Raw genomic sequence first — 57308 nt, 5'->3', positions numbered from 1 at the left:
GCGTGGGCGACTTTTATAGCCTGACGCCACGCGTACTGATGCACCTTGACGATCTGGATGCCACCGGCGTGGTGCAACCTGGCAGCCGGGTTCGCTATCGCGAGCTATGGCGTGGCGCGCCTGCACAGCTGCAGGCCTATGAACAGGCGATCAAACCGCAGCTGCAAGCGCATCAGCGCATCGAAACCGCGAAAGACGGTAACCGCCAGATCGGCGGCGCGCTGGCGCGTGCCGAGCGCTACCTCAACCTGGCGAGTCTGGCCGCGGTCCTGCTGGCCGGCGTTGCGGTAGCGCTTTCGGCCTCACGATTTGCCGCGCGCCGCTTCGATGCAAGCGCCCTGCTGCGATGCCTGGGGCTGTCACGGCGCGAGACGCTGGTGCTTTACGGCCTTCAGCTTGGCTACCTGGGCGTAGCGGCGAGTGCGGCGGGTGCGTTACTGGGCTGGGCTGCGCAACATGGCTTGTTTTTCCTGCTACGCGAACTGGTGGTCGGTGAAGTGCCACCCGCCACGCTCTGGCCCGCGCTGGCGGGCATTGCCACAGGATTGGTCGCGCTGGCCGGTTTCGCTTTGCCGCCGCTGGCAGCGCTGGGTCGCGTGCCACCGTTGCGAGTGCTGCGTCGGGATGTCCTGCCGGTCCCGCCGAGCACCTGGCTGGTCTACGGAGCGGCGGTGGCTGCACTTGGCCTGATCATGTGGCGCCTTAGTCTGGATCTGAAAATCACACTGTCGCTGCTTGGCGGCGGCCTGCTCGCCACCATCCTTCTGGGGGGCCTCCTGTTACTGGCGCTGCGGGGGCTGCGTCGGTCCCTTTCAGGGGCGTCGCTGAGCTGGCGGCTTGGCCTCGGACAGCTACTCCGTCACCCGTTGGCGGCGGCCGGACAGGCCCTGGCCTTCGGCCTGATATTGCTCGCCATGGCCCTGATCGCGCTGCTGCGTGGGGAGCTGCTCGATACCTGGCAGAACCAGCTGCCGGAGGATGCGCCCAACCACTTCGTGCTCAACGTGCTGCCTGACGACCGGGATGCGTTCGCCCAACGCATCGAGGCACTGTCGGACCACGCCGCGCCACTGTACCCGGTGGTACCAGGGCGCCTGGTGGCAATCAACGGCGAGCCGGTGCGCCAGGTGGTCAGCAAGGATAGCCAGGGGGATCGGGCGACTCGACGAGACCTGAGCCTGACATGGGCTCGCGAACTGCCATCCGACAACCGCCTGACAGCAGGTCACTGGTGGGGCGAAGACCATGGCGAGCTGCCTGGTGTGTCGGTGGAAGCCGAACTGGCAGAAAGCCTGCAGATCAGCCTCGGCGACCGGCTCAGCTTCACGGTAGGCGGTCTGACGCGAGAGGTCAGTGTGACAAGCCTGCGTGAAGTCAGCTGGGACAGCTTTCAGCCCAACTTCTATATGATCTTCGAGCCGGAAACGCTGCAGGACTTGCCGAGCACTTACATGACCAGCTTTCACCTGTCCGACGGCAAGGATCGCGAGCTGGTGCAATTGGCCCGGGACTTCCCGTCAGCGACCATCCTTCAGGTTCAGGCCTTGCTCGATCAGCTGCGCAGCATTCTGGCGCAGGTCTCGTTGGCGGTCGAATACGTACTGCTGTTCGTGCTCGCCGCTGGCCTGGCCGTGTTGTTCGCGGGCCTGCAGGCGACCCTAGACGAGCGCATTCATCAAGGCGCGTTGCTGCGTGCGCTAGGTGCCGAGCGCCGCCTGTTGCTCAGAGCCAGGCGCACGGAATTCAGCGTGCTTGGCGCAACCAGCGGCCTGCTTGCCGCCCTTGGCTGTGAATTGGTCAGCGCCCTGCTGTATCACTTCGTCTTCGACCTGCGCTGGCAGCCGCACGCTTGGCTGCTTGCACTGCCGTTGATCGGCGCGGTGCTGGTCGGCCTAGCCGGAATAATCGGCACACGCCGAGCGCTGAGCGCCAGCCCGCTCACGGTGCTCCGTGAGAGCTGAGTCTGGAAGCCGATGTCTTTAGAATGCTCATCTTTTTCTGATCGGGATTATCCATGAGTCGCTATCGCCCGCCCCGCCCCGCCGGCACGCCCCTGATCACGCCCGAAGGCGAAGCGCGACTGCGCGCAGAACTGCATGAGCTTTGGCACGTCAGGCGTCCGCAGGTCACCCAGGCGGTCAGCGAGGCGGCCGCTCAAGGTGACCGTTCCGAAAACGCTGAGTACACCTACGGCAAGAAGATGCTGCGCGAGATCGACAGCCGCGTTCGCTTTCTCACCAAGCGCCTGGAGAAGCTCAAGGTGGTCAGCGACAAGCCAACCGATCCGGGCAAGGTCTACTTCGGAGCCTGGGTAACCGTCGAAGACGAAGACGGCGAGGAGGCTCGCTATCGCATTGTCGGTCCGGATGAGCTGGACCTGCGCCAAGGGCTGATCAGCATCGACTCGCCGCTGGCCAGAGCGTTGGTCGGCAAGCCCCTCGACGCGGAAGTGCGGGTCGAGACACCTACCGGGGCGAAACTGTGGTACATCGTGGCGATCGACTACCCATGACCAATCGGTACAAAGATGACTAACTAGTCGCCTTTTTCATTGAACACCGACGAAAATCACTACAACGTGATCATTTATCACTTTCCTACACACGTGGCCGTTCCGCCAGGTAACAGCTGCGCCGCGAACGGCTTATAGCTAATTGCTATCGATCGAGCCGGAATAGCCGTGCCAGAGCACGAGCACACATACGCACCAAAGATGGCACGATTGCTGCGCTTGTCGTGCGGCAGTACGCGCAGTGCGCGGTGAATGGCGAGGGATTGCCCATAGCCCGATTCACCCAACGATGAGTGCATCCATGAATAAGAAAAAGACTCTGATCGCTCTAGGCCTCGGCTCCGCCATGGCCCTCTCCACTCAGCTACAAGCAGGCCTGTTCAGCTCGAGCAGCTACACCCAGACGCGCTACCCGATCGTACTGACACACGGCATGCTGGGCTTCGACAGCATTCTTGGCGTCGACTACTGGTACGGCATACCGCACGCCCTGCGGCGCGACGGTGCAGAGGTTTATGTGACCGAAGTCAGTCAACTCAATACCTCGGAACTGCGGGGCGAAGAGCTGCTGGCACAAGTCGAAGAAATCGTCGCGATCAGCGGCAAGCCGAAGGTCAATCTGATCGGCCACAGCCACGGTGGGCCGACCGTGCGCTACGTAGCCGCGGTGCGCCCGGATCTGGTCGCCTCGGTCACCAGCGTCGGCGCCCCGCATAAGGGGTCGGACGTCGCCGATCTGCTCCGCAGGATTCCTGAAGGTTCCGGCGGCGAAGCCATCGTCGCTGGCCTGGTCAATGGCTTAGGCGCACTGATTAACGCCTTGTCCGGCAGCTCGAGTACCGAACCGCAAAACGCGCTGGGTTCGCTCGAGTCGCTCAACAGCGAAGGTGCCGCACGCTTCAACGCCAAATACCCTCAGGGCATACCGACCAGCGAATGCGGCGAAGGCGCCTACAAGGTCAACGGCGTGCGCTACTACTCATGGAGTGGCACCAGCCCGCTAACCAACCCGCTGGATGTCAGCGACGCCATGCTCGGCGCGGGAGCGCTTGCATTCAGCGGCCCAAACGACGGCTTGGTCGGGCGCTGCAGTTCTCACCTGGGTATGGTCATTCGTGACAACTATCGGATGAATCACCTGGATGAAGTCAACCAGGTGTTCGGCCTGACCAGCCTGTTCGAAACCGATCCGCTGACGGTGTACCGGCAGCATGCCAACCGCCTGAAGAACACGGGCCTCTGAGAGCGGCCGGGGCCGCGGGCCCCGGCACTGGCACTGGCACTGGCACTGGCACTGGCACTGGCAAGGATTACTCATGAAAAAGCTCACCGCATTGATGCTGTTGGCCATTACCGCTGGCGCCGTTTGGTACTGGCGCCTTCCGGCCAACGAGCAGCACGCTTATCGCCCGCTCTCATCCGTCCCGGCAACGGTCAAGCCGCACGCCGTGGCGCAGGTGCAGCCATTACCCGCCGCGCAAACCGCACCGGCCGATACGCTCCACCGGCTGCCGCCCTCGTTTAAGGGCACCCAGGTCGATGGCCGGCTTCGCGCAGACGCGATGGGTAGACTAATCATCGAGCCCGACATCCGTCGTGTCTTCGACTACTTCCTGGCCTCGATCGGCGAAGAACCGATCGAGACCAGCGTTAATCGTCTACGTCGCTATATAGAGGCCCAGCTCCCACAACCCGCACGCGGTCAAGCCTATCATTTGCTGGGCCAGTATCTGGACTATAAACGCCAGCTGCTGGCGCTCGAACAAGACCATCCACAGCAAGCGGACATCGGCGCGATGCGCGAGCGGCTACAGGCGGTCAAGCAATTGCGGGCAACCCTCTTCGACGAGCAGGTCAATAGCGTGTTCTTCGCATTCGAAGAAGCGGCCGACCAGTTCACGCTGGAGCGATTGGCGATTCGCCTCGACCCGGCTCTGGACGCCGCAGCAAAAGGGGCTGCGCTGGATCGCCTGCACAACGAGCTGCCACCCGAGCTGCAGGCAACATTGGCGCCCCAGCTTCAGAGCGAGCTGCGCCAGCAGACCAGAGCGCTACAGGCCAAGGGCGGCACCCCGGCCGAGGTGCGCCAGCTGCGCCAACAACTGGTTGGCAGTGCCGCGACCGCTCGCCTGGAAAAGCTCGATGAGCAACGCCAGCAATGGCGGAGCCGGCTGGCCGGGTATCAGCAGGAGAAAGAACGCATCGAGAACAGCCGAGGGCTTAGCGAGACCGATAAACGAGCAGCAATCGAACGGCTGGCCGCCGACCGCTTCGATGAGCACGAACGGCAACGCCTGCCGGCAGCCGAAGCGCTGCTCGCCAGAAAGAGCGAGTAAGCCCTCAGTTACCTGCGCTCTGCAGCTGGCCCTCAAGCAGATAGCGCTCTCGCGTGTAGGCCAGGTAGTACTTGTTCACTGCGTTAACATAGCTGACGACGCCCATGCCCATCGTGGCCATGGCGACCCGCTCGACTTGAAAAAACCACTGATCAGGATTCAACCCACGACGGCGGGCCTCGGCCCGCATGCTTTGAACCCGCTGGGGCCCCAGGTTGTAGGCGGCGAGGATGAAGGCCATGCGCTCACGTTCATTCAGCCTTGGGCTGGCAAAGTATCGGCGGCGGATGTTGGCCAGATACTTCGCGCTCGCCAGCACGTTGTTGTCCAGCTTGCCAATATCATTCACGCCCATGCTTTGAGCCGTCGCCTGAGTGACCTGCATCAAACCGGTCGCGCCGGATGCCCCCCGCGCGGTCGGATTGAGCGTTGACTCCTTGAATGCCAACGCGGCCAGATTGAGCCAGTCGATCTCCTCGTGCTGGGCGTGTCGCTGCAAGGTGGGCCGTACCTTTTCCAAGCGTTGCCGCCCGACCCGGTCAAGCGGGTATTGCACCCGATACAGACGCCGGTAGACCCGGACGAACGCCGCGTCCTGGTTCTCCGGCGCGCTGTAGCCGGCAAGAAAGCGATCGACACTGGCCAGCAGCATGCTGGCCTCCTTGCGCAGGTACCAATGCATGTCGGCCGCCTTGCCGAGGGTAAGGCGCGTTTCGATACGCAGTTTGGGCAGCACCTTCGCCCAACGCTCGGCGATCGTTTGCTCGACAACGGTGGCCGGGTAGATACCCGCCTGCACCATTTCGAGCACGTCCTCGACGGCCAAGGTCGGATCAACCCACTCGATGACGATCGGTGCTCGTCCGGCCTGCATCAATTGCCGATTGACCTGCTCCAATGCAGGTCCGGCCGCGCTACCGGCTGACAGCGCCAGGCTACGCCCGGACAACTGTTCGAAACTTGTATAGTGGCGAGCGCCCTGTCGGCCGACGAGCACCAGTGGGACGCCATCGACGACCGCCCGGCTGCGGCTGACACGCCCCGTCGGTGCCTGGGGCATGAGCTCGCCGGGTGCCACCAGATCCCCTTCCCCGCGCTGCAGCGCGCCGAGCAACTGGTCCTTGGCCTTCGGGACGATCTCCAGCGCCACCTGCGGCCCTTTCGAGTTGCGATTGAGAAACTGCTCGAACGCACGCAGCCGGACATACTCGACGCCGATGGCTTCACCCTTGATTTCACCCGAGCTGTTACGGCTCTGGTTGACCAACACGCGAAGCACGCCGCTGCGGCGAATCTCCGCCAGATCGCGTACCTTGTCCGTGGGCTGCCAGACATGCGGCCCCATGACACGCGCAGCAGCCGGCAACGGTGTCAGCACCCACAGACATATCAGCAGTGACAGCAGCCGGATCTTCACAACGTATCGACTCGATTGGACAGCACGCAACGCGGCCATCCAGCCACAGGGTGGCGAAGGTTCTCACAAGCAGCACCCAGCCGCCAGCACGAGCCACTATCTGGCTTTAGCTTGCTATATAACCTATTGATAATCAACGTTATATCTTTTCGAACCATAAGGGAGGCACATCCATGCAGCTCGTCGACATCGGTGTCAACCTGACCCATCCAACCTTTGCTCGGGACCCAGGCGCGGTGGTAGATCGCGCCGTTGCGGCCGGCGTCGCCCAGATGGTCCTGACCGGCACCAGCCTTAGCGAGAGCGAAGCAGCGCTCGCTCTGTGCCGGGAGCTGGACCAAAACCAGAAACGGCTGTACTGCACGGCCGGAATCCACCCGCATGATGCAAGTCGATGGGCCAGCGACAGCGCCGCGCACCTCAAGCAGTTGCTCGCCGAGCCCGAGGTACGAGCGGTCGGCGAGTGTGGCCTGGACTTCAACCGGGACCTGTCGCCGCGACCTCAACAGGAGCGCGTACTGGAAGAGCACCTGCAACTGGCGATAGAGACCGGTCTCCCCTTGTTTCTTCACGAACGCGATGCAAGCCAGCGGCTGGTCGAGATCATCCGCCCCCTGCGTGATCGGCTCAGCGCCGCGGTGGTGCATTGCTTCACCGGTGAAAAGCGTGCCCTGTACGCCTACCTCGACCTTGACCTGCACATCGGTATCACCGGCTGGATCTGCGATGAGCGCCGGGGAACGCATCTGCATCCGTTGGTTCGGGAAATACCGGCGTCGCGCCTGATGCTCGAAAGCGATGCGCCTTACCTGCTACCGCGCACGCTGCGGCCAAAGCCCAAAGGTGGCCAGAACGAGCCGGCGTTTCTGGTGGAAGTCCTGCGCGAGGTCGCACGCCACCGCGGCGTAAGCGAAGCCGAACTGGCGGCCTCCAGCACCGAGTGCGCCCAAAAGTTCTTTAGCATCGCTCCCTTGGCTCAGCTCGAACAAGGCTAAAGCCCAGCCGTTCGCCGCCGTTAAATGGAATTAGCAGAACGACTTCGCGCCGGTCTGCGGACGTCTTCTGCCAATTACTCGATAAGAAGCGCACTCATGGTTCTATGGATTCGTGATCTCTCGTTGAAGTACAAATTCTGGGCACTGAACATGGTGACCTTCGTCACCACGCTGCTGCTGGTCCTGTTCGCACTGCAACTGGAACAGAAGTCGCGCAGCCTGGACGCCAAGACAAGCGCACAAACGCTCGCCTCCGTCGTGCAACGCTGGCCCGAGGGTAGCCCGCTACCCAGAGATCCGAACCTGATCGTCCTGTCCGCTGGCCAGCCGCTGTCCGTGGACCAGCGCACCGTCCCGGCCGTCGAGGGATGGAACGAAATCGATCATGACCGTTTGTTTGCCAGCACACCGGTGATCGGCGCTCAACTGGTCACCCGCCCGGGTGGCGAGAAGCTCGCCGTTCTGGTCCGCACACCCAGCGTCTGGCAGCTGCTGACCGAGCACTTCTTCAGCTATGCCCTGGCGGTCGCCGTGCTGATGCTCGCGCTGCTTGCAGCGTCCCAGGTGATGATCCGTTTCCTGCTAAGCCACCTGAACACGCTCAAGGATGTCATGTTGCATGTAGAGCGCAGTGGCGACCTGGCGGCTCGAGTACCGCTGGACAGTCGCGATGAGGTTGGCCAGATGGCCGGCGCGTTCAACGCAATGCAAGCGGGCTATCAGCGCATCGTCAGCACCGTGACACAAGCCGCCACCCGGCTGAACGACGGGGCTGGTCGCCTGGCCACGGGCATGAACGAGGTCCGCCAGGGCATGCTCGGCCAGAAAAGCGAAACCGACCAGGCCGCTGCAGCGATCAACGAAATGACCGCGACCGTCCATCACATCGCCGACCATGCGCGCGATACGCGTGACCAGTCGGAGCAGGCCGATCATCTCGCCGGTGACGGACACCGCGTCGTCACCCGCGTCGAACGCTCGATTTCCAACCTGTCGCAGGGTGTGCAACAGACAGCCGAGACGATTGGCCGGCTTGCCGCCGACAGTCAAAAGATCAGTGGCGTCGTCAGTGTCATCCACAGCATCGCCGAGCAGACCAATCTACTGGCACTCAATGCCGCCATCGAGGCGGCGCGGGCCGGCGAGATGGGTCGAGGCTTCGCCGTGGTTGCCGATGAGGTGCGCAGCCTCGCCAGAAGCGTGCAGGTTTCGACCGACGAAATCACGCAGATGATCGAGGGCCTGCAGGCCATGACCCGCGACGCGGTGGAGTTCATGCAGGAGAGCTCGTTCAAGGCTGATCAATGCGTAACCGAAGCCCGCGAGGCTGGCCTGGCCCTGGAAGCGATCACCGCAGCGGTGGCACAGATGCGCGAAAACAACACGCAGATTGCCGTTGCGGCCGAGCAGCAAAGCGGTGTCGCCGAAGAACTCAATCGTTCCGTGACCGGCATTCGCGACGTGACCGAACGGACCGTCCAGCAAACCGCCGCATCGGCCACCACTAGCGCCGAACTGGCGGCACTGTCCGGGGAGCTGGGCAAGGCCATCCAGCAGTTCAAGCTGTGATTCGTTGAGGGCGACGAGGCCGGCGGCTTTGCAATTCGCGCGCCGGGCCAGATCCGATCGCCAGACTTGGTGGCCAGTTGTGTTCAGCCGAACACCGTCACCGTCTGGCGACTCAACGCCACCAATTCGCCCGTCGGACTCCAGAGCGCAGCTGCACAGTGCCCGTAGCCATCCTGGGCATGTTCGATCACCGCGCGGTACTGGCACCAGTCATGGGTGTCGAGCTGCGGCATTGGCTGGATGAACTCGATGGTCCAGGTCAGCGAGCTGCCAGGAGCGAAGTGCTTCAAATGAGACAGCACCGCTGGCGGCCAGGCATCGACCAGCGCCAGCAGGTGCGACACCGTCACCGGCTCGCGCGCGACATCGCCGCGTAGCCGGACCCAGCCTCCCATTTCACGCGACGTATTGCCGGTGAATGGAAGACCGCCGACTCCCCAGCGCATCGCCAGGTAACGTGTGAACTCAGGGGCCATGCCGGGCACGTAGGGCAACTCCTGGCACTGCTCCACCGGTGGCATCGAGGGCGCCGGTTCGGCCGCGACCCGGACGGCCGATTCACGGGCCGCACCGAAACTGCCCTGAACCATTGTTACCACCTGGCCGCCCTGTACCGCCCGGCCAAGCATCTGGCTGACGGCCTTGCCTTCGCGCAACACCTCGGCCTCGAAGCTGACGGGCGTATCGACCGCCAACGGGCCGACGAAGGTAATGGCCAACGAGCGCACCGGACGACCGTCGGCCACCTGCGCCTGCATGGCCTCGTAGACCAGCGCTGCGACCACGCCACCGAAACCTGCGCGCCCTTGGCCCCAGGTGGCGGGCACGACGACGTTATGGGGATTGTCACGCACGGCCGCTATCAGTTCGGAAAAGGTCATTCCTACCTCGGATCGTTTTTAAATCGGTCGTCATCTTAGCGTCGGCGCACCACGAAAGGTGCGCCGGTCGACATCACTGATGGGACGTCATCGCGTACAGCTATTGCGCCCGTGTGGCGCGAATGCGCCACGGCAGCTGCCGTCGCACACGGGTCAGCGACAACTGCAGCTCGCGCTCGCTCACCGGGCGTTCGGCATAGCGCGCGCCTTCGTACAGCCGCGCGAAATCGCCAATCGACTCAGCGGCTGCAGGCATCTGGAGCGCGGCCCGTATGGCGAAGTCCCGCTCACCCTCGCCCACTTGCCGGTCGATCCCCTGACGTGCGAGCAGCCGCTCGAAACGCCGGAACAGACGCAACTGCGCGTCTCGCTCGCGACGCCAGGGTTTCAGCAATAGCAAAGCCATGACCGCCAGCAGCAGCGCGCTGGCAAGAACCGTGAAGACCCCGAGCTTACCCGCATCGAGCTGGCTGAAGAGTCGCTTCAAGAGACCCAGCTGGCGCTCGCCCTGATAGCCGAGCACCCACCGCTGCCAGCCATAATTGAGGTTGTCCCAGCCGAGTCGCAGCTGGTTCAGCCAGCCGATGTCGCGATAGCGCCGCAGTGCCAGCGGAGAATCCTCGATCAGCTCACGCTCGCCGGCGAGCGCGTGCTCCAGGCCGAGTTCGATGCGCTCCGGCGCCACCTGGAATGTCGGGTCGATCGCGACCCAGCCCTGCTCGGGGCGCCAGTATTCGACCCAGGCATGGGCGTCCAGTTGGCGGACGGTAAGGTAATTGCCGGCGGGATTGAGCTCGCCCCCCTGGTACCCAGCGACGACCCTGGCGGGAACGCCGGCAGCGCGCAACACGAACGTCATCGCGCCGGCGTAGTGGATACAAAACCCGTTTTGCGTATCGAACAGAAAGCCGTCGACGATATCGGCGCCCACCGCGGACGGCTTCAAGGTGTAGCGATACGGCTGACGATTGAAATGCCGCAGAACCGTCTGCACGATGGCCGACGCCGACGCGTGCTCTCGGCGCAGGGCCGCGGCCCAGGCGCGACTGCGTGGATTGCCTTGCTCAGGCAGCTGCAAGGCTCGCTCCAGCACTGCCGCTGTTGCCACCGGCTCGCGCAGCGCCTCCGGCCACGAGGTTGCCTGATAGAGCAACGCCTGCTCGACCGGCCGGTGACGCTGGACATGAAAATCAGGCATCAGCCGAGCACCGCCCGCCTCGAATTGGGGCACGTCCAGGGCATACAACCAGGGCCGCCCACTGGGCTGCATCACAACGCTGTAACGTACCGGTGCGCCTCGCGGCGTCCAGTCCGGCGCTTGCGGAACCTGGGAAGCGAGCGACTGAGACCAGCGACGGCCGTCGAAACGCTCGAACGTCACAGCCCGCCAGTAGAGCTGCTCCCTTGCCGGGATCGGACCCTCGAAGTTGACTCTGAACGCCAGCTCGGCGGATCGGCTGAGCTCGGCGATATCCCCTGGCGACATGCTGTCTGCAAGCCCGGTCACGCCGCGGTCCTTGGGTTGCGGCAACGTCCAGAGCGGCCCCAGCCGCGGGAATAGCACAAAGAGAACGAGCATCAGCGGCACGGCTTGCAGCAACAACGCACCCGCCAGCCGTAATGTCGCCCAGGAATGCGTGCTGCTACCGCTCTGTTGCAAGCCGATCATCGCCGCCAGCAGAGCCGTGACCGGCAACAGGCTGTAAAGCCCCGCCAGCAGGCTGTCATTGAACAGATAGCTGGTAGTCACCGCGAAAAAGCCCAGGAAGATCAGCACCCAGCCGTCGCGACAGCTGCGCATTTCCACCAGCTTGAGGATGAACGCGGCGATGAGCAGCACCACCCCGGCATCGAGCCCGATCAGCCCGCCGCGCGACAGATAGACACCCAGGCCGGCACCGATCATCAACAGCGCCTTTACCCAGCCACTCGGATAACGCGCACGCATGCGAAAGATCTGCACGCGCCAGGCGGCGCATGCCAGCCAGAGGCCAATGATCCAGATCGGCAGATGGCCCAGGTGCGGCAGGATCACCAGCACCTGCGCGACCAACAGCCAAATCAGTCCGTCGCGCGGAATCGCCTGCACAGCACTCATCCTATGCCCCTCTGAGCGATCCCGAACAGGGCCAGTTCGCGCAGACAATGATTGCGATGCTCGGTCCCTTGACCCGGCCCGATCATCGCCGCCCCGATGCGCAAGACAAAAGGCTGCTGGCGCGCGGACAGCTCCACCACCCAATAGCAAAGCCGGGAAAGGCGTGCCTCGGTCTCACCTTCGAGCGCATCGAAGTCCAACAGCGGTTCCTGGCCGGCCAAGGCGACGAAATCCTTGACCAGCAGGCCTTGCCCACGTGAATAGGCCTTCCAGTGCAGACGCTGTCGCGAATCCCCGGACTGCCAGGGCTTCAAACCTCGGTAGTCATCGATGCCGAGCCCTGCGGCATGACTTCCTTCGTGCGACTCCTCGGCCAACGCCCCGCCTTGAGGGAGTTCTCCAGCCATTGGTTGCGGGTACACCAAGGCCGCCAATTGCAGATCGACCCAGCTCCACGCGACCAGGATGCCCAGCGGAAAGCGGCTTTCCACACGCAGACGACCGGGCTGCAGCCAACCCCGCTGCCGGGTAGGCAGGTTGAGGTCGACCTCGCAGGTGCCTGCGGCCGGCACATCGACCTTCAGCAAACCACTACCGGGCCAGCCCAGCGCAACGGCGTGATATTGACGACCGGCGCTTTCCAGCCGGACCCTGAAACGCGCCTGCTCGCCCAGGAATACCGCTGGCGAGCCGCCGGCCTGGAGCACCAGTCCGGCGAGGTTGCGCCAGGTGTGCAGGATCGCGAGCAGGTACACCGAGCCAAGCAGGAAGGTCAGCGCGTAGGCGAGGCTGTTCTGGTAATTGATCGCCGCGATCAGCATCAGCAACAGCGCCAACAGAAAAGTCATGCCGACCGGTGTGGGCATGATGAATATCCGTCGCTGATCGAGCCGCATGCTCGGTCCAGGCGGCAGGCGCTTCAACAACCAGCGTTCACGGAGGCGCGGTAACAGTCGCATGCAGGTCCCCTTGGCCGTTGCCGCAGTTGAACGTCAGATCGCCGGGACTTCCCGCATCAGCCACTGGACCAGCGCCCCACCACCATGCCCGGTAGCATCGGCACGCTCGCGCAGACGATGGCCCACCACCGAGGGCAACACCGCCTGGACATCTTCAGGTATCACATAGTCGCGGCCATCGAGAAATGCCCAGGCGCGTGCGGCCGCCAACAGCGCAAGACTGCCGCGCGGCGACAATCCCCAGGCGAACTGCGGCTGCGTACGGGTCGCCTCGACCAGCCGCAGCACATAGTCGACCAGCGCGTCGCTGACCCGGACCTGAGCCACGGCTTCCTGAATCGAGGCCAACGCAGCGCGATCGAGTAGCGGCTCCATGCGCACCAGCAAATCGCGCCGCGGATCGCCCATCAGCAGGGCCTTTTCCGCCGCTTTTGCCGGATAACCCAGCGAAAGGCGCATGAGAAAGCGATCGAGCTGGGATTCCGGAAGCTGAAAGGTGCCACCGGAGCTGACCGGATTCTGCGTGGCGACGACGAAGAACGGATCCGGCAACGGACGCGTGGCGCCTTCAATGGTCACTTGGCCCTCTTCCATGGCCTCGAGCAGCGCGCTCTGGCTTTTCGGCGTGGCCCGGTTGATTTCGTCCGCCAGCACCAGCTCAGCGAACACCGGCCCCGGATGGAACACGAACTGGCCGCTGTCCTTATCGAAAACCGAGGTGCCGAGGATATCCCCCGGCAACAGATCCGAGGTGAACTGGATCCGTTGAAAATCCAGGCCCATAACCTTGGCCAGCGCGTGGCTAAGGGTGGTCTTGCCCATGCCAGGCAAGTCCTCGACCAGCAGATGGCCCCTGGCCAACAGGCAGGCCATGGCCAAGCGCACCTGTGATTGCTTGCCAAGCAGTACCTCGTTCACCGCTCGCAGACAGCTCTCCAACCTTGCGCGCATGCCACTCTCCTTTTCCGGTGCGGTCGATGCTACTGATCCCGAAGCCGTTCGGGAACGCATTTGGGTGTCGTAGTCGAGATATCGAGCACAGTCTTGATCCAGTCCGGTATCGGCCAGGGTGATCGCACTTAGGCTGGACGAGGCATAGAGGTCAGAAACGCTCAGAAGAATTCTGACTGCCGTTGCCTGGCGCTGGCAGCCCAGCCTACTGAGCACTGCGCCAGCGCTTCGCGATCCGGTTGTCTCGCTGACGATCGGCCCGCTGCCCTGACGCGTGCTCTTCATCGCTGCGATCATGGAGATTGACCGTAAGGCTCATCTACCGACGGCACGAATGGAGCTTGAGCGCTGGCCTTATGATGCTGGCCGCGTGCGAGGCCGGCGGTTAAACAATGCCTGCATCAACGCACCAGCGGAAACGCCGTGCACTGGCCTCAACAACCCACGCCGATCATGAAGCGAAAACTGGCTGCGAGCGGGAAACCGGCTGGACGCTATAGCCGCACATCGGACACGCTCGTCGCTCGTACGGCCGTGGATCAGGGGCGTTGCATGTCGAAGCGCTGTCGGGTGAAGCAATAGTGACTACCTCCCAGCCGCCCGACCAGGTCGAGACGAGCAGGATCCACGCGACCTCGCTCGTCGAGCACCTTGTCATCGACATGCGCCAGCAACACTTCGGCGAAGATAAGGTGGCAGTTAGGGGATTGCGCCGGGTATGGCAGGATCTGCGCGACCCGACATTCGAACGCCACCTGCGCCCCACGTACCCGCGGCACGTCCACGAGCTGGGCCGGTACGCTGTCGATGCCACAATGCTCGAACTCGCTGATTCCATGCGGCAGCACCGCGGCAGACGCATTCATCGCCTCGGCCTGCTCGGCCGCGACCAATTGAACAACCAGCTCACCGGAATCCCGGGCATTACGGGCGGTGTCTTTGGCCACGCCTTCCTTAAGGCCGACGTTGATCAACAAGGTCGCCGGCTCGCTGCTGATCACCTGGAAAAAACTGAACGGTGCAAGGTTGCTCACGCCTTCCGTGGAACGGGTCGACACCCAGGCGATCGGACGGGGCGTAATGGTCGAGGTGAGCCAACGATAGCGCTCAGCCGACGTCAACGCGGAAAAGTCGAGCTGCATGAAAGGTCCTTGCTGAACGGCCCTGCCCTATAAGCTCGGGCAGAGGAGACGGTGGCACCCTTGACGGTGCCACCTGGAGAGTGATCAACGCCCTGCGCGGGACTCGCGCAGGTAGAAACGCGCTTTCTTGGCTTTTTTCACGCAGCCCTGGTACGCCTCGAACTGCTGCTGGGTTTTCGCACCGGTCAACAAGGCCATGGCCTTGGAGTAGCTCACCGTACCGGCGAAGCCCTCTGCCTCCGCCAGGCTTTGCTCTTCCCAGGCCGCGTTCAGCTGGGATGCGCAACTGTCACGATAAGCGGTTTTCGCCGCGCAGCCGGTCAATGCCAGCGCCAGCACAGACAAACAGATCAGATTTTTCATCGCTACATCCCTCGTTGTTAAGCCTTGCCCTGTCCTGCCGCACGTTCGCGCAGGTATTCGACCACGGCGTCCTGCTCACCCGCGAACTCGATACGGGAGGCTTTGCTCTCGCGCTGATAGGCGTACATCGGATCGTAATACTGCGTCAGCAACGCCTCTATCCAATCGCGGTGCAGATCAACCGCCCCGCTGCTGGCTTGCTCAGCGAGCGCCTGATCCATGATCGCCGCCAGACGCTTATAAGCTTCACCGCCGAGCCGCTTGCTGATATTGACCAGACTTTGCTGCAAACGCTCGGCGAATGCCGTGAATCCGCTCTCGCCCTGCTCGACGATGAATTCAGCGCACAGATCGATCACATAGTCCTTGAGGATGCGCTCGACGCGGCTTTCAAGACTGTCTTCCAGCCACACCAGCGGATAACGCTGCATGCCTTGGAACAACGGCAACGGGATCGAGCAGCGGCCGACCAGGCGCGCTTCGTCTTCGAGTACGAACTGACGCGCGCCGGCGTGCTGCATCTTCAGCAAACGAATCGCCAGGGTGTTTTCGAAGTCGATCTGAACCGGTTGCGGGGTGGCGCGCTTACCGAAGCTGGAACCGCGGTGATTGGCAATGCCCTCCAGATCGACGCTATCGTTCAGGCGCGCCAACACCTCGGTCTTGCCGGTCCCGGTCATGCCGCCCACCAGCACCACATCCGCCTGAGCGGCAACCTGCTCGATGGTGTCCAGCAGAAAATGACGCATCGCCTTGTAGCCGCCGGTGACGCGCGGGTAGTCGATGCCCGCCTCGGTTTTCAGCCACTGCTGCACCAGTTGCGACCGCAAGCCACCGCGGAAGCAGTAGATATACCCCTGCGGATGCTGGCGTGCGAAGTCGGCCCAGGCCTGGATGCGCTCGGCCTTGATCGCGCCACTGACCAGCCGATGGCCGAGCTCGATGGCGGCCTGTTGACCGTGCTGCTTGTAACAGGTGCCGACCTTCTGTCGCTCGATATCGTTCATCAGCGGAAGATTGACCACGCCAGGGAAGGCGCCCTTGGCGAACTCAACCGGTGCGCGAGCGTCCATCATCGGCACATCGTTGAGGAACAGCTCGCGGTAGTCATCAGTATCGCGGCGCATCAACGGACCTCGACAGCAAAGGCGCCGGCTTCGACCAGCTCGCCGATCGGCTCGAGTGCCAGGCCGAGCTCGGCCGCGACCGCAAGAAACTCCGCCTCGCCCTCCGGCGCCACCGCCACCAGCAACCCGCCGCTGGTCTGGGGATCGCAGAGCAGCGCTTTATGTGCCTCATCGAGTGCTGCGATGCGCTGCCCGTAGCTGTCGAAGTTGCGTCCGGTACCGCCGGGCACGCAACCCTGCTCGAGGTAATATTCGACCCCCTCCAGCCGCGGCACCCGGGCGTAGTCGATGCGCGCCGTGACGCCGCTTCCGTCCGCCATCTCGACCAGGTGTCCGAGCAATCCGAAGCCGGTCACGTCGGTCATGGCGCGCACACCGGACAGTTTGCCGAAACGGCTGCCGGGCGTGTTCAACGTGCACATCCAATCGCGGGCACGGCCGATATCCTCAGGGCGAAGCTTTGCCTTCTTTTCGGCGGTAGTGAGGATACCGATGCCCAGCGGCTTGGTCAGATAGAGCCGGCACCCGACCGTTGCCGTATCGTTACGCTTCATCTGGGCCTTGTTCACCAGCCCGGTCACCGCCAGGCCGAAGATCGGCTCGGGGGCATCGATGGAGTGACCACCGGCCAGCGGGATACCCGCCGCGTCACACACCGCTCGGCCGCCAGCAATCACCTCGCGAGCCACTTCCGGCGGCAGCAGGTTGACCGGCCAGCCGAGGATCGCGATGGCCATCAACGGGTCGCCGCCCATGGCGTAGATGTCGCTGATGGCATTGGTCGCGGCGATTCGTCCGAAATCGAACGGGTCGTCGACGATGGGCATGAAGAAGTCGGTCGTCGAAACCACGCCACGCTCGTTATCGATACCGTAGACGGCGGCATCGTCTCGCGACGCATTGCCGACCCACAGGCGCGGGTCAAGATTCTGAGCGCCGCTGCCGGCGAGGATCACGTCCAGCACCTTCGGTGAAATCTTGCAGCCGCAGCCGGCACCGTGGCTGTACTGAGTGAGGCGGATGGGTTCGCTCATCTGGAATGCTCTCGCGACGCTGGCAAAACGGGCGCCGATTGTAGCAAGAAGGCCGGTGCCTCGCGGTAATCCCGGTTGCACCGATCGGCTGAACAGCACGCCCACGGTCAAGTAGAAGTTGCGGCGCTCGACAGCCCTCGAACTTGGGCCACGCAGGGGTTGATGCGACGCGTCCGAGACTGGAAGCTATCACCCTTGCCAACAGGGAGAATCGCATGGGCAACAAGGTTGCACTGGTACTGGGATCAGGTGGCGCACGTGGCTACGCGCACATCGGCGTCATCGAGGAGCTCACGGCCCGGGGCTATGAAATCAGCTGCGTTGCAGGCTGTTCGATGGGCGCGGTCGTGGGCGGAATATATGCCGCCGGCAAACTGGGCGAATACCGGGACTGGATCGAGAGCCTGGACTACTTCGACATGCTGCGGCTGGTCGACCCGAGTTTCAGCCTGGGCGCGATACGCGGCGAAAAGATCTTCGGGCGCATTCGCGACATGCTCGGCTCGGTCAACATCGAGGATCTGCCGATTCCCTTTACGGCAGTTGCGGCGGACCTCACCAACCAGCAGGAAATCTGGTTCCAGGAAGGCAATCTGGAACTGGCGATGCGCGCCTCCGCCGCTATTCCCAGCCTGTTCACGCCGGTCATGCAGGGCAACCGAATGCTGGTCGACGGCGGGATATTGAATCCGCTGCCCATCGTCCCGGTCGTCTCGAGCCACAGCGATATCATCATCGCGGTCAACCTCAACGCCAACAATCATCGGCAATACCCGCTGCCCGAGATCATCCGGCCCGGTCGCTTCGATGCGATGGTCAGCTCGATCAGCTCGCATATCCCGTTCTGGCGCAACAAGGGCCTTGAGGAGCATATCGCCCAGTTGCAGATCGATGACGGCCCTGATCAGCAGCAGCCGCCTGCTGCCCCCACCGGGCAGAGCGCGCCTAAGTCGGCCGAGGGTTCCATGGTGGTGGACGTCGGCGGCCCGGCGTCGCTGCTGGAACTGATCAACCAGAGCTTCGAGGTGATGCAGTCCTCGCTGACCCAGTACAAGATCGCCGGTTATCCTCCCAACGTGCTGATCAACATTCCCAAACGCGCCTGCCGGTTCTATGAGTTCTACAAAGCGCCTGAGCTGATCAAGCTGGGGCAGATCATCGCCAGCGATGCGCTCGACAAGTACGAGGAAGAACAGGCGTAACCGCGGTGCTCAACGGCCGCTCTCGTCAGCGGGACCTGCCGCCTCGGCCGGCCCGCCCGACGCTCGTTCCGGGATGGCTGCATACGGCACTTCCTTGATCAGCCAATCGCCCAACAGACTGTAAGCGACCGCCAGAAGTGTGGGACCGACGAACAGCCCCATGAAGCCGAACGCCAGGACCCCGCCAAATACGCCCAGCAGCACCACGACCAGCGGCAGATTTCCGCCGCGGCTGATCAGGTAGGGCTTGAGCACGTTGTCCACGCCGCTGATGATGAACATCCCCCAGATGCCGAGGAATATCGCCATGCCGTATTCCCCCTGCCAGGCGAGCCAGGCCACGGCCGGGCCCCAGACCAGCGGCGGCACCATCAGGAAGCTGAAGGCGAACGTCAGCAGGCCCAGGATCAGCGCACCCGGGACCCCGGCGATGCTGAAGCCCACATAGGCCAGAAGCGCTTGGGCAGCGGCGGTACCAATCACCCCGTTGACCACCCGCTGAACCGTGCCGGCCACCAGCTCGAGGTAGTGGTCGGCACGATCGCCGATCAATCGATGCAGGAGACTGTGGACGAACGCCGCCAGTTTCGGGCCGTCCCGGTAGAAAAAGAACACCAGCACCAGGCTGAGCGCCAGTTCCAGCATGCCGCCGCCGATCCGCGCGCTGCGGACCAGTAGCCAGTTGCCGACCTGGCCGACGTAGGGGCGGATCGTGGCGAAGAACGCCGTGCCTTGCTCGTCCAGCGTGCCCCACAGCGCCAGCAGCCGATCGCCAACCAATGGCACCTCGCCCAGCCACCCGGGCGGGGCAGGCAGCCCTTGCACCTGCAGGTTGTGAACCAGCACGTTGACCTCGCGTATCTGGTCGGCAATGTTGAACCCCAGCCAGACCAGGGGTATTGCCACCAGCACCATCCAGCCGAAGGTCAGCAAGCTGGCGGCCAGAGTGGAGTTGCCGTGCAACCAACGCGTCAGCACACGCATGACCGGCCAGCTGGCGAACGCCAGCACCGCTGCCCAGAACAGCGCGGAGACAAACGGAGCCAGCACCCACACGCAGGCACCGAGCAGCACCAGGAGCAGAATCTGCACCAGCAGACGATCATTGTTCAGCATCGGGATACCTATGAGGAACTCGCAGCGCCCGTGAACCAGGCGCGGAAGGTGCTATTGCAGTCTGAAACACGCCGTCAACGCAACAGCTCGATGCGCAGCCCGTCCTCGTCCGAGACTTCCGCCTCCAGCCGCCGCGCCTTGATTCGCTCCTGCGTCAGCGCCTCGTGCCAGGCCGCCGCGCCCTTGCCTTTCAACACCACGCGAATGGTGCTGTCGAGCCGCAGCACGTTCGCTAACAATGCACCCCACTCCGCTGTAGGCACCTGCGGCAAGCGAGGCAGCCGGAGCACGCCGGTGTACTTCAATTGACGCAAGAGGGTCGCCGGATTCGGCAGGATGACGCCGAGTGGCTCATCAGGCGTGAACTGCTCCGCCTGCAGATACGGGCGGCCGTTGCCACGGGTGATGCCATAGAGCGCCACGAGCCGGTCGGAATCGCCAGACAATCGCGCCAGCAGATACGCCTGGCTTGCGTCAGGACCATACAGGGTCGAACGGTGGAATATGTCATTGGCCCACAGGCTGCTCGACCCGCACTCGCGCCCCTCACACCAGAAGAGCATCTCGGCGCCCTCGCCCATCAAGCGGTTACGTGCGCGCTCGAACGCATCAATACCGGTGTGCACATCCGGGAGCCGATAGGTGATAGCGGTGAGCTGGCCGCCCGAGCTGATCTGGCTGCTCATGCGCAAACGGCCGCTGATGCGGCGAATCGAGTCGAGCGGATAAATCCGCTCCGGCACGCGCTCGTCCTTGAACCCTACGATCTGCGCCTGCGGATATCGTGGAAGGGCCTCCAGATCCCAGCTACCGGGCAGGTCGGCAGCACTGGCGACACTGGCGAACATCGCCAGCGCGACGATACGGACCCCGTGCGCCGGCAGTGCAATTCGACCGCTTAGCGTGGCGGAGGCTCGGTGGTGGATCATCGATGTCTTCCTGCTGAGGTGATGGCCCAGCCTCATCAGTTGGCAAAAGCAAGTCAAGCGGCGCTTTGCGACAGATTCTTGCGCAACCGGCCCATACCGGCTCAGGCGGCGAAGTACGGATTGAAAACGGACGCCACCGCCTCGGCACCGGCCTGGTCATCCAGATGCAGATGATGACCACCGGGCAATCGGTGCAGCTGGAACGGCAAGGCCTCGCACAGTTCGCGCATGGTCTGCTGCGTCATCAGGCCCTGCTCCGCCACGATCAGGCTTGCCGGGCAGGCCACCCGCTGCACGAAGGCCAGCGCGTGCGCGCGGCTCAAGCGCATCGGTGAGGGCAACATCAGGCGTGCGTCGGTACGCCAGGTATAGCCACCCGGCACCGGCATCAGCCCTCGCTGGGCAAGCCGCTCTGCCGCCTCGTAGGAGACGGCGCCCACACCCTTCATGCGCGCCGCCACGGCCTGTTCGAAGCGGGCATAGACCGGTTTGCGTTTGCCATTTACCTCGAGCAGCGCCTGCAGCGCTTCGCCGAGTTTGTGCGGCGCGGTATCGGCCTCGCCGGTATAGGGGATCACCCCGTCGATCAATGCCAGCCGCTCGATGCGCTCGGGCATGGCGCCGGCGAGCAGCACCGAAACGATGGCTCCCATCGAATGGCCGAGCAGGGAGAAGCGCTTCCAGCCGAACTGTTCAGCGGTCTGCAACACATCATGGGCATAGTCCCAGATGTTGTACGCCGCACCGGGTGGACGGTGATCCGAATGGCCATGCCCCGGCAGATCCAGCGCGACGATGCGTACGCCTTCGAGCAACGGTGCCAGACGCGAGAAGGTCGCGGCATTGTCCAGCCAGCCATGCAACGCAATGACCGGCCGGCCATCTTCCGGGCCGTACAGATGCGCGGCGACTTCGATATGCGGCAGGCTCAAGCGGACCTCTTCGAACGCGACACTCATGCGGCACCTCTGCGCTGCAAATCAGTCCAGCGATTGAACAGCTGTTTGAGCAGCTGGGCCGTGGCCTGGGGGTGCTCAAGCGGAAACATATGCCCACCGGGTAAGGTATGCGATTCCCCGTGCGTCACCAGCCGAAGCAGATAGGCATGATGCGGCAGAACGACCCGGCTCTGGCGACCTCGGACCACGGCCAGCGGCATCTCCAGCGCGTGAGGCCAGCCAGGCGTCGTATGCGGCACGCTGCGGTAGATACGAATTTCGGTTTCGGGATCGAAACGCAGGCGCAAGCCCTGTGCGGTCGGCTCGAGTCCGTGCTCGATATAGGCCTCCAGGCAATCGGGATCGAACGAGCGAAACAACGACTTGCTGGAAAAATATCGACGCGCTTCGTCCACGCAGCCGAATTGCTCGCGACGGCCCAGGGTACGCCCGGCCGGTGTCAGGCGATCGATGAAGCCCAGGCGCTTCGCTGCCCAGATCAGCGTCTGATCGAACCAGGTGGTCATGGGTGAGTCGAGCATGACCACGCCGCGGTAGAGCGCTGGCCGCCGCAGAGCGGCATGATAGTGCAGCATGCCACCCAGCGAGTGGCCGACGCCCCAGATCGGCTCATCGAATGATTCGAGCTGCTCGATCAGCTCCTGCACCAAGTTCTGCCAGTTATCGTCGACCGGAAACCGCGGATCGTGGCCGTGCCGATCGAGATGACTGATCTGGTACTCGGGACCCAGTGCCTGAAAAAGCTTGCGATAGGTAGCCGAAGGAAACCCATTGGCATGGGCGAAAAAAATGCGCTGCGTCATGGACTCTTGGCGATTCGGAAACAGACAGCCATTGTCTGGCTGCCTTCCCTTTACGGCAATCGGTCTGCGCGGCAGAACCCAAGGCAGTCCTGCCAAACAACGCGCCTACGGCGCCTCTTTACGTCGCGGGCTGTTCTCCCCGAGCGGCATGACCGCCACGGTCAAGCGGGAAATGCAGCTGAGCTTGCCGTCCTCCCCGCTCAGGCGTATGTCCCAAACATGGCTCGAGCGCCCCAGGTGAACCGGCCTGCAGGTCGCCGTGACACGACCGTCGCGCAGCGCGCGAATATGGTTGGCATTCACCTCCAGGCCGACGCAATAGAATCGGCTCGGATCGATGCATTGGTAGCTGGCGGTGGAGCCGACCGTCTCGGCAAGCACTACCGAGGCGCCGCCGTGCAGCAGGCCATACGGCTGATGGGTACGCGAGTCGACCGCCATGCTCGCCGTCAGTGAGTCGTCGCCAACCGCCTCGAAGCGGATGTCCAGCAGGTCGAGAATGGTGTTCTGGCGGTGCGCGTTAAGCTGTTCGAGTTGCGGTGGGCTGTGCCAAATGCTCAAGTTGCTTGCTCCATGATCCTGTTGTTCGTTTTTATGGAAAAGAAGAGGCGTCAGTCGAGTCGCTTATGAGGGGTGCCGTAGCCCGACGAGGTGCATCAAGCCTGCCGCCAGGTGTTCCCCCTCCAGCTCGGCCAGACTTGCGGTCGCCATTGGCAGCGGTGCCTCACGATGGCCACTGACCAACCAGCCACCCAGCGCACCGACTAGGGGCTGATGGGTAACGAGCAACAGGCGCTGCTCGGTACGCCGGTCCAGGTAGAGCATCGCATCGGCCGGGTCGGAATCAGGCGTCAGCCAGGGCACGGTTTCCACCGGCCCGGTAAACCCGAGCGCCTGGCGGACAATCTCGGCGGTTTGCTGGGCCCGTTGATAAGGGCTGACCAGAATGACCTGCAGCGACTGACCCTGTAACAGCGCGGCGGCGTCCTCCACCTCCTGGCGCCCCGCCTCCGTCAGATTGCGCTGGGCGTCGGTACGCGCTTTGGGTTCGGCCTGGCCATGGCGCAACAGCCATAGCTTCATGGCTGCGACTCCTGCGCAGGAGCTGCCGGCTCGGCTGGCGGTGGCGTCTCGCGATCAGCCGGGCGCGGCGTCGGCCAGTCGGACATCGGCCAGGGCTTGCGATCGGTATTGAATGTACCGAACCGCCCGATCTGCGCCACGTACTGGCTGAGGCTGTCACCCAGTCCTTGCAGACTATCGCTACCCTTGCCACTGACGGCGTGCAGCACCAGCTGCGCGACCACAACCACCAGCAGCACGACCTCGGCAATTTGCCAGACGAAAAAGAAAACCAGCATCCAGATGGCGCGCAAGATCAATGACTCGCGATCGGCACCGTGTTGTGTGCTCATCGATGTATCCCCTGTGGTTTGTCAGAAGCCGTCAGTGGAAATGAAATCCACATCGGTTTTCGGCTCGCCGCGCATCAGCAGCGCAATCACCTGTTCCAGCGTACGCCCCTCGAACAGGATGGCATGCAGCCCAGCGACCAGCGGCATATAGACCTGCAACTCCTCGGCCTTGGTCTTCAGCACCTTGATGGTATTGACGCCCTCGGCGACCTCGCCCAGGCGTGAGACGGCCTGTTCGAGGCTGAGCCCCTCGCCAAGCGCATACCCCACCTGAAAGTTACGGCTTTTCGAGGAGGTGCAGGTCACAATCAGATCGCCGACCCCAGCCAGCCCGAGAAAGGTCATCGGGTTCGCCCCCAAGCGGACGGCGAAGCGCGTCATCTCGGCAAGCGCCCGCGTGATCAGCATGCTGCGCGTGTTCTCGCCCATGCCCAGCGCCGCGGCCATGCCGGCCATGATGGCGTAGACGTTTTTCAAGGCGCCGCCGAGTTCGACGCCGAAACGATCGGAACTGGCGTACACCCGAAAAGTCCGCCCGTGCAGCGCGTGCTGCACGCTGCGGCATAGTGCCTCGTCATGGCTGGCGACCACGGTTGCGGTCAGAGCATGCTCGGCCACCTCTCGCGCCAGGTTCGGCCCCGAGATCACGCCGATGCGGGCCTGTGGTGCGATTTCCTCGAGAATCTGGCTCATCAGCATGAAGCTGTGTGCCTCGATGCCCTTGGTCGTACTGACCAGCATCTTGCCCGCCAGTTGTGCGGCGAAGGGCGACAGGGCCTGGCGCAGGGCGCTGGACGGAAGCGCGACGAACACCAGCTCGCAGTCCGCCAGCGTCTGCCCCAGATCGGTCACCGGGTCGACCCTCGCCAGCACCGTCACGCCTTTGAGGTATCGCGGATTCTGCCGCTGGGTGCGAATGTTCTCGGCCTGCTCGCTATCGCGCATCCAGAGGCGGACATCGTGGCCATTTTCGGCCAGCAAATTCGCGATGGCGGTACCGAAGCTACCGCCGCCAAGCACCGCTATGGGTTGCTGTTCAATCATGGTGTATCCGTTCTAAGCCACTCGGTGGCAGTGTTCTGCATTATTGCGTAGCGCTCCCGGCACAGCCAGTACAAACCCCGCAGCCGATGGAATCATAAGGTTACAGGTCCAAGCGACCACCAATGAGCGGAAGCATCCCCGCACCCAGCCCGGTTAAAAGCCCTTCTTCGCGATCCACCTCTCGATGGTCTATAAGGGACAGGACGTCACATGGTCGTTGTAGCAGGTGATGAGTGTTAAAGTATTGGCCCGTTTCTGCCGTGGTCTTCTCGTAGTCGGTCGAAACGAGCGGTATCAATCTCCTTGCGCTGTGACTTTCAGCTCAGGGTGGCAGTCTATGACTAGTCTTTGTGATCAGACTCTCGGTTTACGAGTCAGATAGAAAGCAGCAAGCCCTCCATAAAGGGACCATTGAGGAATACGCATGACCAAACAACAGGCCTTTACTCGGGAAGATCTGCTCCGTTGCAGCCGCGGCGAGCTGTTCGGTCCCGGTAATGCGCAACTGCCCGCGCCAAACATGCTGATGGTCGATCGCATCGTTCATATCAGCGAAGTTGGCGGCAAGTACGGCAAGGGCGAATTGGTCGCCGAGCTGGACATCAATCCCGATCTCTGGTTTTTTGCCTGTCATTTCGAAGGTGACCCGGTCATGCCAGGCTGCCTGGGCCTCGACGCCATGTGGCAGCTGGTCGGTTTCTATCTCGGCTGGCAAGGTAATCCTGGCCGTGGCCGCGCCCTTGGCTCGGGCGAAGTGAAGTTCTTTGGCCAGGTTCTGCCAACCGCCAAGAAGGTCACCTACAACATCCATATCAAACGCACCATCAATCGCTCGCTGGTCCTCGGCATCGCCGACGGCACCGTCAGCGTGGATGGGCGCGAGATCTACAGCGCCGAAGGTTTGCGTGTCGGCCTGTTTACCTCTACCGATAGCTTTTGAAGGACTTCCGCATGCGTCGCGTCGTGATCACCGGCCTGGGTATCGTTTCCTGCCTCGGCAATGACAAAGACACCGTCTCCGCTAACCTGCGTGCCACTCGCCCTGGCATACGCTTCAACCAGGCCTATGCGGACATGGGTCTGCGCAGCCAGGTTTCGGGTTCCGTCAACCTGAACCTCGAAGAGCTGATCGACCGCAAGGTCCTGCGCTTCATGGGTGATGCGGCGGCCTACGCCTACCTGGCCATGCAACAGGCGCTGGAAGATTCCGGCCTCAGCGCCGACGATATCTCCAATCCGCGCATCGGTCTGATCGCCGGCTCCGGTGGTGCATCGACCATCAATCAGATGGAAGCCATCGACATCCTGCGTGACAAGGGCGTCAAGCGTATTGGCCCATACCGCGTACCACGCACCATGAGCAGCACGGTATCCGCGTGCCTGGCCACGCCGTTCCGCATCAAGGGCATCAACTATTCCATTGCTTCGGCCTGCGCGACCAGCGCGCACTGCATCGGCCATGCCATGGAGCAGATTCAGATGGGCAAGCAGGACGTCATCTTTGCCGGTGGTGGCGAAGAGGAGCATTGGAGCCAGAGCTGCCTGTTCGATGCCATGGGCGCCCTGTCCAGCCAGTACAACAGCACGCCGGAAAAGGCCTCGCGCGCCTACGACGCCAAGCGTGACGGTTTCGTCATCGCGGGCGGCGGCGGCATGGTGGTTGTCGAAGAACTCGAGCACGCACTCAAGCGCGGCGCCAAGATCTACGCCGAAATCGTCGGCTACGGCGCCACTTCCGATGGCTATGACATGGTTGCGCCGAGCGGTGAAGGCGCCCTGCGCTGCATGCAGCAGGCGATGTCCACCGTCGAAGGCTCGATCGACTACCTCAACACCCACGGCACCTCCACACCAGTGGGCGACGTGGCGGAGATCAAGGCCGTGCGTAATATGTTCGGCGACAAGGTCCCGGCCATCAGCTCGACCAAGAGCCTGTCCGGCCACTCGCTGGGCGCAGCAGGTGTACACGAGGCGATCTACTGCATGCTGATGATGCAGGGCAACTTCATTGCCGGCTCGGCGAACATCGAAGAGTTGGATCCGGAAGTCGCTGACATGCCGATCGTTCGCGAAACCCGCGAAAATGCCCAGATCGACACCGTCATGAGCAACAGCTTCGGCTTCGGCGGCACTAACGCCACGCTGGTGCTCAAGCGCTGGAAAGGCTGACCTGCAGCACGATGAAAACAACGGCGCCCTAGGGCGCCGTTTTTTTGTATTACCGATCAACCATCGATGACCTCAGGCCCGGCGTACCTTGTCGAGCGAGCCCCACCCCGTGGGCGGGACTCGCGCCGCACGCTAGGGTTGCACGCTCTCTTGTGCCACATCGCCATGGGCGATACAGGACGCTGCGGTGAACAATGCATCGGTCGACGAATTCAACGCAGTCTCCGTGGAATCCTGTACCACACCGATGATGAAGCCGACCGCGACCACCTGCATAGCCAGGTCATTGGAGATGCCGAACAGGCTGCACGCCAGCGGAATCAGCAACAACGAACCGCCCGCCACGCCGGATGCACCGCAGGCACAAATCGCGGCAAGCAGGCTGAGCAATATGGCAGTCGGCATGTCGACGACGATACCCAACGTGTGGACAGCTGCCAGGGTCAGCACCGTGATGGTGATCGCCGCCCCGCCCATGTTGATGGTCGCCCCCAAAGGAATCGACACCGAGTAAGTATCCTTATGCAGCCCAAGGCGCTCGCAAAGCTGCATGTTGACCGGGATATTCGCCGCCGAGCTACGCGTGAAGAACGCAGTGATCCCGCTTTCACGCAGGCAGGTGAACACCAGCGGATATGGGTTCTTGCGAATCTGCCAGAACACGATGAGCGGATTTATCACGAGCGCCATGAAGACCATGCTGCCGACGAGCACCAGCAGCAACTGCAGATAGCCAACCAGCGCCGAGAATCCGGACGCGGCAAGCGTGCCGGCAACCAGGCCGAAGATGCCGAGCGGCGCGAAGCGAATGACGACTTTGACGATCAGCGTAACGCCGTCAGCGATGTCTGCGATCAGATCTCGGGTAGTTTCTCGGGCATGGCGAAACGCGATGCCCAACCCGATGGCCCACGCCAGAATACCAATGAAGTTGCCTTGGATGAGCGCGTGTACGGGATTGTCCACGATGTTGAACAACAGCGTCTGCAGAACGGCACCTACACCGGACGGTGGCACGACATCACTGGCCTGACTGATCAATGTGAGGTTCGTCGGGAACAGGGTGCTGGCGATGACCGCTACCACCGCAGCGCTCAAGGTGCCCAGTGCATACAGACCCAGAATCGGCCGGATGTGGGTGGGCTGCCCGCGTTTATGGTTGGCGAGCGACGCGGTCACCAACACGAAGACCAGTACAGGGGCAACGGCCTTCAAACCTGCGACGAACAGATCGCCCAGCAAGCTGACCGAGTTGGCGGTCTGCGGTGACAACCATGCCAACAGGCAACCGGCGACCAGCCCGACAGCGATCTGGGTCACCAGGCTGACACGGCTATAGGCTCTGAGCATACGATTAGAGAGCGTGGACATTGCGGAGTCTCGGCGTAAGAGGCTGGACCGGGCGCAACGCATGACGCTAGACGCGTCATCGCGATGGCCGACTCAAAACGCCGGATGGTACGCATATCAGCCCGTTATGCCCAGCGCTGAACACGCGGGGCTTCGCCAACAGGCTATCCGGTACCAGCTTGCCGAATTCATTTTTTACTTGCGAGGCAGGACCGCCAGGAAATTGTCGCGCGCGACTTTATGGGCAACGGCTTCGGGCAATGCGTCAAGGAAGGGATCGAAGGCGCGAATGCTCTCGGCCAGGCTGTCAAACCGGCCAACCACGTCGGTGCCGATCATGAAACGTGTGGGGTGGCGCTCGACCAGCGCCAGCCATTCCTTGTCCGGCACGCCAGCATCATTCAGCAGGTAGGGCCTGAGCATCGTCCATGACAGGTCGATGAAAAGGTTGGGGTAGTCATCAAGCAGCCGGCTAACCGTAGGCAGTAGAAACTCAAGCTTTTCCTGATGGCGGTGCAGCTCCATGCTCGTGCCGGCATGCGCCCAAATGAACCGGGTATGCGGATGGTTGCGCAGAGGCTCTTCCAGCTCGGCCAGATACAGCGGGTTGCGTTCGCGCTTGGACGTGATGTTTGAGTGGAGCATCACCGGCAGGTCGAACTCGGCGGCAAGATGATAGACGCGACCCAGCGCCTCGTTGTTGGCGCGAGGCGTATCGCCCTCGGTCAAAGCGGTCACATCGTCGTGACGCGTAAACACTTCGCCCAGCCCCTGCCAGAGCCCGGGATCGAGATCGAGCATTCGCCGAATGTGCGCGTCCGCGTTCTTGTCGTTGGGATTGAAGCCCGAGAGAAACGGATGGAATCGGTGCCGCTGCTCTTCGTCCAGCTCCTTCAATGCCGCAGCAACCACCACGTCGGTAGCGCTGTACCAGTAGACAGGTGCGTCGTCGCCGGCATAGTAGCGAGGTCGCTTGGGTTCGTTCTCGTGCCATTTCTTGGCGACTGGAATTCCGCTGATCATCACATGATCGATGTCCCCAGCGTCCATGGCCTCGAGCAGCTTGCGCATGCCGTCGCTTTCCTGGAAGAAATCGACGAAGTGCAGATGCGCATCGCTGTAGCGGTAATCGCGCGCGTGAACCGGCCCAATCGCAGCGACCAGACACAACGCAGCAAGACAGCTTCTTAAGTTGAACAACCAATGACCTCCTGACAGCCAAGCGGATAGACCTTCCGCGCGCTCGACGGTTCAGTGGTCGCTTACCGTTCCGGCCATGGGAGCGTCGCCGACTCACCGCTCGCCCGGCCCGTCTGGCTCAACGAAAAAGGCCCGTCAATGACGGGCCTTTCTGCGTACACACTGCAGAAGTTAAGCCGAAAGCTCGACCAGCAGCTTGTTCAAGCGCTGCACATAGGCGGCTGGATCCTTGAGGCTGTCGCCCGCGGCGAGCGCGGCCTGATCGAAGAGAATGTGCGACAGGTCGGCGAAGCGATCCTCATCCGGCTCGGCATCGAGCTTCTCGATCAACGGATGCTGCGGATTGATCTCGAAGATCGGCTTGGACTCCGGCACCTTCTGCCCACTCGCCTCGAGAATCTGGCGCATCTGCAACCCGAGGTCCTGCTCCCCGATGGCCAGGATCGCTGGCGAGTCGGTCAGCCGGTGCGATACGCGCACTTCCGCCACGGCGTCGCCCAGCGACGTCTTGAGGCGCTCGACCAGCCCTTCCTTGGTCTTGGCGATTTCCTCCAGGGCCTTCTTGTCCTCTTCAGTGTCCAGCTTGCCGAGATCCAGATCCCCGCGCGCGACGTCCACGAAGTGCTTGCCGTCGAACTCGGTCAGGTAGCTCATCAGCCACTCGTCGATGCGGTCGGTCAGCAGCAGCACCTCGATGCCCTTCTTGCGGAAGACTTCCAGGTGCGGACTGTTCTTGACCTGCGCGTAGGACTCGCCGGTGAGGTAGTAGATCTTGTCCTGCCCCTCTTTGACGCGTCCGAGGTAGTCGGCCAGCGAAACACTCTGCTCTCCCGACGCGTCGCTGGTGGAAGCAAAGCGTAGCAGGCCGGCGATCTTCTCCTTGTTGGCGAAATCTTCGGCCGGACCTTCTTTGAGCACCTGTCCGAACTGCTTCCAGAAGTTCTTGTATTCCTCTGGTTTGTCCTTCGCCAACTTGTCCAGCATATCCAGGACGCGCTTGGTCAGTGCCGACTTCATCGAATCGATGACCGGATCTTTCTGCAGGATCTCACGCGACACGTTGAGCGACAGATCGTTGGAGTCGATGACGCCCTTGATGAAGCGCAGGTACAGCGGCAGGAACTCGTCGGCCTGATCCATGATGAACACGCGCTGGACATACAGCTTGAGGCCCTTGGGCGCTTCTCGCTGGTACAGGTCGAACGGTGCACGACCCGGCACGAAGAGCAACGAGGTGTACTCGAGCTTACCCTCGACCTTGTTATGGCTCCACACCAGGGGATTCTCAAAATCGTGGCCGACGTGCTTGTAGAACTCCTGGTACTCCTCGTCCTTGATTTCGGTACGCGGACGGGTCCACAGCGCGCTGGCACGGTTGACGGTTTCCCACTCGGGCTCGGCCGGCTTGTCCTTTTCCTCGCCGTGGAACTCTTTCGGCAATTCGATAGGCAGGGCGATGTGATCGGAGTACTTCTTGATGATGTTGCGCAGGCGCCAGCCATCGGCAAAGTCTTCTTCGCCGGACTTCAGATGCAGAACGATACGGGTGCCACGCTCGGGCTTGTCGATGTTGGCGACTTCGAACTCGCCCTCGCCTTTCGAGGACCAGTACACACCCTCTTCAGCCGGAGTGCCGGCACGACGGCTGAACACCTCGACCTGGTTGGCCACGATGAACGCGGAGTAGAAGCCTACGCCGAACTGACCAATCAGGTGCGAATCCTTTTTCTGGTCGCCGGTCAGGTGCTTCATGAAGTCAGCGGTGCCCGACTTGGCAATGGTGCCCAGATGGGTAATCACGTCCTCACGATTCATGCCGATCCCGTTGTCCTCGAGGGTCACGGTCTTGGCGTCCTTGTCGAAACTGACGCGGATCTTCAGGTCTGCCCCGCCTTCGAGCAGCTCAGGCTTGGCCAGCGCCTCGAAACGCAACTTGTCAGCCGCGTCGGATGCGTTGGAAATCAGCTCACGAAGAAAGATTTCCTTGTTCGAGTACAGGGAATGAATCATCAGGTGAAGCAACTGCTTCACTTCGGTCTGGAAGCCCAGGGTTTCTTTGTTTTGAGTCTCCACACTCATCGTCTTGCAAACTCCACATCGTCAATGGCCATGCCGCGGCTGCGGCGATGACGAACAGATGGGGGCTTGGTACGGAAATTCAAGTGGCGCAGACCGACGGGCTACGCCGATCACGCCGGGGCAACGTTAGGGCTCGAGCAGTTCGAGCAGGACGATGTCACTCGGCGTCAGGTTATAGATGGCTTCGCCGGGCCCTTTCAGAATACGGCGGATGGCCAGGTTGCCGTCCGCATCAACGCCAACGAAACGCCCTTGCGCAAGGCCGCCACGACTCGTATGCGCTCGCAGCAGCAACTGTTGGTAGCGTTCGGGGTGCTCCAGCAAGAGCTCCAGAGAGAACCGTTGCGGCCGCTTCGGGCCAGAGGTGTCCTGCGGCTGGGGCGCGCGCTCAATGACTGCAACAGCGGGCGGCGTTTCAACTTCCTCGGGTAATGCCGGGTAGTTGTTGCCTTCTACCGCCCAGCCTTGCGTGCCTTTGCGAATATTCAACCGATACCGGCCTGGCGAGCCATTGACCTTCGCCTGTACCGCCAACACCGCTGTCGGCACGTGAAAGTCGATCGGGTCTGTCGAATCGATCTCGACCGCCCAGGTATTGAAGCGCCGCTGCAGATGGTCGCGGGCCAAGTACACCAGCGTATCGACCGAATCGTGGCTGAGGTCCACCCGCCCCGCGCGGTACCGCAGCCCATCGGTGAACAGCTCTACCTGGCCGCTGAGGCTCGTATGGTAACGGGCCGGCAAGACCAGGTGAAAATCGCCGGCCAGCCTGTTCGGTGGTACGGGCTGCAGGTCCAGATGCAAGGTGTAGCCGCTTTTCACTCGACGCGCCTCAGGAAGTTCCTGGTCCGGGCGCATCCAGTTGATTTCGATCTCAGGTACCGGATCGAGGTCCTCAGGCAGAACATCGACTCGCAAGGCACCGGATGAAATCGCCCCAAGCCGAATGTTCACTTCCTGCCGAGCGAAGAGGTCATCCCCTTCGCGCAGCGTCAGCACACCGTCCACGAGCCGGCCCGTTCCTGGAGTGAATGGACGACCGTCAAGCTTTCCTCGCAACTGAATCGCCAAGCGATGGCTTTGTACCTGCTCATCAGGCTCCAGCCACTTCAGGCTGGCGATGGCCGCCAGCCGGTCCGGATCTTGGCTGGCCAGCAAGGTGAATCCGACGACCAGCGGAATGACGCCCAACCCGGACAGACCGACTGCCTTGCGCGCAACGTCCCAGTGTCGAACGACGTAAAACAGATTGATCGGTGGCAGCAGGCTGCCGACACCCCACAGCAGGCTGCTCTCGAAGGCCAGCACAACCAACCAGACAAGCCCTGAGACGATCAGCAACAGCCCGCCCAGTATCAGCAACGCATCCATTCAACATCCTTGAAACGACTAAGGGGTCGCCGCCAGGAGTCAGGGCTCGTTGACCTTGAAATGGCAACGCGCTGTCGCGATGGGCTCGGCCTGATTGGTTTGCCAGGCGGTCACCGCAACGTTGGCTACGCGACGCCCCTGGCGCCAAACCTGGCAGGCGGCAAAGGTGTCACGATAATGACCAGCACGAAGATAATCTATCGAGAAGTCGATGATTTTGGGCAAATGTGGCGCGCCCATGAACATCAGCAGATGCAGCATCGCGGCATGTTCCATGAACCCGGCGATCACACCGCCATGGATCGCAGGAAGCATTGGATTGCCAATGTTGTCCTGGTTTTTTGGCAGCCGGAAAACCATCTCGTCGCCCAGCCGCAAGCATTCGATACCGATAAGCCGCGCGTAGGGCACCATTTTCAACAGGGCATCGTAGTCATTGCTGGCGTGCGCTTCCTTGACCAGCGCGTCGAGATCCAGACTGCTCATTGGCGCACCTGCGGCTGGCTTACGATTGCACCCTTGCCCATGCGCATGAACGCGCCCACGACATGAGCGATCGGTTCGTTGATATCGCGCTGATAAGCGACTCCGCGCGTAAAGATCACCGTCGGTGTGACCCGATAACATTCGGCGAAGCCGAAGACATCATGATTCGGCTCCGCGGGGTGCATGTAGTCGATGCGTAAATCGAGAGTCGGGCAGATTTCCAGCTCGGGCAATGCGCATGCCGTCGAGATGCCGCAAGTCGTGTCCATCAGCGTGGTAATGGCACCACCATGAACGAGTCCGCTCTCCGGGTTGCTGACGATCATCTCGCTGTACGGAAGACGCAGGGTAAGCCCCTTGCTGTCCGCATGCTCGACGCGCATTCCCAGGACCTGGCAGTGGCGTAACAAGGAGAGGAAATGCTGGGTGCGTTCCAATATCAGACTGTCGCTCATGCGGGTTCTCGAATCTCGATCAAGCCGGCCATTCTAACCTGCCGCTCCGAACGCCCCTATTCCTTGGGCGAATCGATAGGCAAGGTTGGCGTAAACACCATGACTTCCAGCACATCGGAGTGAAATTCGCGTCGATACAACACCAGCACCACGCCCGTGGTAACGACCATGAAAAACCAGGGATGGATGAACCAGGCCAGCGTAGCCATTCCGAAATAATACGCACGCAAGCCAAAGTTGAACTGGTTAGCCGCCATGGAAACGACCCGAGCGGTGCGCTCAGCGAAGGACTTGCGCTCCAGGTCGCTGACGTTGCGCTCCCCCGCCATCGGTGCCGAGGCGACCAGTACCGCCGCGAAGTTATATTGCCGCATGCACCAACTGAAGGTGAAAAAGGCATAGACGAAAACCACGCCGAGCGCGAGCAGCTTGATTTCCGATAGCCCCCGGCTCACCGGTTGGGCAAACGGGAGATCGGCCAGCAGCGAAACCGCCCGCTCCGAGGCGCCCAGTGCAGTGAGAATGCCGGCGAGAATGATCAATGTGCTGGAGGCGAAGAAACTCGCATTGCGCTCGAGATTGCCGATCACGTTGGCATCGGCGATCCGGTTGTCGCGCAGCAGCATCCGTCGCATCCAGTCCTGACGATAGAGGTGCAATACGCTGGCCAGGCAGGCCGTGTCTCTGCCGCGCCAACTGGCGTATCGGGTGTATCCGGCCCAGCACACGACGAACCAGAGAACGGCGATCAGATGCGGCACTAGATGACTCGGAATTGACATATAAGCCCCTGGAGAAATCGCATCTGATTATAGGCCCGCTTCGTGCTCAGCGCGTGCCCGTTTCCTTGCTGGCTTGCGGGACGCCGAGCGCACGATCGATAGCGATCGCGGCGACCAGGGTCAGCAACACCGGCGCCAGCCAACCCATGCTCTGTGCCGCCAGCGGCAAGGTCGTGAACGCCTCCGGCACCCAGGTGGATAGACCCGCAGCCGAAAGGCCGTCCGCTACACCGAATACCAAGGTTACCGCCATCACCGGAATGAATATCCGGCTCGGCGACAACCAGCAACGGTCGAGCAGGCTCAGGGAAACCAGCATGATGGCCAGCGGATAAAGCCCGACCAGTACGGGCACCGACACGCTGATCAATTGAGTCAGCCCCTGATTCGCCACCACCAGGCTGAACAGCGTGAACACCACGACCACCGAACGGTAACCCACCGGAAGGAGGCTGCTGAAGAATTCGCCGCAGGCTGCCGTCAGCCCGACCGCAGTCGTCAGGCATGCCAGGGTGATAACCATCGCCAGCAACAGACTGCCGGTGGTACCGAACGTATGCTGAACATAGGTGGTCAGGATCTGAACACCATTTTGCGCATCGCCCGCGATGCCTTGGCTGGTGGCACCGAGGTAGAACAGCGCCAGATAAACAAGCGAAAGCCCGACGGCGGCGATGGCCCCGGCAATCATCGAGTAACGGGTGATCAACGCTGGCGCGGATACGCCGCGATCACGAATGGCGGTAGCGATGACAATGCCGAACACCAGCGCGCCCAGCGTATCCATCGTCAGGTAGCCTTCGAGGAAACCCTTGAGCAATGGGCCGTTGCGGTAGCTTTCCGCCGTTGCGCCGATCTCACCGGCCGGCGCAAAAAACGCTGCGCCGCCCAAGACCAGCAAGGCGGCGAGCAGCACCGGTGTAATGAACTTGCCGACGCGATTGACCAACTGCCCCGGGTTCAAGACGAGGAACAGCGTCGCGGCGAAAAACACCACCGTATAGACCAGCAGTGGCGTACCGGCATTGCCCGTAAAAGGGGCTACGCCCATTTCGAACGAGACGACCGCGGTGCGCGGGGTGGCGAACAACGGGCCGATAGCCAAGTACACCGCCACCGCCAGTAACGTGCCGGCAACCCGCCCCAATGGAGCGGTCAACCGATCCATCCCACCGCCCACACGGGCCAGCGCGACCACCGTAAGCAGCGGTAAGCCGACACCCGTCAGCAGAAAGCCCGTCGCAGCCGGCCAGATGGTTTGCCCGGCAGCGAGCCCCGCACTGGGCGGGAAGATGATATTGCCCGCACCTAGAAACAGTGCAAACGTCATGAATCCTAGGGCCAACAGATCCAGGCCTTTCAATCGAGTCATCGGTAGTTACCACGGCAGGAGGGTTCTGGTACGGCGAACGCACCCAAGTGTGTTTGATCGTCGGTGCCGAGCGGCCTCGCCGCCCGAAAAAAGCACGCACCTTAATGGAAACGCGCCGTCAGGGCGAGAATCTGCGTCATTTTGGCTGAACGGCGCTGGTTGATCCGTCTTCGCGGTCGAGCTGACGGCCGCGCCAGGCCAGGAATTATCCCTCAGAAACAAAAATGCCAGTCAGCGAGCTGACTGGCATTCTGTTACGCATGGCGGGGCGGGGATCAGCCCTGCTTGACCGCCCAACCGGTCAGTTCAGCAAGCGCCTTGCCGATGTCGGCAAGCGAGCGCACCGTCTTCACACCGGCATCCTGCAGCGCTGCGAATTTCTCGTCAGCGGTGCCCTTGCCACCGGAGATGATCGCCCCGGCGTGGCCCATACGCTTACCGGCAGGCGCGGTCACGCCAGCGATGTAGGAAACGACCGGTTTGGTCACGTTGGCCTTGATGTAGGCCGCGGCTTCCTCTTCGGCAGAGCCGCCGATCTCGCCGATCATCACGATGGCTTCGGTTTGCGGGTCTTCCTGGAACAGCTTGAGGATGTCGATGAAAGTCGAGCCCGGAATGGGGTCGCCACCAATACCGACACAGGTGGACTGACCGAAACCGGCATCCGTGGTCTGCTTGACCGCTTCGTAGGTCAGCGTGCCGGAGCGCGAAACGATACCGACCTTGCCTGGCAGGTGGATGTGGCCGGGCTGGATACCGATCTTGCATTCGCCGGGGGTGATCACACCCGGGCAGTTCGGCCCGATCAGGCGAACGCCGAGCTCATCACACTTGATCTTCACCTCGAGCATGTCGAGGGTCGGAATACCTTCGGTAATGCAGACGATCAGCTTGATGCCACCAAAGGCCGCCTCGAGGATCGAGTCCTTGCAGAACGGCGCCGGAACGTAGATGACCGACGCATCAGCACCAGTCGCCTCGACGGCTTCCTTGACGGTATTGAACACGGGCAGGCCAAGGTGAGTGGTACCACCTTTGCCCGGGGTGACACCACCGACCATCTTGGTGCCGTACTCGATCGCCTGCTCGGAATGGAAGGTACCCTGCGAGCCGGTAAAGCCCTGGCAGATGACCTTGGTGTCTTTATTGATCAGGACGCTCATTATTTGCCCTCCGCGGCTTTAACGACTTGAATGGCCGCATCGGTCAGGCTGGTCGCGCCGATGATATTCAGACCACTTTCACCCAGCATCTTCGCGCCAAGCTCGGCATTGTTGCCTTCCAGACGAACGACCACCGGCACTTTCACGCCGACTTCCTTGACCGCGCCGATGATGCCTTCAGCGATCATGTCGCAACGGACGATCCCACCGAAGATGTTGACCAGAACGGCTTTGACGTTGTCATCGGAGAGGATGATCTTGAACGCTTCGGTCACGCGCTCTTTGGTCGCGCCACCACCTACGTCGAGGAAGTTGGCCGGCTGACCGCCGTGCAGGTTGACGATGTCCATGGTGCCCATGGCCAGGCCCGCGCCGTTGACCATGCAGCCGATGTTGCCGTCGAGGGCGACGTAGTTCAGTTCCCACTTGGCCGCATGCGCTTCACGCGGGTCATCCTGAGAAGGATCCTGCATGCCGCGCAGCTTCGGCTGGCGGTAGATGGCGTTGCTGTCGATGTTCAGCTTTGCATCCAGGCAGTGCAGGTTGCCGTCCTTCTTGATCACCAGCGGATTGACTTCCAGCAGGGCCAGATCGTAATCGACAAAAAGCTTGCCCAGGTTGACGAAAATATGGGTGAACTGCTTGACCTGGTCACCTTTCAGACCCAGCTGGAATGCCAGTTCACGACCCTGGAATGGTTGAGCGCCAACCAGCGGATCGATAGTCGCCTTGAGGATTTTTTCAGGCGTGTCGTGCGCGACCTTCTCAATGTCCACACCACCTTCGGTGGAGGCCATGAAGACCACCCGGCGCGTGGCGCGATCGACCACGGCGCCCAGGTAGAGCTCCTTGTCGATGTCAGTGCAGGCTTCGACAAGAATCTTGCTGACCGGCTGACCGTTGGCGTCGGTCTGGTAGGTCACCAGACGCTTGTCCAGCCACTGCTCGGCGAACGCACGGGCTTCATCCTTGCTACGCACCAGCTTGACGCCGCCTGCCTTGCCGCGACCGCCCGCGTGCACCTGGGCCTTGACCACCCACTCGGTGCCACCGATGTGGTCACACGCCTCAGCCGCTTCTTTCGGGCTATCGACCGCGTAGCCCTTGGAAACTGGCAATCCGTACTCGGCAAACAGCTGCTTACCCTGATATTCGTGAAGATTCATCTTAGCTACCGTTCGGTTTGATGTGCATCAGACGTTGCATTTTTTTTTTTTTTTTTTTTTTTTTTTTTTTTTTTTTTTTTTTTTTTTTTTTTTTTTTTTTTTTTTTTTTTTTTTTTTTTTTTTTTTTTTTTTTTTTTTTTTTTTTTTTTTTTTTTTTTTTTTTTTTCCCGGCCCCCCCCCGCCTCTCTACCGCAGCGCCTTTAGCGCTTCTTGCGGTTGGCAATGTGAATGGCGTGACCATTCACTGCCAATGCTGCTTCGTGCAGCGCTTCGGACATGGTCGGATGGGAGAAGACCATCATGCCGAGGTCTTCAGCGCTGGTGCCGAACTCCATGCCGATCGCACCCTGCTGAACCAGTTCCGCCGCAGCCGGCCCCATCACGTGGACACCCAGCACACGGTCAGTCTTGGCATCGGCGATGACCTTGACTAGACCGGCGGTGTCGTTGGCCGCCATCGCACGACCGCTCGCGGCGAACGGGAAGGTACCGACGTTGATTTCCACGCCCTCGCCTTTGAGCGCCTGCTCAGTCTTGCCGACCCATGCGATTTCCGGATGGGTATAGATGACCGACGGAACCAGGTCGTAGTTCATTTGCGATTTGTGGCCCGCGATGCGCTCAGCCACCATCACGCCCTCTTCCGAGGCCTTGTGCGCCAACATCGCGCCGCGCACCACGTCGCCGATGGCGTATACGCCGGGAACGCTGGTAGCGCAGTAGTCGTCGACAAAAATGAAGCCACGCTCATCCATGTCGACGCCAGCATCAGCGGCCAGCAGGTCGGTGGTCACCGGACGACGGCCGACGGCGACGATCAGCTTGTCGAACGTCTGCTGCTGCTCGCCTTCGGCGTTGGTGAAGTTGACGGTGACCTGATCACCTTTCACCTCAGAACCGGTCACACGCGCGCCCAGCAGAATCTTCAGACCCTGCTTGCTCAGCACTTTGAATGCTTCTTTGGAAATCTGCTCGTCCGCGGCTGGCAGGAACTTGTCCATGGCTTCCAGGACGGTGACTTCGGCGCCCAGACGCGCCCACACCGAACCCAGTTCCAGACCGATCACACCAGCACCGATGACGCCCAGCTTGGCCGGTACGCTCTGGAAATCCAGCGCGCCGGTTGAATCGACGATGATCTTCTGATCGACCGGAGCCGGCGGAATGTCAACCGGCTTGGAGCCGGAAGCCAGGATCACGTTCTCTGCGCCCAGCACCTGGGTGTTGCCGTCCAGGCCGGTCACTTCGACTTGCTTGCCGCTGAGCAGCTTGCCGTGACCTTCGAATACGGTCACGCCGTTCGCCTTCATCAGCGCAGCTACGCCACCGGTGAGGTTCTTAACGATCTGGTCCTTGCGGGCCACCATGGTCGGTACGTCCATGGCCACTTCGCCGGTGCTGATGCCGTGCACCTTGAAGCTTTCATGGGCTTCATGGAACTTGTAGGAGCTATCCAGCAATGCTTTGGACGGGATGCAACCGACGTTCAGGCAGGTACCGCCCAGCGCGGTCTTACCTTCCTTGCCCTGATATTTTTCGATACAGGCGGTCTTCAGGCCCAGCTGCGCGGCACGAATGGCAGCCACATATCCGCCGGGGCCGGCCCCGATGACGACGACGTCGAATTTATCGCTCATTAGCAAATCCCTCATTCAAGCAGAAGCAAAAAAAGCCACAAGCCGCAAGCGGAGCCGCCATAACCGCGGCTCTCCACTTGCAGCCTGTAGCTGCTTTATCAGATGTCCAGCAACAGACGAGCCGGATCCTCAAGCAGATTCTTGATCGTCACCAGGAAGCTGACCGCTTCTTTGCCATCGATCAGGCGGTGATCGTAGGACAGCGCCAGATACATCATCGGCCGAATCACGACCTGACCATTGACGGCCATCGGGCGCTGCAGAATGTTGTGCATGCCGAGGATGGCGGCTTGCGGCGGGTTGACGATGGGGGTCGACATCATCGAGCCGAACGTACCGCCATTGGTGATGGTGAAGGTGCCGCCAGTCATCTCGTCGATCGACAGCTTGCCATCACGGGCCTTCTTGCCGAAGGTGGCGATGCCGCTTTCGACTTCGGCCAGGCTCATCAGCTCAGCGTTGCGCAGTACAGGTACGACCAGACCACGGTCGCTGGAGACCGCCACACCGATATCCTGGTAGCCATGGTAGACGATGTCGCTACCGTCGATCGAGGCGTTGACCGCCGGGAAGCGCTTGAGCGCCTCGACCGATGCCTTGACGAAGAACGACATGAAACCCAGACGCACGCCGTTGTGAGTCTTCTCGAACAGATCCTTGTACTTCGAGCGCAGCGCCATGACCTCGGTCATGTCGACTTCGTTGAAGGTGGTCAGCATCGCCATGTTCGACTGGGCTTCGACCAGACGCTCGGCAACCTTGGCCCGCAGACGGGTCATCGGCACACGCTTCTCGGTACGATCGCCACCGCCGGTAACGACCGGCGCCGCAGCAGTGCTGGCGGCAGGCTTGGCCGCAGCGGGTGCGGACTTCTTGGCTTCGATGGCGGCAACCAGATCTTCCTTGGTGACGCGACCGTCCTTGCCGGTGCCTTTGACGCTGTTGGGGTCGATGCCGTTCTCTTCGGCAAGCTTGCGAGCGGCAGGCGCCAGAATGGCATCTTCACTGCTGGCGGCTGGCGCTGCTGCTGGCGCAGCGGCAGGGGCTTCGGCGGGAGCGGAGGCCGGTGCCGCAGCACTGGCGGTCGCGCCGGCGTCCAGCTTGCCGAGCAGTTCACCGCTGAGCACCGTGTCGCCTTCGTTCTTGACGATTTCGGTCAGCACGCCGTCGGCTTCCGCCAGTACTTCCATCACCACTTTGTCGGTCTCGATATCGACGATCAGCTCGTCGCGCTTGACCGCATCGCCCGGCTGCTTGTGCCAGGTGGCAACGGTGCCGTCAGCAACCGATTCCGGAAATTGGGGGGCTTTGATCTCGATAGCCATTAGCTGGGTCCTATTGATTCGGTTTCTACATCGAGGCCGCCTGAGCGCGGCCTCTTGCAAGAATGAGTTAAACGGTGAACGCGTCCTGCAGCAGCTTTTCCTGCTGTTCGGCGTGCATGGAGGCGTAGCCAACCGCTGGAGCAGCGGACGCTTCACGACCTGCGTACTGCAGGAACAATTCCTTCTTGTGCGCGACGGCAACACGACGCATGTGGTGTTGGCTGCAGTACCAGGCGCCCTGGTTCATCGGCTCTTCCTGACACCAGACGATGCTCTTGAGGTTCTGGTACGGCGCGAGCACCTCTGCCAGATCATCTTCCGGGAATGGATAGAGCTGCTCGAGACGAATGATCGCGATATCTTCACGGCCCTCGTTGCGACGCTTGTCCAGTAGATCGTAGTAGACCTTGCCGCTACACATGATCAGCCGTTCGACCTTGCTCGGTTCGATCTGATCGATCTCGGGGATCACGGTCAGGAACGAGCCTTGAGTCAACTCTTCGAGGGTCGAGGTCGCCAGCTTGTGGCGCAGCAACGACTTGGGCGTCAGGGCCACCAGCGGTTTGCGCAGCGGACGAATCGCCTGGCGACGCAGCATGTGATAGACCTGCGCTGGCGTGGTCGGCACGCAAACCTGAATGTTGTGCTCGGCGCACAGCTGCAGGTAGCGTTCCAGGCGAGCGGACGAATGCTCAGGACCCTGCCCTTCGTAACCGTGAGGCAGCAGCATGGTCAGACCGCACAGGCGTCCCCACTTGTGTTCGCCGCTGGTAATGAACTGGTCGATGACGACCTGTGCACCGTTGGCGAAGTCACCGAACTGGGCTTCCCAGATCACCAGCGCGTTGGGCATGGTGGTCGCGTAGCCGTATTCGAACGCGAGTACAGCCTCTTCCGAGAGGAAGGAGTCGTACAGATCGAAACGCGGTTGACCTTCGTACAGGTGCTGCAACGGGATGTAGGTGCTGCCGTCCTTCTGGTTGTGCAACGCGGCATGGCGGTGCGAGAAGGTGCCGCGCCCTACGTCCTGGCCGCTGATACGCACCGGGTGGCCTTCGAACAACAGGGTCGCGTAAGCCAATGTCTCGGCGTACCCCCAGTTGATTGCCAGCGCGCCGGCGCCCATCCGCTGACGATCCTCGAGGATCTTCGATACCTGACGCTGAACCACGAAGCCTTCCGGGATCGCCAGCATCTTGCCGGACAGTTCCTGCAGGGTCTTGAGGTCGAAGCGGGTATCGTGGCGGGCGGTCCAGGCGTGCCCCAGGTAGGGGCGCCAATCGACGAAGAGCTCCTTGTTGGGCTCTTTGACCAGGCTCTTGACCACGTGCAGGCCGTTATCCAATGCAGTGCGATAGTCATCAACCTTCGACTGGACCTGCCCTTCCTCCAGCACCTTGGACTGGATCAGGGAGTCGGCGTACAGCTCGCGGGTGGTGCGCTGCTTGGCGATCTTCTGGTACATCAGCGGCTGAGTACCGCTCGGCTCGTCGGCCTCGTTGTGGCCACGGCGACGATAGCAGACCAGATCGATGACGATGTCGCGCTTGAACTGCATGCGATAGTCGACAGCCAACTGCGTGACGAACAGAACAGCCTCAGGATCGTCGGCGTTCACATGGAAGATCGGGGCCTGAATCATCTTGGCCACGTCGGTCGCGTACTCGGTGGAGCGCGCGTCTTCCTGCTTGTTGGTCGTGAAGCCCACCTGGTTGTTGATCACGATCCGGATCGTCCCGCCGGTGCGATAGGCACGGGTCTGAGACATCTGGAAGGTTTCCATGACCACGCCCTGGCCCGCTACAGCGGCGTCACCGTGAATGGTCACCGGAACAACCTTGTCGCCAGCCGGGTCGCTGCGGCGATCCTGACGGGCGCGAACGGAACCTTCGACCACCGGAGAAACGATCTCCAGGTGAGACGGGTTGAAGGCCATCGCCAGATGGATTTCGCCACCGGGCGTCATCACGTTGGAAGAGAAACCCTGGTGATATTTCACGTCACCGGAGCTGAGCCCTTCGACCTTCTTGCCTTCGAATTCGTCGAAGAGGTCACGCGGATTCTTGCCGAAGGTGTTGACCAGCACGTTCAGACGACCGCGGTGCGCCATGCCGATGACGATTTCCTTGGCACCGTAAGAGCCGGAACGCTGGACGATCTCATCGAGCAGCGGAATCAGGCTCTCGCCGCCTTCCAGACCGAAACGCTTGGTACCCGGATACTTGGTGCCCAGGTACTTTTCCAGGCCCTCGGCAGCCGTCAGACGCTCGAGCAGGTGGCACTTGATTTCGCCCGAGAACGCCGGACGGCCACGAACGCTTTCCAGACGCTGGATGAACCAGTTGCGCTGATCGGAATCGACGATATGGGTGAATTCGGCACCGATGGTGCGGCAATACGTCTCTTGCAGCGCCTGGTGAATTTCACGCAAGGTTGCCTGATCTTTGCCCATGGCAAGATCGCCGGTACGGAAAACCGTATCCAGGTCGGCATCGGTCAGACCATAGTTATTGATGGCCAGATCGGCCGGAACCGGACGCTGCTGCAACCCGAGCGGGTCGAGCTGGGCAGCCTGATGGCCACGCATCCGGTACGCCTGGATCAGACGCAGAACTTCGACCTGCTTCTTCTCGTGCTCACTGCTTACGCTACCTGCCGAAACCGGCTGGGCGCGCCGCTGGTTCTTGGCCAGCAGGACGAAATGATCGCGAATAGTCGAATGCGATACGTCAGCCGCGGCGCCGCCACTGACGGGCAGCTTCTGGAAGTAGGTGCGCCACTCTTCGGGCACAGCGTTGGGATCGTGCAGGTAGAGCTCATAAAGCTCTTCCACATAGGCAGCGTTACCACCGGATAGGTGGGCACTGTCCCACATGCGCTGCATTACGCTTTCTTGCATGTCTGGTCACCTTCGATAAGGAGACACCACCAGCGTGGAGACCGCAGCATGACTTCCCAAGTTCTGAAGCAGCGACCCAGGTAAAGCCACTACGGACCGCGCAGATAGTTTCCGAGAACCACCCCGGATGCTCCTGCTGGTCAACAAATTTTCAGAGCGGAATCCGGCTTTGTGGGCTGAGATTCCTGCTAAAACTTCGGCGCCGAGTTTGAACTCCGGCGCCGAAGGTGTCGCGGTGAAGCATTACGGACCTGCAATTACGCAAATAGTTACAGGCCCCTGCTCATCAGGTTGCACTCTGCAGCAACATGTTGCGCACGTGACCAATCGCCTTGGTCGGGTTCAACCCTTTGGGGCAAACGCTGACGCAGTTCATGATGCCGCGGCAGCGGAATACGCTGAACGGATCATCCAGCGACGCCAGACGGCTCTCGGTCTCGGTATCACGGCTGTCAGCCAGGAACCGATAGGCCTGCAGCAGTGCGGCCGGACCGAGGAACTTGTCAGGGTTCCACCAGAAGGACGGGCAGCTGGTCGAGCAGCAAGCACAGAGGATGCACTCGTACAGACCATCCAGCTTCTCGCGGTCTTCCGGGCTTTGCAGACGTTCGATAGCCGGTGCCGGCGTATCGTTCATCAGGTAAGGCCGAACCTTCTCGTACTGCTTATAGAAGATGCCCATATCCACGGCCAAGTCACGAATGACAGGCAAACCAGGCAGCGGACGAACCACCAGCTTGTTGCCCTTGACCACGGACGACAGCGGCGTGATGCAGGCCAGGCCATTCTTGCCATTCAGGTTCATGCCGTCGGAACCGCACACACCCTCACGGCAGGAGCGACGATAGGAGAAGCCCTCGTCCTGCTCCTTGATGAGCGCCAGAACGTCCAGCACCATCAGGTCCTTACCATCGGTATTGACCTGAAAATCCTGCATGTACGGCTTTTCGTCTTTATCCGGGTTGTAGCGATAAACGCTCACTTGCAACATATCGGCGACCTCAGTAAGTCCGGACCTTGGGTTCGAAAGTCGGAACTGTCTTCGGAGAGAAGTTCACGGCACGCTTGGCTACGCGCTTCTCACCCGGGAAGTACAGGGTGTGGCACAGCCAGTTCTCGTCATCACGCTCTTCAAAGTCTTCGCGGGCATGCGCGCCGCGCGATTCCTTGCGAGTTTCCGCAGCGATGGCAGTCGCCTCAGCAACCTCGAGCAGGTTCTGCAGCTCCAGCGCTTCGATACGTGCGGTATTGAACGCCTGGCTCTTGTCGGAGATCTTGACGGCAGCGATGCGCTGACGCAGATCAGCAAGCTGCGCGATGCCTTTCTGCATGTACTCGCCTGTGCGGAACACGCCGAAATAGTTCTGCATGCAGCTCTGCAGCTCTTTGCGCAACGAGGCAACGTCTTCGCCAGTTGTACGTTCGTTCAAGCTGGACAGGCGGTTCAGCGCGACGTCCAGATCGGTTTCGGTCGCACCGCGATGCTCGATACCGTCTTTCAGCGCCTTCTCGAGATGCAAACCAGCCGCGCGACCGAAGACCACCAGATCCAGCAGCGAGTTGCCGCCAAGACGGTTGGCACCGTGGACGGATACGCAAGCCACTTCACCTACCGCGAACAGGCCTTCGATGATCTTGTCGTTGCCATTGGCGTCCTGGGTGATCGCCTGACCATGGATGTTGGTGGCGACACCACCCATCATGTAGTGACAGGTCGGCACAACAGGAACCGGAGCCGTGACCGGATCGACGTGCGCGAAGGTCTTCGACAGCTCGCAGATACCCGGCAAGCGGCTATGCAGTACTTCTTCGCCCAGGTGATCGAGCTTCAACATGACGTGGTCGCCATCCGGACCACAGCCGTTGCCAGCCAGGATTTCCTTGACCATGGAACGAGCAACCACGTCACGGCCAGCCAAGTCCTTCGCATTCGGCGCGTAGCGCTCCATGAAACGCTCGCCGTGCTTGTTGATCAGGTAACCGCCCTCGCCGCGGCAACCTTCGGTGACCAGCACACCGGCACCGGCAATACCGGTCGGGTGGAACTGCCACATCTCGATGTCCTGGACCGGCACGCCCGCACGCAGCGCCATGCCGATACCGTCACCGGTGTTGATCAGGGCGTTGGTGGTGGATGCATAGATCCGGCCTGCACCACCGGTCGCCAGGACCACCGCCTTGGAGCGGATGTAGACGGTTTCCCCGTTTTCGATGCAGATCGCGATGATACCGACGATGGCACCATCCTGATTCTTCACCAGATCCACGCCATACCATTCATTGAGGAAGGACGTGCCTGCCTTCAGGTTGGCCTGATAAAGGGTATGCAGCAGCGCATGACCGGTACGGTCGGCGGCCGCACAAGTACGAGCGGCTTGCCCGCCTTTGCCGTAGTCCTTGGACTGGCCGCCGAACGGACGCTGGTAGATGCGACCTTGCTCGGTACGGGAGAACGGCAGGCCCATGTGCTCGAGCTCGAAGACCGCTTCCGGCCCAACGGAGCACATGTATTCGATCGCGTCCTGGTCACCAATGTAGTCGGAGCCCTTTACGGTGTCATACATGTGCCAGCGCCAATCATCGTTCGGGTCAGCCGAAGCGATCGCGCAGGTGATGCCACCCTGGGCCGATACGGTGTGCGAGCGCGTCGGGAAGACCTTGGTAACCACTGCCGTTTTATGGCCGCCCTGGGCCAACTGCAGCGCGGCACGCATGCCTGCGCCGCCACCACCGATGATGATGGCGTCATATGAAAGAGTACGAATGCTAGCCATGGATCAGATACCCCAAAGAATCTGCACACCCCAGACGAAGAATGTGAACATGGCGATGCCACACACTGCCTGGAAGAGGAAACGCACACCGGTAGCCCACTTACCGATCGCCATGTTGGTCAGGTAGTCAGTGGAGATCGTCCACATACCAACCCATGCATGCACGCTCAGCGCGACGAGCGCCAGAAGACTGAAGATGCGCATCCAGGTGGAGGAGAACAACCCCTGCCACTGGGCGTAGTCCAGCCCTGGATTTGCGACCAGGTATCCGATCAGAAACAGAAAATAAGCCGCGAGCACCACTGCCGAAACGCGCTGAGCCATCCAGTCATAAAGACCCGAACGCGAGAAGTTCGTGACATTAGTTACCATATCCACACTCCCGCCAGAACGATCAGCACCGCCGAGACGGCCAGAACGATTTTCGAGCCCAGCTTGCCGCCTTCCAGCGTCTCGCCATGGCCCGAATCCATGATCAGGTGACGTACACCGGCCACCAGGTGGTACAGCAATGCAGACAGCAGCACCCAGATCACCAGCTTGGCCAGGGGGCTATTGAGGTACGCCTTCACGTCTTCGAAGCCTTCGGCAGAAGAAAGCGATGCATCCAGCGCAAGCAACAGAATGGCCACGCCTACAAACAGGATCACGCCGGATATGCGGTGGAGGATCGAGGTGTAAGCAGTGATAGGGAGTTTTATAGTCCTAAGATCTAGGTTTACAGGTCGTTGGCTTTTCACGGCTTTTTTTCACACTTGAGAGCCCCTAATACGCAGGGCAAAGTTGTTGGGAAGAGTACGCAGCGGTACCCGCCACCCACGAGTGACAACCCACAGGAAACTGCCTGTAAGGCCCCTGCCGGTCGGTCGCCGAGTATAAACAGTTAGGTCGCTAATGACAATGTGGTGAAGTGCCACTAAAGGCGCATGGCGCCCCCGGTTACAAATGCCGTAAATAAGCGTTTCTGTGTTGCGAATTCACCCCTAAACCCCCTCTGCTGCGGGGCGCCCGCGCAAATTGACTTTGAGATTTATCTCACTATAGTGATGCGGGCCCTGCGTGGGGGGCCATGATGATTCCAAGCATAAAACAGGAGGCCATACATGGCTGACAACAAAGCGCAGTTGATCATCGAAGGCGCAGACGCCATCGAACTGCCCGTTTTAACCGGCACCGTAGGGCCTGACGTAATCGATGTTCGGGGCTTGACCTCCACGGGTCGCTTCACGTTCGATCCCGGCTTCATGTCGACCGCCTCTTGCGAATCCAAGATCACCTACATCGACGGTGACAAGGGCATTCTGCTGCACCGCGGCTACCCCATCGAGCAACTGGCGGAAAAAGCCGATTATCTCGAGACCTGCTACCTCCTGCTGAATGGTGAGCTGCCAACCGCCGAAGAAAAGGCGAAGTTCATCAGCACCGTGAAGAACCACACCATGGTTCACGAGCAGCTCAAGTCATTCCTCAACGGCTTCCGCCGCGATGCGCACCCGATGGCCATCATGTGCGGCGTCGTCGGCGCGCTCTCGGCCTTCTACCACGACTCGCTGGACATCAACGATCCGCACCACCGCGAGATCTCGGCCGTGCGCCTGGTTGCCAAAATGCCAACCCTCGCGGCGATGGTCTACAAGTACTCCATGGGCCAGCCCATGATGTATCCGCGTAACGACCTGAACTACGCGGAAAACTTCCTGCACATGATGTTCAACACGCCATGTGAAGTGAAGCCGATCAGCCCGGTGCTGGCCAAGGCGATGGACCGTATCTTCATTCTCCACGCGGACCACGAACAGAACGCCTCCACCTCCACCGTTCGCCTGGCAGGCTCCACTGGCGCCAACCCCTTCGCCTGTATCGCTGCCGGTATCGCAGCGCTTTGGGGACCAGCACACGGCGGTGCGAACGAAGCCGTTCTGACAATGCTGGACGAAATCGGCGACGTATCGAACATCGAGAAATTCCTGGCCAAGGCCAAGGATAAGAACGATCCGTTCAAACTGATGGGCTTCGGGCATCGCGTCTACAAGAACTTCGACCCGCGCGCCAAGGTGATGAAGCAGACCTGCGACGAAGTCCTCGGCGAGCTGGGCATCAACGACCCGCAGCTTGAGCTGGCGATGAAGCTTGAAGAAATCGCGCTGAACGACCCCTACTTCGCCGAGCGCAACCTGTACCCGAACGTCGACTTCTACTCGGGCATCATCCTCAAGGCCATCGGCATACCGACCAGTATGTTCACCGTGATCTTCGCCCTGGCGCGTACTGTCGGCTGGATCTCCCACTGGAAGGAAATGATCGCGATGGGCCAGAAGATCGGCCGCCCACGCCAGCTGTACACCGGCCACCCACAGCGCGACCTGCCACGCTGATTCCTTAGCCGGAAATGACAAAAGGCCGCCCAACTGGGCGGCCTTTTCGTATCCCTCCTCGCCCTGGTCAATCCTCCTGTCAGCAACTGTTTCGGCGGCCGTCCGGGCAGGCGATAGCTTGGCGAATGATCCTCGGCTGCCATTAGCAAGTATCGCCAGGTCAGGAGCAAGATTCCGCCTTAGGTCCGCCGTGCTGGTATGGCGCGCGTCTCTGACAAAAAGCTTCGCGCCGAGGTCGGCGCTCCCACAGTCGCACTGGTTAGTTATCCCGTCGCCTGCTCAAGCCAGCCAAGCAGGCGGATCGCGTCCTGCCGACTCTCACCACAAACCGCATGATCAGCCTGGAACGCAGCACAGACTGCCGGACGCGTTGACAGACCAAACAACCCGCAAAGATTTTGCTCGGAGAGATGCATGCAACGCTCGCCGGCTGGCTTTCCGAAAGGCATGCCGGGAATCGGGGAGCTGATCGACGGGGCAATGCAACACGCGCCACAACCAGGACGACAATCCATTTCAAACATCCGAGATGAAAAAACGGGCGGCGATAATAATGGCTGCTCACGCAAAACGCACTAGCACCGCGAGACCTGACTTAGAGCACTTGCGAAGCCATGTGCAGGGCCATAGGATCCGCCATCGCCCCGGAGTACGCCCATGCCCATCTGGCTTCAGACCGCTGCCCTGCTTTGTATTTCCAACCTTTTCATGACCTTTGCCTGGTACGGCCACCTGAAGACACTCGGGACCAAGCCATGGCTGATAGCCGCCCTCGTCAGCTGGGGTATTGCCTTGTTCGAATATTTGATCATGGTGCCAGCCAACCGAATCGGCTATACGGAGCTCTCGATCGGACAACTGAAGATCATGCAAGAGGTGATCACGCTCGGCATATTCCTTCCCTTCAGCGTGCTGTACATGCAGCAACCGATGAAGCTCGACTACCTATGGGCCGGACTCTGCCTGCTGGGCGCGGTGTACTTCATTTTTCGGTCGTGAGCGCAGCGCGGACCGAAAGGAAAGTGCCGCTTTTTGGATAGCTGATCAGATGACGCCACTACGCCGCTTCGGCATACTGGCCGCCCATTTTCTTCACCGAGAGTTGCGAATGTTCAAGGTCAACGAATACTTCGACGGCACCGTCAAATCCATCGCGTTCGACATGGCCGCAGGCCCGGCCACAATCGGCGTCATGGCGCCCGGCGACTATGAATTCGGCACCAATCAGCTGGAGGTCATGCATGTGGTGGCAGGCAGCCTGGACGTTAAGCTGCCCGGAAGCGAGAACTACCAGACGTTCGGCACAGGGAGCCAGTTCACCGTGCCGGCCAACAGCAAGTTTCAGCTCAAGGTCGCGACCGATACCGCCTATCTTTGCGAGTATCGCTAAACGCGACGAAGCCTTTCGTTGTGCTGCAGCCTGAGGGTGGATGGGAGTACCGTTCACCCCCAGGGGAGCGAGAAGCCAGTCGTGCAAGCAGGCATTCAACAAGAAACGTCAGAGGAAATTGCGAAGCGGCTAGAGAGACCGCAACCCCGACGGCCGTGTGAATGGCTTATCCCAGCGGCTCGTAGGCTTGCCTCACCTGCTTCGATTGGTTCAAGCGAATCAACTCGGCAGCTAAGCGTTCCCGCTCCGCTCGACCGGACTGCTGAAGCTCGAGGTATAACTGCGATAGCTCTGCAAGTTGCTCACGCAACCCGACATCCAGAGCTTCAGCGCCGTTCAATGTCGCCATTTGCGCACGGCATTCATCGTCCAGCCGCGCGATGGCCTCCCAATCGTTTGCCGCCAACGCATCGCGCAGTTTGCCAGTCAGCGTAGCGAACGCTTCTTTGCTTGATGGCATGTCGGTCCTCTATAAAACAGATGGGTACGATGCGCTGACGGTGTTCTGCTGAGAAGATGACCGAGTCAAGCCTTGGGTGCGATCTGATCCCAGGCCGACTTGATCTCGGCTAGCAATCTGCCCACTTCGTTGAGCTTGTCAACATCGTTATGGCGGCTGGCCTCGAACAGGCGCATCGTCATGTATTCATAGAGGCTGTCGAGGTTTTCCGCCAGCTCACCGCCAACGCTCTTATCGAGCGAATCGCGCAGCCCGCCGATGATATTGATAGCCTTGCCAATCAAGACGCCTTTTTCCGCGAATTCTTCGCGCTCCATAGCCCCTTTTGCCTGCGCGATACGATCCAGGCCACCTTGCATCAGCATCTGGATCAACTGGTGAGGATCGGCCTCGTTGACCTGAACCTTAACGCCGACCTGCTGATACTGCTTCATTGCTGACATTGCGTACATTTGGATGAGCCCCTTGCCACATCAGTTTGCATGTAAAGCTTATCGGTCGAACGCGCTCAAGCTTGATAGCAATGTCAGGCTTTAAATGAAAAAACCGCCTAGCCGGCGGTTTGATTCATTAGAAGCAGGACCTACCTCTTCGAATTGCTAGCCGCCCACGGCAAATTCTCAAGGGATGCCAGCAAGCTCGAGGAGGTGTTGGACAACTGCCCCACCAGCAAATCCATCGCATTGAACTGCTTGTAAAGTCGTTCCTGTAGTGAGGTGAGGCGCCGGTTAAGGTCTTCCTTCTGCTTGTCGATGCCTGCAATGGTCTCGGTCATCTGCTTGTTGCGCTGCTCGAGAATGCCACCGGTTTCGGTATAGGGCTTGAGTTTGGCATCGAGACGTGTCGCCAGTCCGGTCTCTCCGGTAAACAACCCTGATAACTGCTCGAAATTATCAGCCAGCGCTTTGTCGAGCTTCTTGCTATCGACCGTCAAGGTGCCGTCTTTCTGAGTGGTAATTCCAATATCGGTGAGGGCCCGTATGTTTCCGTCACCCTGGACGTTAATCAGCTCGTTTCGGATAGTGCCGAGCAGCGTACGAGCCGTCGCATCGCCGACTAGCGCACCCGTAACAGGCGCCTTGCCATCCCCTACAGAGGTGACCTTGGTCTGGGCGTTGATGACGCCGATCAGCTTATTGTAAGCATCAACAAAGGACTGAACCTGGGTTTTAACTCCGCCTTTATCCAGACCCACCGTCACCGTGAGCGGTGTATTCGGCTCAGTTTTCGTCAGGAGATTGAGTGTCACCCCCTCGATGGCATTGCTCAACTTATTCGATTTGCTTGTGACTGGCAGACCGTCGATGGTCAAGGAGGCAGAGGCGGCGGTAGCAAGCACCTTAGGCGCTCCGGCGTCATTGGTAGCGTCGGCTGGCCCAGCAAAGGCAAGCTTTCCTAGGTCGCCAGTGGCATTCTCGATCTGGACGGTAATATCTTCCTGCGCCCCGGTAGTAGAACTGCTCAATACCAAGCGCGAGCCATCGTCGTCGGTCACTATGGTCGCCGTAACGCCCTGCTCGGCGCCAGCTTTGTTGATCGCGTCGCGAATGCCTGCCAACGTATTGTTGCTGGCATCCACATCGATAGCCGGCAGGGCATTATTGCCAACACTGACGGTCAGCTTGCCCGTCCCAAGGGTCACGGGTGCAGCTGGGTCATCCGCGATCGCACGTAGCGCCACCTTGCTGCTCGCCGCGAGCTGACTTACTTCGACCTTGTAACTACCGGCCCCAGCGGTTGTACCTGCAGTCACGGAAAGAATGTCCGGCTTGCTCGACGTGGCGGAGCGAGCCTGAAAAAGTGCGGGCTTGTTCAACGCGCCCAGCGCGGTCTGGAACTCGCTGATTGCCCCCCTGAGGGCGCCAACAGCGGTAATCCGTGTAGTAGTTTTCTTTTCGAGATTGGCAAGCTGCGTTTCTTTGGGCGCACGCTCAGCGGTCACCATGCTGGCGACGATACTGTCGATGTCGATCCCCGATCCGATGCCTGTTACGCCTGCCATAGCCATACCCCGTCAAGAAAATGTTACCTGCGAAACCTTAAGCATAAACAAACAAAAACCATGCCGTTTATGCCTTGGTCTCAAACATCAAACTGCGCATCTCATCCAACCGCTCAGTGAGCCGGAGGATCTCCTCAGATGGAATCTGTCGAACAACCTTGCCTGAATTGCCATCGATGACTTGAACAACTACATCGCCAGTCGAATCATCCACGCTAAAGCTCAGATCACGCTGAATGCTCTGCACCTGTGAACGGAACCGCTCGACCAGGTTGGTCATGCTCTCTGGACCTTTCTTCTCGTCCTGCTTCTCCGGTGCCTGACGCTTGTCCAACGAAGAAAACCCAGCCTCCTTGAGAAGGCTGGGTGACGACCCAGTCACTATCGACGATGCGGTGTTGCCAGCTATCTTTCCGATGTCCATTGATTCACCCTCATGAATCAATGGAGGTAGAGCACCGCCCTACCTCCATCGTCAACGCCGCTGCCCGGTTACTGCAGCAGACTCAAGACTGCCTGCGGCAGCTGCTTGGCCTGGGCGAGGATCGCGGTACCAGCCTGCTGCAGAATCTGGTTCTTGCTCAGGTTGGCAGTTTCAGCCGCAAAGTCGGTATCTTGAATACGCCCGCGGGCGGCGGAGACGTTTTCAGAGATGCTTTGCAGGTTGGCGATCGTGTTGTCGAAACGGTTCTGCACGCCACCGAGGTCAGCTCGCTGAGAGTCGATCTTGGCAATCGCACCATCGATGATTGCCAGAGCGTCCTGCGCACCTGAGGCGGTAGAGATGTCGATGCTGCCGACCGAGGCCAAGGTACCTACACCAGAGCTCAGAGCCTCAGTGAGGTCCGTTGCGGCGGTCATTACGTAACCGGATGCAGAGTTTACCGTGACGTTTCCAGTCACAACCGCACCATCAGTGGCGTCGTCGGCAGTACCCTCTGTACCGTCAGCGGCTACGCCGGCAATGGTCAGCGCAGGCGTGGTGCCGTCTCCGGTTACCGCCGCGATGGAGATATTTTCGCCCTTGTCGTTAGTCAGACGAAGCTTATCGCCTTCAAGCACTGCATTCAGGCCAGATTTACCCGCCTGGGAGTTGATCTGATCAGAAACATCCTTAAGCGAAGTCGCACCAGCGATACTAACAGTCTGAGTTCCTACGGTTACATCAAACGACAGCTGAGTACCGTCATCCACACTGAAGCCACCTAGAATCGCCTCAGTGCGCGCCGTGGCGGAAACGCCTGTACTGCTGGTGGTGGAGTTGACAGCGGAGGCAAAGTCTTTCGCCGATGCGTTTGCTGCAACAGTAGCAGTAGCTGTTTTGCCGTTTCCGGTGATGGTCAGGTCACCGATAGCTGAACCGTTAGCACCCGCGGCACTATCGACGGCCGTTCCGAAGATCGAACCGCCACCTTTGACCTGGTAGCTACCGATAGCATTCGCACCAGCACCCGCCAGCGCTACAGAAATGGTCTCGTTGGCATTCGCGCCAACCTGGAAGTTGGACGAGCCAAACGAACCATCGAGCAGCTTGCGTCCACCGAAGGTTGTGGTTTCGGCAATCCGCGTCAGTTCGCTTTGCAGTTGGGTTACTTCCTGCTGCAGAGCGCTACGTTCGGTACCGGCGTTCGAGCCGTTAGCAGCTTGCAGAGAAAGGTCGCGCATACGTTGCAGAATGTTGGTGGACTGCTGCAGGGCGCCTTCCGCGGTCTGCGCCAGGGAGATACCGTCGTTAGCGTTGCGTACCGCAACACCCAGACCATTGATCTGGCTGGTCAGACGGTTGGAAATCTGCAGCCCGGCCGCGTCATCTTTGGCGCTGTTGATGCGGCTGCCTGTGGAAAGACGCTGCATAGAGGTGCTGAGAGCGTTCGAGGAACTGCTGAGGTTCCGCTGAGTGTTCAGGGACGCTACGTTGGTATTGACTGTGAGAGCCATGATGAGCCTCCAAGGGCGCTAGTTACTTTGGTTGCCTGAGCTTGCGACTCCGGGCCGGCTATTTGCCCAGGCACCCATTGAGTTCGCATTCGATTAGCTTATCGGCGTCGTTTCGGTGAGCTTTAGGAGGCATTTGAAATTTTTTGCAAGCCCCGAGAACAACCTGTACGACACCGGCGAACGCGCTAGCAAACGAGCCCGCCTGCGAAGGTTTTCGGACAGGCGGGGAATTTCTTTAGAAAAAATCACGGACGTTGCCTTGATATTTCCAAGCATGCCAACTTCGGCGCGAGGCCTTGCGTATGTGCTGGCAGGACGGTCCTTTCGCCGCGGGGGCGCGGCTCCACAAAAGCACAAAAAGCGCCGCCTGCGCTGGCTGAGCTTAATGTGGGAGTGCCGACCTCGGCGCGAAGCTCTTGCGTATGGGCTGGCAGGACGGTCCTATCGCCGCGGGGGCGCGGCTCCCACAAATGCAGAAAAACACCGCCTGCGCTGGCTGAGCTTGCGTGGGAGCGCCGACCTCGGCGCGAAGCGTTACGCCTGCGCTGGCAGGACGGTCCTTTCGCCGCGGGGGCGCGGCTCCCACAAAGCACAAAACCGCCGCCTGCGCTGGCTGAGCTTGTGTGGGAGCGCCGACCTCGGCGCGAAGCGTTACGCCTGCGCTGGCAGGACGGTCCTTTCGCCGCGGGGGCGCGGCTCCCACAAAAGCAGAAAAACACCGCCTGCGCTGGCTGAGCTTGTGTGGGAGCGCCGACCTCGGCGCGAAGCCTTGCGTATGGGCTGGCAAGACGGGTCTTTTCGCCGCGGGGGCGCGGCTCCCACAAAAGCAGAAAAACACCGCCTGCGCTGGCTGAGCTTGTGTGGGAGCGCCGACCTCGGCGCGAAGCCGAGGAGCTGATACTGAGTTAGTGCTCGAGTTCAGCGAGCCGTTGCAGGAAGGATTCCTCATCCGCTACTACAAGGCCCAGCTCGTTGGCCTTGGCCAGCTTCGAACCCGCGCCCGGCCCAGCAACTACCACGCTGGTCTTGGCCGAGACGGAACCCGAGACCTTGGCACCCAAGGCCTCCAGCTTTGCCTTCGCCTCGTCGCGGCTCATGCTTTCCAGCGTGCCGGTGAGCACCCAGGTCTGGCCCGCCAACGGAAGTCCCTCCGTCGCCTTTCGTTCGCTCTGCCAGTGCATTCCGAACTCACGGAGCTGGGCCTCGATGGCGCGGGCGCGCTCGGCGTTGGCCGGATCGTCAAAGTAGTCGCGTAGCGCACGGGCGGCCTTTTCATTGAGGCGTTCGACCTGGCGCAGGTCCAACCAGTCGGCCTCGATGATGCCGTCGAGACTGCCGAAGCGGTCAGCGAGACGCTGGGCACCCGTACTGGCGATGAAGGGAATGTCGAGTCTGTCGAGCAGACCAGCCAGGGTTGCGCAGGCGGCAAACTCAGGATGCACTTCGCCCTCCTCCTGCAACTGCACGCTGCGCTCGCGCAGCTGCTCGATGACGAGCTGGTTATGCTCATCCTCGAAGAAGCTATGGATCTCGTGCGCGACTTCCAGACCGATATCGGGCAGATAGACCAGCACGTCCGGCAACGCCCGGCTGATCCTGTCGAGCGAACCCAATGCTCGTGCCAATAGCTTGGCAGTGCCCTCGCCCACATCTGGGATGCCCAAGGCAAAGATGAAGCGCGCCAGGGACGGCCTACGACTGGCATCGATGGCTTTGAGCAGGTTGCGACTCGACACTTCAGCAAAGCCTTCCAGCGCTAACACTTGCTCGAAGGTCAGGCAGTACAGATCGGCTGGCGAGCCAACCAGTCCGGTATCCACCAACTGCTCGACGATCTTGTCGCCAAGACCATCGATATCCATAGCTCGGCGAGAAACGAAATGGATAATTGCCTGCTTGAGTTGCGCCTGGCAGGCCAGACGGCCTACGCAGCGATAGATCGACCCCTCGCTGATCGACTCGCGCCCCTTGCTGCGCTTGATCAGTTGGGTGCGCTCCACCGCCGAGCCGCAGACCGGACACTGCTCCGGCACCTGCACCTGACGTGCGCCGGCAGGACGGCG

54 protein-coding genes (2 of these 54 cut by a window edge) are annotated in these 57308 nt (G+C 61.1%); 12 read left to right on the top strand and 42 right to left on the bottom strand.

From position 1 onward, the window contains the following. From KVO92_RS00920 to KVO92_RS00905, 4 genes are all read left to right on the top strand, one after another. Positions 1 to 1961, top strand: the 3' portion of a protein-coding gene (locus KVO92_RS00920; RefSeq protein ID WP_217473816.1) for an ABC transporter permease. Its footprint begins 541 nt before the window's first position; 1961 of the gene's 2502 nt are visible here — the last part of the coding sequence; its start codon lies off the left edge, out of view; it ends in the stop codon at positions 1959 to 1961. 53 nt (positions 1962 to 2014) lie between these two features. Beyond that, a complete protein-coding gene (greB, locus tag KVO92_RS00915) occupies positions 2015 to 2512 on the top strand; it encodes a transcription elongation factor GreB (protein WP_217473815.1) in 498 nt (165 codons plus the stop codon). Between the two features lie 301 nt (positions 2513 to 2813). Beyond that, positions 2814 to 3755: a triacylglycerol lipase gene (locus KVO92_RS00910; protein WP_217473813.1), complete on the top strand. Its 942-nt coding sequence runs from the start codon at positions 2814 to 2816 to the stop codon at positions 3753 to 3755. 73 nt (positions 3756 to 3828) lie between these two features. Further along, positions 3829 to 4848, top strand: a complete 1020-nt coding sequence (locus KVO92_RS00905) for a lipase secretion chaperone (RefSeq protein ID WP_217473812.1) — start codon at positions 3829 to 3831, stop codon at positions 4846 to 4848. Between the two features lie 4 nt (positions 4849 to 4852). Here the strand turns inward: KVO92_RS00905 and KVO92_RS00900 are convergent, their stop codons facing one another. Further along, complete coding sequence (locus KVO92_RS00900; RefSeq protein WP_336512618.1) at positions 4853 to 6259, bottom strand: transglycosylase SLT domain-containing protein; 1407 nt, start codon at positions 6257 to 6259, stop codon at positions 4853 to 4855. A gap of 179 nt (positions 6260 to 6438) precedes the next feature. Here KVO92_RS00900 and KVO92_RS00895 point away from each other — a divergent pair, with 179 nt between their 5' ends. Together KVO92_RS00895 and KVO92_RS00890 are read left to right on the top strand one after the other, a co-directional pair. Beyond that, on the top strand, positions 6439 to 7260 hold the full coding sequence (locus tag KVO92_RS00895; protein ID WP_217473810.1) for a TatD family hydrolase: 822 nt from the start codon (positions 6439 to 6441) through the stop codon (positions 7258 to 7260). A gap of 96 nt (positions 7261 to 7356) precedes the next feature. After that, complete coding sequence (locus tag KVO92_RS00890; RefSeq protein WP_217473809.1) at positions 7357 to 8829, top strand: methyl-accepting chemotaxis protein; 1473 nt, start codon at positions 7357 to 7359, stop codon at positions 8827 to 8829. Positions 8830 to 8912: 83 nt separating this feature from the next. Here the strand turns inward: KVO92_RS00890 and KVO92_RS00885 are convergent, their stop codons facing one another. From KVO92_RS00885 to selD, 8 genes are all read right to left on the bottom strand, one after another. Next, entirely contained in the window at positions 8913 to 9710 is a 798-nt protein-coding gene (locus KVO92_RS00885) for an acyl-CoA thioesterase (protein WP_217473808.1), read from the bottom strand. A gap of 100 nt (positions 9711 to 9810) precedes the next feature. Beyond that, positions 9811 to 11808, bottom strand: a complete 1998-nt coding sequence (locus KVO92_RS00880; RefSeq protein WP_217473807.1) for a transglutaminase TgpA family protein — start codon at positions 11806 to 11808, stop codon at positions 9811 to 9813. Beyond that, positions 11805 to 12767 (bottom strand): DUF58 domain-containing protein, encoded by a 963-nt coding sequence (locus KVO92_RS00875; protein ID WP_217473806.1) that lies wholly within the window; start codon positions 12765 to 12767, stop codon positions 11805 to 11807. Before KVO92_RS00875 ends, KVO92_RS00880 begins: the two co-directional genes overlap by 4 nt. A gap of 33 nt (positions 12768 to 12800) precedes the next feature. Further along, positions 12801 to 13718 carry an AAA family ATPase gene (locus tag KVO92_RS00870; protein ID WP_217473804.1) on the bottom strand — a complete coding sequence of 306 codons (918 nt, stop codon included), beginning with the start codon at positions 13716 to 13718 and terminating at the stop codon, positions 12801 to 12803. A gap of 539 nt (positions 13719 to 14257) precedes the next feature. After that, positions 14258 to 14860, bottom strand: coding sequence for a flavin reductase family protein (locus KVO92_RS00865; RefSeq protein ID WP_217473802.1), 603 nt, complete (start codon positions 14858 to 14860; stop codon positions 14258 to 14260). A gap of 84 nt (positions 14861 to 14944) precedes the next feature. Next, positions 14945 to 15223 carry a hypothetical protein gene (locus KVO92_RS00860; RefSeq protein WP_217473801.1) on the bottom strand — a complete coding sequence of 93 codons (279 nt, stop codon included), beginning with the start codon at positions 15221 to 15223 and terminating at the stop codon, positions 14945 to 14947. 17 nt (positions 15224 to 15240) lie between these two features. Next, positions 15241 to 16350 carry a tRNA 2-selenouridine(34) synthase MnmH gene (gene mnmH, locus KVO92_RS00855; RefSeq protein ID WP_217473800.1) on the bottom strand — a complete coding sequence of 370 codons (1110 nt, stop codon included), beginning with the start codon at positions 16348 to 16350 and terminating at the stop codon, positions 15241 to 15243. After that, entirely contained in the window at positions 16350 to 17384 is a 1035-nt protein-coding gene (gene selD / locus KVO92_RS00850; protein ID WP_217473799.1) for a selenide, water dikinase SelD, read from the bottom strand. Before selD ends, mnmH begins: the two co-directional genes overlap by 1 nt. A 215-nt stretch (positions 17385 to 17599) precedes the next feature. On the opposite strand from selD, the gene KVO92_RS00845 reads away from it, so the two are divergent. After that, positions 17600 to 18586, top strand: coding sequence for a patatin-like phospholipase family protein (locus tag KVO92_RS00845; RefSeq protein WP_217473798.1), 987 nt, complete (start codon positions 17600 to 17602; stop codon positions 18584 to 18586). Positions 18587 to 18595: 9 nt separating this feature from the next. On the opposite strand, the gene KVO92_RS00840 is transcribed toward KVO92_RS00845, so the two are convergent. The 8 genes from KVO92_RS00840 to KVO92_RS00805 all read right to left on the bottom strand — a co-directional run bounded on the left by KVO92_RS00840 (position 18596) and on the right by KVO92_RS00805 (position 24852). After that, positions 18596 to 19702, bottom strand: coding sequence for an AI-2E family transporter (locus KVO92_RS00840; RefSeq protein ID WP_254621255.1), 1107 nt, complete (start codon positions 19700 to 19702; stop codon positions 18596 to 18598). 74 nt (positions 19703 to 19776) lie between these two features. After that, positions 19777 to 20550, bottom strand: a complete 774-nt coding sequence (locus KVO92_RS00835) for a DUF4892 domain-containing protein (RefSeq protein ID WP_217475384.1) — start codon at positions 20548 to 20550, stop codon at positions 19777 to 19779. Positions 20551 to 20732: 182 nt separating this feature from the next. Beyond that, complete coding sequence (locus KVO92_RS00830) at positions 20733 to 21590, bottom strand: alpha/beta fold hydrolase (protein ID WP_217473797.1); 858 nt, start codon at positions 21588 to 21590, stop codon at positions 20733 to 20735. Continuing rightward, positions 21587 to 22393: an alpha/beta fold hydrolase gene (locus tag KVO92_RS00825; protein WP_217473796.1), complete on the bottom strand. Its 807-nt coding sequence runs from the start codon at positions 22391 to 22393 to the stop codon at positions 21587 to 21589. Before KVO92_RS00825 ends, KVO92_RS00830 begins: the two co-directional genes overlap by 4 nt. A 105-nt stretch (positions 22394 to 22498) precedes the next feature. Next, positions 22499 to 22954: a hotdog fold thioesterase gene (locus tag KVO92_RS00820; protein WP_217473795.1), complete on the bottom strand. Its 456-nt coding sequence runs from the start codon at positions 22952 to 22954 to the stop codon at positions 22499 to 22501. A 63-nt stretch (positions 22955 to 23017) separates the two neighbouring features. Next, positions 23018 to 23476 carry a phosphohistidine phosphatase SixA gene (gene sixA / locus KVO92_RS00815; RefSeq protein ID WP_217473794.1) on the bottom strand — a complete coding sequence of 153 codons (459 nt, stop codon included), beginning with the start codon at positions 23474 to 23476 and terminating at the stop codon, positions 23018 to 23020. After that, entirely contained in the window at positions 23473 to 23808 is a 336-nt protein-coding gene (locus KVO92_RS00810; RefSeq protein ID WP_217473793.1) for a DUF4389 domain-containing protein, read from the bottom strand. Before KVO92_RS00810 ends, sixA begins: the two co-directional genes overlap by 4 nt. A 21-nt stretch (positions 23809 to 23829) precedes the next feature. Then, on the bottom strand, positions 23830 to 24852 hold the full coding sequence (locus KVO92_RS00805; RefSeq protein ID WP_217473792.1) for an NAD(P)H-dependent glycerol-3-phosphate dehydrogenase: 1023 nt from the start codon (positions 24850 to 24852) through the stop codon (positions 23830 to 23832). A 424-nt stretch (positions 24853 to 25276) separates the two neighbouring features. Here KVO92_RS00805 and fabA point away from each other — a divergent pair, with 424 nt between their 5' ends. Continuing rightward, positions 25277 to 25792, top strand: coding sequence for a 3-hydroxyacyl-[acyl-carrier-protein] dehydratase FabA (gene fabA, locus KVO92_RS00800; RefSeq protein WP_168423899.1), 516 nt, complete (start codon positions 25277 to 25279; stop codon positions 25790 to 25792). Positions 25793 to 25803: 11 nt separating this feature from the next. Continuing rightward, on the top strand, positions 25804 to 27021 hold the full coding sequence (gene fabB, locus KVO92_RS00795; RefSeq protein ID WP_217473791.1) for a beta-ketoacyl-ACP synthase I: 1218 nt from the start codon (positions 25804 to 25806) through the stop codon (positions 27019 to 27021). 132 nt (positions 27022 to 27153) lie between these two features. Here fabB and sstT read toward each other — a convergent pair whose 3' ends face one another. The 18 genes from sstT to sdhC form a co-directional block, all read right to left on the bottom strand. After that, positions 27154 to 28392, bottom strand: coding sequence for a serine/threonine transporter SstT (sstT, locus tag KVO92_RS00790; RefSeq protein ID WP_217473790.1), 1239 nt, complete (start codon positions 28390 to 28392; stop codon positions 27154 to 27156). 174 nt (positions 28393 to 28566) lie between these two features. Then, positions 28567 to 29535 (bottom strand): amidohydrolase family protein, encoded by a 969-nt coding sequence (locus tag KVO92_RS00785; protein WP_272876493.1) that lies wholly within the window; start codon positions 29533 to 29535, stop codon positions 28567 to 28569. 207 nt (positions 29536 to 29742) lie between these two features. Further along, positions 29743 to 31650: a molecular chaperone HtpG gene (gene htpG, locus KVO92_RS00780; RefSeq protein WP_217473788.1), complete on the bottom strand. Its 1908-nt coding sequence runs from the start codon at positions 31648 to 31650 to the stop codon at positions 29743 to 29745. A gap of 126 nt (positions 31651 to 31776) precedes the next feature. Then, positions 31777 to 33021 carry an MFS transporter gene (locus tag KVO92_RS00775; protein WP_217473787.1) on the bottom strand — a complete coding sequence of 415 codons (1245 nt, stop codon included), beginning with the start codon at positions 33019 to 33021 and terminating at the stop codon, positions 31777 to 31779. A 39-nt stretch (positions 33022 to 33060) separates the two neighbouring features. Next, positions 33061 to 33507, bottom strand: a complete 447-nt coding sequence (locus KVO92_RS00770) for a PaaI family thioesterase (RefSeq protein WP_217473786.1) — start codon at positions 33505 to 33507, stop codon at positions 33061 to 33063. Further along, positions 33504 to 33962 (bottom strand): PaaI family thioesterase, encoded by a 459-nt coding sequence (locus tag KVO92_RS00765; RefSeq protein ID WP_217473785.1) that lies wholly within the window; start codon positions 33960 to 33962, stop codon positions 33504 to 33506. Before KVO92_RS00765 ends, KVO92_RS00770 begins: the two co-directional genes overlap by 4 nt. Before the next feature lie 56 nt (positions 33963 to 34018). Beyond that, on the bottom strand, positions 34019 to 34744 hold the full coding sequence (locus tag KVO92_RS00760; protein ID WP_217473784.1) for a DUF599 domain-containing protein: 726 nt from the start codon (positions 34742 to 34744) through the stop codon (positions 34019 to 34021). 46 nt (positions 34745 to 34790) lie between these two features. Further along, positions 34791 to 36116: a branched-chain amino acid transport system II carrier protein gene (gene brnQ, locus KVO92_RS00755; RefSeq protein ID WP_217473783.1), complete on the bottom strand. Its 1326-nt coding sequence runs from the start codon at positions 36114 to 36116 to the stop codon at positions 34791 to 34793. Between the two features lie 275 nt (positions 36117 to 36391). Beyond that, entirely contained in the window at positions 36392 to 37279 is an 888-nt protein-coding gene (gene sucD, locus KVO92_RS00750; protein WP_217473782.1) for a succinate--CoA ligase subunit alpha, read from the bottom strand. Beyond that, entirely contained in the window at positions 37279 to 38445 is a 1167-nt protein-coding gene (sucC, locus tag KVO92_RS00745) for an ADP-forming succinate--CoA ligase subunit beta (RefSeq protein WP_217473781.1), read from the bottom strand. The genes sucD and sucC overlap by 1 nt, the downstream gene beginning before the upstream one ends. A 1-nt stretch (position 38446) precedes the next feature. Next, complete coding sequence (locus tag KVO92_RS00740) at positions 38447 to 38686, bottom strand: hypothetical protein (RefSeq protein ID WP_217473780.1); 240 nt, start codon at positions 38684 to 38686, stop codon at positions 38447 to 38449. Next, entirely contained in the window at positions 38646 to 40082 is a 1437-nt protein-coding gene (gene lpdA / locus KVO92_RS00735) for a dihydrolipoyl dehydrogenase (RefSeq protein WP_217473778.1), read from the bottom strand. The genes KVO92_RS00740 and lpdA overlap by 41 nt, the downstream gene beginning before the upstream one ends. 98 nt (positions 40083 to 40180) lie before the next feature. Beyond that, on the bottom strand, positions 40181 to 41407 hold the full coding sequence (gene odhB, locus KVO92_RS00730; RefSeq protein ID WP_217473777.1) for a 2-oxoglutarate dehydrogenase complex dihydrolipoyllysine-residue succinyltransferase: 1227 nt from the start codon (positions 41405 to 41407) through the stop codon (positions 40181 to 40183). Between the two features lie 67 nt (positions 41408 to 41474). Continuing rightward, positions 41475 to 44306, bottom strand: coding sequence for a 2-oxoglutarate dehydrogenase E1 component (locus KVO92_RS00725; protein WP_217473776.1), 2832 nt, complete (start codon positions 44304 to 44306; stop codon positions 41475 to 41477). A gap of 286 nt (positions 44307 to 44592) precedes the next feature. After that, the gene (locus KVO92_RS00720; RefSeq protein ID WP_021207874.1) at positions 44593 to 45297 is read right to left on the bottom strand and encodes a succinate dehydrogenase iron-sulfur subunit; all 705 of its coding nucleotides are present in this window, start codon (positions 45295 to 45297) and stop codon (positions 44593 to 44595) included. A gap of 10 nt (positions 45298 to 45307) precedes the next feature. Further along, positions 45308 to 47080, bottom strand: a complete 1773-nt coding sequence (gene sdhA, locus KVO92_RS00715; protein WP_217473775.1) for a succinate dehydrogenase flavoprotein subunit — start codon at positions 47078 to 47080, stop codon at positions 45308 to 45310. Positions 47081 to 47083: 3 nt separating this feature from the next. Next, positions 47084 to 47452 carry a succinate dehydrogenase, hydrophobic membrane anchor protein gene (gene sdhD / locus KVO92_RS00710; RefSeq protein WP_217473773.1) on the bottom strand — a complete coding sequence of 123 codons (369 nt, stop codon included), beginning with the start codon at positions 47450 to 47452 and terminating at the stop codon, positions 47084 to 47086. Then, on the bottom strand, positions 47446 to 47820 hold the full coding sequence (sdhC, locus tag KVO92_RS00705; protein ID WP_217473771.1) for a succinate dehydrogenase, cytochrome b556 subunit: 375 nt from the start codon (positions 47818 to 47820) through the stop codon (positions 47446 to 47448). Before sdhC ends, sdhD begins: the two co-directional genes overlap by 7 nt. A gap of 363 nt (positions 47821 to 48183) precedes the next feature. Here sdhC and gltA point away from each other — a divergent pair, with 363 nt between their 5' ends. Continuing rightward, positions 48184 to 49455 carry a citrate synthase gene (gltA, locus tag KVO92_RS00700; protein ID WP_217473770.1) on the top strand — a complete coding sequence of 424 codons (1272 nt, stop codon included), beginning with the start codon at positions 48184 to 48186 and terminating at the stop codon, positions 49453 to 49455. 263 nt (positions 49456 to 49718) lie between these two features. On the opposite strand, the gene KVO92_RS00695 is transcribed toward gltA, so the two are convergent. Then, positions 49719 to 49970, bottom strand: coding sequence for a YkgJ family cysteine cluster protein (locus KVO92_RS00695; RefSeq protein ID WP_217473769.1), 252 nt, complete (start codon positions 49968 to 49970; stop codon positions 49719 to 49721). A 142-nt stretch (positions 49971 to 50112) separates the two neighbouring features. Here KVO92_RS00695 and KVO92_RS00690 point away from each other — a divergent pair, with 142 nt between their 5' ends. Next, entirely contained in the window at positions 50113 to 50454 is a 342-nt protein-coding gene (locus KVO92_RS00690) for a DMT family protein (protein WP_102850807.1), read from the top strand. Positions 50455 to 50563: 109 nt separating this feature from the next. Next, positions 50564 to 50845 (top strand): pyrimidine/purine nucleoside phosphorylase, encoded by a 282-nt coding sequence (locus KVO92_RS00685; RefSeq protein WP_217473768.1) that lies wholly within the window; start codon positions 50564 to 50566, stop codon positions 50843 to 50845. 166 nt (positions 50846 to 51011) lie between these two features. Here KVO92_RS00685 and KVO92_RS00680 read toward each other — a convergent pair whose 3' ends face one another. The 6 genes from KVO92_RS00680 to ligA form a co-directional block, all read right to left on the bottom strand. Next, positions 51012 to 51305 (bottom strand): flagellar protein FliT, encoded by a 294-nt coding sequence (locus KVO92_RS00680; protein WP_217473767.1) that lies wholly within the window; start codon positions 51303 to 51305, stop codon positions 51012 to 51014. Positions 51306 to 51370: 65 nt separating this feature from the next. Beyond that, positions 51371 to 51757, bottom strand: coding sequence for a flagellar export chaperone FliS (fliS, locus tag KVO92_RS00675; protein WP_217473766.1), 387 nt, complete (start codon positions 51755 to 51757; stop codon positions 51371 to 51373). A 131-nt stretch (positions 51758 to 51888) separates the two neighbouring features. Then, complete coding sequence (gene fliD, locus KVO92_RS00670; RefSeq protein WP_217473765.1) at positions 51889 to 53307, bottom strand: flagellar filament capping protein FliD; 1419 nt, start codon at positions 53305 to 53307, stop codon at positions 51889 to 51891. A gap of 67 nt (positions 53308 to 53374) precedes the next feature. Then, positions 53375 to 53731 (bottom strand): flagellar protein FlaG, encoded by a 357-nt coding sequence (locus KVO92_RS00665; protein ID WP_217473764.1) that lies wholly within the window; start codon positions 53729 to 53731, stop codon positions 53375 to 53377. 68 nt (positions 53732 to 53799) lie between these two features. Continuing rightward, positions 53800 to 55245 carry a flagellin gene (locus KVO92_RS00660; protein WP_217473763.1) on the bottom strand — a complete coding sequence of 482 codons (1446 nt, stop codon included), beginning with the start codon at positions 55243 to 55245 and terminating at the stop codon, positions 53800 to 53802. Positions 55246 to 56150: 905 nt separating this feature from the next. Beyond that, on the bottom strand, positions 56151 to 57308 hold the end of the coding sequence (ligA, locus tag KVO92_RS00655) for an NAD-dependent DNA ligase LigA (RefSeq protein WP_217473762.1). 1209 nt of this gene lie beyond the right edge of the window; 1158 of the gene's 2367 nt are visible here — the last part of the coding sequence; its start codon lies beyond the right edge, outside the window; the stop codon is at positions 56151 to 56153.

Origin of the sequence: Stutzerimonas stutzeri (assembly GCF_019090095.1) — a bacterium.
GTDB classification, from domain to species: domain Bacteria; phylum Pseudomonadota; class Gammaproteobacteria; order Pseudomonadales; family Pseudomonadaceae; genus Stutzerimonas; species Stutzerimonas stutzeri_AN.
The sequence above is the reverse complement of the archived record's forward strand: the minus strand, read 5'-3'. Positions and strand labels throughout refer to the sequence as shown.

Coding starts and splice junctions, on each gene's coding strand:
- greB (WP_217473815.1), top strand. CDS start 2,015: ATGAGTCGCTATCGCCCGCCCCGCCCCGCCGGCACGCCCCTGATCACG.
- KVO92_RS00910 (WP_217473813.1), top strand. CDS start 2,814: ATGAATAAGAAAAAGACTCTGATCGCTCTAGGCCTCGGCTCCGCCATG.
- KVO92_RS00905 (WP_217473812.1), top strand. CDS start 3,829: ATGAAAAAGCTCACCGCATTGATGCTGTTGGCCATTACCGCTGGCGCC.
- KVO92_RS00895 (WP_217473810.1), top strand. CDS start 6,439: ATGCAGCTCGTCGACATCGGTGTCAACCTGACCCATCCAACCTTTGCT.
- KVO92_RS00890 (WP_217473809.1), top strand. CDS start 7,357: ATGGTTCTATGGATTCGTGATCTCTCGTTGAAGTACAAATTCTGGGCA.
- KVO92_RS00885 (WP_217473808.1), bottom strand. CDS start 9,710: ATGACCTTTTCCGAACTGATAGCGGCCGTGCGTGACAATCCCCATAAC.
- KVO92_RS00880 (WP_217473807.1), bottom strand. CDS start 11,808: ATGAGTGCTGTGCAGGCGATTCCGCGCGACGGACTGATTTGGCTGTTG.
- KVO92_RS00875 (WP_217473806.1), bottom strand. CDS start 12,767: ATGCGACTGTTACCGCGCCTCCGTGAACGCTGGTTGTTGAAGCGCCTG.
- KVO92_RS00870 (WP_217473804.1), bottom strand. CDS start 13,718: ATGCGCGCAAGGTTGGAGAGCTGTCTGCGAGCGGTGAACGAGGTACTG.
- KVO92_RS00865 (WP_217473802.1), bottom strand. CDS start 14,860: ATGCAGCTCGACTTTTCCGCGTTGACGTCGGCTGAGCGCTATCGTTGG.
- KVO92_RS00860 (WP_217473801.1), bottom strand. CDS start 15,223: ATGAAAAATCTGATCTGTTTGTCTGTGCTGGCGCTGGCATTGACCGGC.
- mnmH (WP_217473800.1), bottom strand. CDS start 16,350: ATGCGCCGCGATACTGATGACTACCGCGAGCTGTTCCTCAACGATGTG.
- selD (WP_217473799.1), bottom strand. CDS start 17,384: ATGAGCGAACCCATCCGCCTCACTCAGTACAGCCACGGTGCCGGCTGC.
- KVO92_RS00845 (WP_217473798.1), top strand. CDS start 17,600: ATGGGCAACAAGGTTGCACTGGTACTGGGATCAGGTGGCGCACGTGGC.
- KVO92_RS00840 (WP_254621255.1), bottom strand. CDS start 19,702: ATGCTGAACAATGATCGTCTGCTGGTGCAGATTCTGCTCCTGGTGCTG.
- KVO92_RS00835 (WP_217475384.1), bottom strand. CDS start 20,550: ATGTTCGCCAGTGTCGCCAGTGCTGCCGACCTGCCCGGTAGCTGGGAT.
- KVO92_RS00830 (WP_217473797.1), bottom strand. CDS start 21,590: ATGAGTGTCGCGTTCGAAGAGGTCCGCTTGAGCCTGCCGCATATCGAA.
- KVO92_RS00825 (WP_217473796.1), bottom strand. CDS start 22,393: ATGACGCAGCGCATTTTTTTCGCCCATGCCAATGGGTTTCCTTCGGCT.
- sixA (WP_217473794.1), bottom strand. CDS start 23,476: ATGAAGCTATGGCTGTTGCGCCATGGCCAGGCCGAACCCAAAGCGCGT.
- KVO92_RS00810 (WP_217473793.1), bottom strand. CDS start 23,808: ATGAGCACACAACACGGTGCCGATCGCGAGTCATTGATCTTGCGCGCC.
- KVO92_RS00805 (WP_217473792.1), bottom strand. CDS start 24,852: ATGATTGAACAGCAACCCATAGCGGTGCTTGGCGGCGGTAGCTTCGGT.
- fabA (WP_168423899.1), top strand. CDS start 25,277: ATGACCAAACAACAGGCCTTTACTCGGGAAGATCTGCTCCGTTGCAGC.
- fabB (WP_217473791.1), top strand. CDS start 25,804: ATGCGTCGCGTCGTGATCACCGGCCTGGGTATCGTTTCCTGCCTCGGC.
- sstT (WP_217473790.1), bottom strand. CDS start 28,392: ATGTCCACGCTCTCTAATCGTATGCTCAGAGCCTATAGCCGTGTCAGC.
- htpG (WP_217473788.1), bottom strand. CDS start 31,650: ATGAGTGTGGAGACTCAAAACAAAGAAACCCTGGGCTTCCAGACCGAA.
- KVO92_RS00775 (WP_217473787.1), bottom strand. CDS start 33,021: ATGGATGCGTTGCTGATACTGGGCGGGCTGTTGCTGATCGTCTCAGGG.
- KVO92_RS00770 (WP_217473786.1), bottom strand. CDS start 33,507: ATGAGCAGTCTGGATCTCGACGCGCTGGTCAAGGAAGCGCACGCCAGC.
- KVO92_RS00765 (WP_217473785.1), bottom strand. CDS start 33,962: ATGAGCGACAGTCTGATATTGGAACGCACCCAGCATTTCCTCTCCTTG.
- KVO92_RS00760 (WP_217473784.1), bottom strand. CDS start 34,744: ATGTCAATTCCGAGTCATCTAGTGCCGCATCTGATCGCCGTTCTCTGG.
- brnQ (WP_217473783.1), bottom strand. CDS start 36,116: ATGACTCGATTGAAAGGCCTGGATCTGTTGGCCCTAGGATTCATGACG.
- sucD (WP_217473782.1), bottom strand. CDS start 37,279: ATGAGCGTCCTGATCAATAAAGACACCAAGGTCATCTGCCAGGGCTTT.
- sucC (WP_217473781.1), bottom strand. CDS start 38,445: ATGAATCTTCACGAATATCAGGGTAAGCAGCTGTTTGCCGAGTACGGA.
- KVO92_RS00740 (WP_217473780.1), bottom strand. CDS start 38,686: ATGGTCACGCCATTCACATTGCCAACCGCAAGAAGCGCTAAAGGCGCT.
- lpdA (WP_217473778.1), bottom strand. CDS start 40,082: ATGAGCGATAAATTCGACGTCGTCGTCATCGGGGCCGGCCCCGGCGGA.
- odhB (WP_217473777.1), bottom strand. CDS start 41,407: ATGGCTATCGAGATCAAAGCCCCCCAATTTCCGGAATCGGTTGCTGAC.
- KVO92_RS00725 (WP_217473776.1), bottom strand. CDS start 44,306: ATGCAAGAAAGCGTAATGCAGCGCATGTGGGACAGTGCCCACCTATCC.
- KVO92_RS00720 (WP_021207874.1), bottom strand. CDS start 45,297: ATGTTGCAAGTGAGCGTTTATCGCTACAACCCGGATAAAGACGAAAAG.
- sdhA (WP_217473775.1), bottom strand. CDS start 47,080: ATGGCTAGCATTCGTACTCTTTCATATGACGCCATCATCATCGGTGGT.
- sdhD (WP_217473773.1), bottom strand. CDS start 47,452: ATGGTAACTAATGTCACGAACTTCTCGCGTTCGGGTCTTTATGACTGG.
- gltA (WP_217473770.1), top strand. CDS start 48,184: ATGGCTGACAACAAAGCGCAGTTGATCATCGAAGGCGCAGACGCCATC.
- KVO92_RS00695 (WP_217473769.1), bottom strand. CDS start 49,970: ATGGATTGTCGTCCTGGTTGTGGCGCGTGTTGCATTGCCCCGTCGATC.
- KVO92_RS00690 (WP_102850807.1), top strand. CDS start 50,113: ATGCCCATCTGGCTTCAGACCGCTGCCCTGCTTTGTATTTCCAACCTT.
- KVO92_RS00685 (WP_217473768.1), top strand. CDS start 50,564: ATGTTCAAGGTCAACGAATACTTCGACGGCACCGTCAAATCCATCGCG.
- KVO92_RS00680 (WP_217473767.1), bottom strand. CDS start 51,305: ATGCCATCAAGCAAAGAAGCGTTCGCTACGCTGACTGGCAAACTGCGC.
- fliS (WP_217473766.1), bottom strand. CDS start 51,757: ATGTACGCAATGTCAGCAATGAAGCAGTATCAGCAGGTCGGCGTTAAG.
- fliD (WP_217473765.1), bottom strand. CDS start 53,307: ATGGCAGGCGTAACAGGCATCGGATCGGGGATCGACATCGACAGTATC.
- KVO92_RS00665 (WP_217473764.1), bottom strand. CDS start 53,731: ATGGACATCGGAAAGATAGCTGGCAACACCGCATCGTCGATAGTGACT.
- KVO92_RS00660 (WP_217473763.1), bottom strand. CDS start 55,245: ATGGCTCTCACAGTCAATACCAACGTAGCGTCCCTGAACACTCAGCGG.